This is a genomic window from Paraburkholderia sp. FW306-2-2C-D06C, from assembly GCF_058781505.1.
Genome location: NZ_JBYSWU010000028.1, coordinates 1 through 56,322, shown reverse-complemented (window position 1 = coordinate 56,322; position 56,322 = coordinate 1). Strand labels below are relative to the sequence as shown.

51 protein-coding genes are annotated in these 56,322 nt (G+C 63.3%); 37 read left to right on the top strand and 14 right to left on the bottom strand.

Annotated features, from left to right (window positions below; genetic code table 11):
- Nucleotides 1–139 precede the first annotated feature (139 nt).
- Complete coding sequence (locus AC3WLT_RS21355) at nucleotides 140–1,318, top strand: acetyl-CoA C-acyltransferase (protein ID WP_492593677.1); 1,179 nt, start codon at nucleotides 140–142, stop codon at nucleotides 1,316–1,318.
- A 172-nt stretch (nucleotides 1,319–1,490) separates the two neighbouring features.
- Here AC3WLT_RS21355 and AC3WLT_RS21350 read toward each other — a convergent pair whose 3' ends face one another.
- Nucleotides 1,491–1,862 (bottom strand): hypothetical protein, encoded by a 372-nt coding sequence (locus tag AC3WLT_RS21350; RefSeq protein WP_492593676.1) that lies wholly within the window; start codon nucleotides 1,860–1,862, stop codon nucleotides 1,491–1,493.
- Between the two features lie 220 nt (nucleotides 1,863–2,082).
- Between AC3WLT_RS21350 and AC3WLT_RS21345 the strand changes: the two genes are divergently transcribed.
- The 6 genes from AC3WLT_RS21345 to AC3WLT_RS21320 all read left to right on the top strand — a co-directional run bounded on the left by AC3WLT_RS21345 (nucleotide 2,083) and on the right by AC3WLT_RS21320 (nucleotide 7,781).
- Nucleotides 2,083–3,669, top strand: coding sequence for an aminotransferase-like domain-containing protein (locus tag AC3WLT_RS21345; RefSeq protein ID WP_492593704.1), 1,587 nt, complete (start codon nucleotides 2,083–2,085; stop codon nucleotides 3,667–3,669).
- 192 nt (nucleotides 3,670–3,861) lie between these two features.
- Complete coding sequence (locus AC3WLT_RS21340) at nucleotides 3,862–4,164, top strand: Dabb family protein (RefSeq protein ID WP_492593675.1); 303 nt, start codon at nucleotides 3,862–3,864, stop codon at nucleotides 4,162–4,164.
- A gap of 10 nt (nucleotides 4,165–4,174) precedes the next feature.
- Nucleotides 4,175–4,660, top strand: a complete 486-nt coding sequence (locus AC3WLT_RS21335; RefSeq protein WP_492593674.1) for a PaaI family thioesterase — start codon at nucleotides 4,175–4,177, stop codon at nucleotides 4,658–4,660.
- A 135-nt stretch (nucleotides 4,661–4,795) separates the two neighbouring features.
- Complete coding sequence (locus AC3WLT_RS21330; RefSeq protein WP_492593673.1) at nucleotides 4,796–5,794, top strand: NADP-dependent oxidoreductase; 999 nt, start codon at nucleotides 4,796–4,798, stop codon at nucleotides 5,792–5,794.
- Nucleotides 5,795–5,840: 46 nt separating this feature from the next.
- Nucleotides 5,841–6,740 (top strand): SDR family oxidoreductase, encoded by a 900-nt coding sequence (locus AC3WLT_RS21325; RefSeq protein ID WP_492593672.1) that lies wholly within the window; start codon nucleotides 5,841–5,843, stop codon nucleotides 6,738–6,740.
- A gap of 66 nt (nucleotides 6,741–6,806) precedes the next feature.
- Nucleotides 6,807–7,781, top strand: a complete 975-nt coding sequence (locus AC3WLT_RS21320) for an alpha/beta hydrolase (protein ID WP_492593671.1) — start codon at nucleotides 6,807–6,809, stop codon at nucleotides 7,779–7,781.
- 13 nt (nucleotides 7,782–7,794) lie between these two features.
- On the opposite strand, the gene AC3WLT_RS21315 is transcribed toward AC3WLT_RS21320, so the two are convergent.
- Both AC3WLT_RS21315 and ygfZ read right to left on the bottom strand, forming a co-directional pair.
- Nucleotides 7,795–8,637: an NRDE family protein gene (locus AC3WLT_RS21315; RefSeq protein ID WP_492593670.1), complete on the bottom strand. Its 843-nt coding sequence runs from the start codon at nucleotides 8,635–8,637 to the stop codon at nucleotides 7,795–7,797.
- 92 nt (nucleotides 8,638–8,729) lie between these two features.
- Entirely contained in the window at nucleotides 8,730–9,812 is a 1,083-nt protein-coding gene (ygfZ, locus tag AC3WLT_RS21310; protein ID WP_492593669.1) for a CAF17-like 4Fe-4S cluster assembly/insertion protein YgfZ, read from the bottom strand.
- A gap of 78 nt (nucleotides 9,813–9,890) precedes the next feature.
- On the opposite strand from ygfZ, the gene mltG reads away from it, so the two are divergent.
- From mltG to AC3WLT_RS21260, 10 genes are all read left to right on the top strand, one after another.
- Nucleotides 9,891–10,901, top strand: a complete 1,011-nt coding sequence (mltG, locus tag AC3WLT_RS21305) for an endolytic transglycosylase MltG (RefSeq protein ID WP_492593703.1) — start codon at nucleotides 9,891–9,893, stop codon at nucleotides 10,899–10,901.
- The gene (gene tmk / locus AC3WLT_RS21300; protein ID WP_492593668.1) at nucleotides 10,901–11,521 is read left to right on the top strand and encodes a dTMP kinase; all 621 of its coding nucleotides are present in this window, start codon (nucleotides 10,901–10,903) and stop codon (nucleotides 11,519–11,521) included. Before mltG ends, tmk begins: the two co-directional genes overlap by 1 nt.
- 94 nt (nucleotides 11,522–11,615) lie before the next feature.
- Nucleotides 11,616–12,650 (top strand): DNA polymerase III subunit delta', encoded by a 1,035-nt coding sequence (locus AC3WLT_RS21295; RefSeq protein WP_492593667.1) that lies wholly within the window; start codon nucleotides 11,616–11,618, stop codon nucleotides 12,648–12,650.
- A gap of 87 nt (nucleotides 12,651–12,737) precedes the next feature.
- The gene (locus AC3WLT_RS21290) at nucleotides 12,738–13,253 is read left to right on the top strand and encodes a GNAT family N-acetyltransferase (RefSeq protein ID WP_492593666.1); all 516 of its coding nucleotides are present in this window, start codon (nucleotides 12,738–12,740) and stop codon (nucleotides 13,251–13,253) included.
- A gap of 33 nt (nucleotides 13,254–13,286) precedes the next feature.
- Entirely contained in the window at nucleotides 13,287–14,078 is a 792-nt protein-coding gene (locus AC3WLT_RS21285) for a TatD family hydrolase (protein ID WP_492593665.1), read from the top strand.
- A 52-nt stretch (nucleotides 14,079–14,130) separates the two neighbouring features.
- A complete protein-coding gene (locus AC3WLT_RS21280; protein WP_492593664.1) occupies nucleotides 14,131–14,871 on the top strand; it encodes an ankyrin repeat domain-containing protein in 741 nt (246 codons plus the stop codon).
- Between the two features lie 181 nt (nucleotides 14,872–15,052).
- A complete protein-coding gene (locus AC3WLT_RS21275; RefSeq protein ID WP_492593663.1) occupies nucleotides 15,053–15,409 on the top strand; it encodes a Rap1a/Tai family immunity protein in 357 nt (118 codons plus the stop codon).
- Between the two features lie 450 nt (nucleotides 15,410–15,859).
- Complete coding sequence (locus AC3WLT_RS21270) at nucleotides 15,860–17,083, top strand: mechanosensitive ion channel family protein (protein ID WP_492593662.1); 1,224 nt, start codon at nucleotides 15,860–15,862, stop codon at nucleotides 17,081–17,083.
- 74 nt (nucleotides 17,084–17,157) lie between these two features.
- Nucleotides 17,158–18,582: an alpha,alpha-trehalose-phosphate synthase (UDP-forming) gene (otsA, locus tag AC3WLT_RS21265; protein ID WP_492593661.1), complete on the top strand. Its 1,425-nt coding sequence runs from the start codon at nucleotides 17,158–17,160 to the stop codon at nucleotides 18,580–18,582.
- A gap of 324 nt (nucleotides 18,583–18,906) precedes the next feature.
- Nucleotides 18,907–19,974 carry a glycosyltransferase family 4 protein gene (locus AC3WLT_RS21260; RefSeq protein WP_492593660.1) on the top strand — a complete coding sequence of 356 codons (1,068 nt, stop codon included), beginning with the start codon at nucleotides 18,907–18,909 and terminating at the stop codon, nucleotides 19,972–19,974.
- Between the two features lie 203 nt (nucleotides 19,975–20,177).
- Here the strand turns inward: AC3WLT_RS21260 and AC3WLT_RS21255 are convergent, their stop codons facing one another.
- The 3 genes from AC3WLT_RS21255 to AC3WLT_RS21245 all read right to left on the bottom strand — a co-directional run bounded on the left by AC3WLT_RS21255 (nucleotide 20,178) and on the right by AC3WLT_RS21245 (nucleotide 22,212).
- Nucleotides 20,178–20,765 (bottom strand): BPSL1445 family SYLF domain-containing lipoprotein, encoded by a 588-nt coding sequence (locus tag AC3WLT_RS21255; RefSeq protein ID WP_492593659.1) that lies wholly within the window; start codon nucleotides 20,763–20,765, stop codon nucleotides 20,178–20,180.
- A 384-nt stretch (nucleotides 20,766–21,149) separates the two neighbouring features.
- On the bottom strand, nucleotides 21,150–21,596 hold the full coding sequence (locus tag AC3WLT_RS21250; RefSeq protein ID WP_492593658.1) for a hypothetical protein: 447 nt from the start codon (nucleotides 21,594–21,596) through the stop codon (nucleotides 21,150–21,152).
- A gap of 319 nt (nucleotides 21,597–21,915) precedes the next feature.
- Nucleotides 21,916–22,212 carry a PsiF family protein gene (locus tag AC3WLT_RS21245; RefSeq protein ID WP_492593657.1) on the bottom strand — a complete coding sequence of 99 codons (297 nt, stop codon included), beginning with the start codon at nucleotides 22,210–22,212 and terminating at the stop codon, nucleotides 21,916–21,918.
- Between the two features lie 451 nt (nucleotides 22,213–22,663).
- On the opposite strand from AC3WLT_RS21245, the gene AC3WLT_RS21240 reads away from it, so the two are divergent.
- Nucleotides 22,664–22,960 (top strand): YciI-like protein, encoded by a 297-nt coding sequence (locus AC3WLT_RS21240; RefSeq protein WP_492593656.1) that lies wholly within the window; start codon nucleotides 22,664–22,666, stop codon nucleotides 22,958–22,960.
- Between the two features lie 579 nt (nucleotides 22,961–23,539).
- Entirely contained in the window at nucleotides 23,540–24,661 is a 1,122-nt protein-coding gene (locus tag AC3WLT_RS21235) for a transposase (protein WP_492593655.1), read from the top strand.
- 160 nt (nucleotides 24,662–24,821) lie between these two features.
- On the opposite strand, the gene AC3WLT_RS21230 is transcribed toward AC3WLT_RS21235, so the two are convergent.
- On the bottom strand, nucleotides 24,822–26,387 hold the full coding sequence (locus AC3WLT_RS21230) for a mannose-1-phosphate guanylyltransferase/mannose-6-phosphate isomerase (RefSeq protein ID WP_492593654.1): 1,566 nt from the start codon (nucleotides 26,385–26,387) through the stop codon (nucleotides 24,822–24,824).
- Between the two features lie 664 nt (nucleotides 26,388–27,051).
- On the opposite strand from AC3WLT_RS21230, the gene AC3WLT_RS21225 reads away from it, so the two are divergent.
- The 10 genes from AC3WLT_RS21225 (at nucleotide 27,052) to AC3WLT_RS21180 (ending at nucleotide 40,186) form a co-directional block, all read left to right on the top strand.
- Nucleotides 27,052–28,449: an undecaprenyl-phosphate glucose phosphotransferase gene (locus tag AC3WLT_RS21225; RefSeq protein ID WP_492593653.1), complete on the top strand. Its 1,398-nt coding sequence runs from the start codon at nucleotides 27,052–27,054 to the stop codon at nucleotides 28,447–28,449.
- A 67-nt stretch (nucleotides 28,450–28,516) separates the two neighbouring features.
- A complete protein-coding gene (locus AC3WLT_RS21220; RefSeq protein ID WP_492593652.1) occupies nucleotides 28,517–29,956 on the top strand; it encodes a UDP-glucose dehydrogenase family protein in 1,440 nt (479 codons plus the stop codon).
- A gap of 28 nt (nucleotides 29,957–29,984) precedes the next feature.
- Nucleotides 29,985–30,440 carry an arsenate reductase/protein-tyrosine-phosphatase family protein gene (locus tag AC3WLT_RS21215; RefSeq protein ID WP_492593651.1) on the top strand — a complete coding sequence of 152 codons (456 nt, stop codon included), beginning with the start codon at nucleotides 29,985–29,987 and terminating at the stop codon, nucleotides 30,438–30,440.
- Nucleotides 30,440–31,657, top strand: coding sequence for a polysaccharide biosynthesis/export family protein (locus tag AC3WLT_RS21210; RefSeq protein ID WP_492593650.1), 1,218 nt, complete (start codon nucleotides 30,440–30,442; stop codon nucleotides 31,655–31,657). The genes AC3WLT_RS21215 and AC3WLT_RS21210 overlap by 1 nt, the downstream gene beginning before the upstream one ends.
- Nucleotides 31,658–31,779: 122 nt before the next feature.
- A complete protein-coding gene (locus AC3WLT_RS21205; RefSeq protein ID WP_492593702.1) occupies nucleotides 31,780–33,978 on the top strand; it encodes a polysaccharide biosynthesis tyrosine autokinase in 2,199 nt (732 codons plus the stop codon).
- A gap of 75 nt (nucleotides 33,979–34,053) precedes the next feature.
- Nucleotides 34,054–34,977, top strand: coding sequence for a glycosyltransferase family 2 protein (locus AC3WLT_RS21200; protein WP_492593649.1), 924 nt, complete (start codon nucleotides 34,054–34,056; stop codon nucleotides 34,975–34,977).
- Between the two features lie 112 nt (nucleotides 34,978–35,089).
- Nucleotides 35,090–36,241, top strand: coding sequence for a glycosyltransferase (locus AC3WLT_RS21195; protein WP_492593648.1), 1,152 nt, complete (start codon nucleotides 35,090–35,092; stop codon nucleotides 36,239–36,241).
- Nucleotides 36,242–36,244: 3 nt separating this feature from the next.
- Nucleotides 36,245–37,708: a glucose-6-phosphate isomerase gene (locus tag AC3WLT_RS21190; protein WP_492593647.1), complete on the top strand. Its 1,464-nt coding sequence runs from the start codon at nucleotides 36,245–36,247 to the stop codon at nucleotides 37,706–37,708.
- Nucleotides 37,705–38,934: a glycosyltransferase family 4 protein gene (locus AC3WLT_RS21185; RefSeq protein ID WP_492593646.1), complete on the top strand. Its 1,230-nt coding sequence runs from the start codon at nucleotides 37,705–37,707 to the stop codon at nucleotides 38,932–38,934. The genes AC3WLT_RS21190 and AC3WLT_RS21185 overlap by 4 nt, the downstream gene beginning before the upstream one ends.
- 85 nt (nucleotides 38,935–39,019) lie before the next feature.
- Nucleotides 39,020–40,186, top strand: coding sequence for a glycosyltransferase family 4 protein (locus tag AC3WLT_RS21180; protein WP_492593645.1), 1,167 nt, complete (start codon nucleotides 39,020–39,022; stop codon nucleotides 40,184–40,186).
- Nucleotides 40,187–40,385: 199 nt separating this feature from the next.
- Here AC3WLT_RS21180 and gmd read toward each other — a convergent pair whose 3' ends face one another.
- The 4 genes from gmd to AC3WLT_RS21160 form a co-directional block, all read right to left on the bottom strand.
- Nucleotides 40,386–41,429: a GDP-mannose 4,6-dehydratase gene (gmd, locus tag AC3WLT_RS21175; protein ID WP_492593644.1), complete on the bottom strand. Its 1,044-nt coding sequence runs from the start codon at nucleotides 41,427–41,429 to the stop codon at nucleotides 40,386–40,388.
- A 216-nt stretch (nucleotides 41,430–41,645) separates the two neighbouring features.
- Nucleotides 41,646–42,413: an SGNH/GDSL hydrolase family protein gene (locus tag AC3WLT_RS21170; protein ID WP_492593643.1), complete on the bottom strand. Its 768-nt coding sequence runs from the start codon at nucleotides 42,411–42,413 to the stop codon at nucleotides 41,646–41,648.
- Nucleotides 42,410–43,522: an acyltransferase family protein gene (locus AC3WLT_RS21165; RefSeq protein WP_492593642.1), complete on the bottom strand. Its 1,113-nt coding sequence runs from the start codon at nucleotides 43,520–43,522 to the stop codon at nucleotides 42,410–42,412. Before AC3WLT_RS21165 ends, AC3WLT_RS21170 begins: the two co-directional genes overlap by 4 nt.
- Before the next feature lie 349 nt (nucleotides 43,523–43,871).
- A complete protein-coding gene (locus tag AC3WLT_RS21160) occupies nucleotides 43,872–44,057 on the bottom strand; it encodes a hypothetical protein (protein WP_492593641.1) in 186 nt (61 codons plus the stop codon).
- Between the two features lie 171 nt (nucleotides 44,058–44,228).
- Here AC3WLT_RS21160 and AC3WLT_RS21155 point away from each other — a divergent pair, with 171 nt between their 5' ends.
- The 3 genes from AC3WLT_RS21155 (at nucleotide 44,229) to AC3WLT_RS21145 (ending at nucleotide 50,485) form a co-directional block, all read left to right on the top strand.
- Nucleotides 44,229–46,430 carry an NHL repeat-containing protein gene (locus AC3WLT_RS21155; protein WP_492593640.1) on the top strand — a complete coding sequence of 734 codons (2,202 nt, stop codon included), beginning with the start codon at nucleotides 44,229–44,231 and terminating at the stop codon, nucleotides 46,428–46,430.
- 147 nt (nucleotides 46,431–46,577) lie between these two features.
- Entirely contained in the window at nucleotides 46,578–48,044 is a 1,467-nt protein-coding gene (locus AC3WLT_RS21150) for a flippase (RefSeq protein ID WP_492593639.1), read from the top strand.
- Complete coding sequence (locus AC3WLT_RS21145) at nucleotides 48,041–50,485, top strand: glycosyltransferase family 4 protein (protein WP_492593638.1); 2,445 nt, start codon at nucleotides 48,041–48,043, stop codon at nucleotides 50,483–50,485. The genes AC3WLT_RS21150 and AC3WLT_RS21145 overlap by 4 nt, the downstream gene beginning before the upstream one ends.
- A 300-nt stretch (nucleotides 50,486–50,785) precedes the next feature.
- Here the strand turns inward: AC3WLT_RS21145 and AC3WLT_RS21140 are convergent, their stop codons facing one another.
- Nucleotides 50,786–50,986 (bottom strand): hypothetical protein, encoded by a 201-nt coding sequence (locus AC3WLT_RS21140; protein WP_492593706.1) that lies wholly within the window; start codon nucleotides 50,984–50,986, stop codon nucleotides 50,786–50,788.
- A gap of 59 nt (nucleotides 50,987–51,045) precedes the next feature.
- On the opposite strand from AC3WLT_RS21140, the gene AC3WLT_RS21135 reads away from it, so the two are divergent.
- From AC3WLT_RS21135 to AC3WLT_RS21115, 5 genes are all read left to right on the top strand, one after another.
- Entirely contained in the window at nucleotides 51,046–51,609 is a 564-nt protein-coding gene (locus tag AC3WLT_RS21135) for a PAAR domain-containing protein (protein ID WP_492593637.1), read from the top strand.
- A gap of 371 nt (nucleotides 51,610–51,980) precedes the next feature.
- A complete protein-coding gene (locus tag AC3WLT_RS21130; protein WP_492593636.1) occupies nucleotides 51,981–52,193 on the top strand; it encodes a hypothetical protein in 213 nt (70 codons plus the stop codon).
- Nucleotides 52,194–52,595: 402 nt separating this feature from the next.
- Nucleotides 52,596–53,420 carry a hypothetical protein gene (locus AC3WLT_RS21125; protein WP_492593635.1) on the top strand — a complete coding sequence of 275 codons (825 nt, stop codon included), beginning with the start codon at nucleotides 52,596–52,598 and terminating at the stop codon, nucleotides 53,418–53,420.
- Between the two features lie 339 nt (nucleotides 53,421–53,759).
- The gene (locus AC3WLT_RS21120; RefSeq protein ID WP_492593634.1) at nucleotides 53,760–53,978 is read left to right on the top strand and encodes a hypothetical protein; all 219 of its coding nucleotides are present in this window, start codon (nucleotides 53,760–53,762) and stop codon (nucleotides 53,976–53,978) included.
- A 498-nt stretch (nucleotides 53,979–54,476) separates the two neighbouring features.
- Nucleotides 54,477–55,040, top strand: coding sequence for a recombinase family protein (locus AC3WLT_RS21115; RefSeq protein WP_492593633.1), 564 nt, complete (start codon nucleotides 54,477–54,479; stop codon nucleotides 55,038–55,040).
- Here AC3WLT_RS21115 and AC3WLT_RS21110 read toward each other — a convergent pair.
- Together AC3WLT_RS21110 and AC3WLT_RS21105 are read right to left on the bottom strand one after the other, a co-directional pair.
- The gene (locus AC3WLT_RS21110) at nucleotides 55,029–55,160 is read right to left on the bottom strand and encodes a SymE family type I addiction module toxin (RefSeq protein ID WP_492593632.1); all 132 of its coding nucleotides are present in this window, start codon (nucleotides 55,158–55,160) and stop codon (nucleotides 55,029–55,031) included. The genes AC3WLT_RS21115 and AC3WLT_RS21110 overlap by 12 nt on opposite strands.
- A gap of 31 nt (nucleotides 55,161–55,191) precedes the next feature.
- A partial coding sequence (locus AC3WLT_RS21105) for an acyltransferase family protein (protein ID WP_492593631.1) occupies nucleotides 55,192–56,322 on the bottom strand: 1,131 nt, incomplete at its 5' end.

Genomic DNA, 56,322 nt, shown 5'->3' with positions numbered 1-56,322 from the left:
AAGCGCTAAAGCGCCAACTCTGGTCGACAGCTTTGCATGGGACCAGAGTAAGCGCTAAAGCGCCAACTCTGGTCGACAGCTTTGCATGGGACCAGAGTAAGCGCTAAAGCGCCAACTCTGGTCGACACAGGAGACTAGCATGACTGACGCCGTAATCGTATCGACTGCCCGTACGGGTCTCGCCAAATCATGGCGCGGCGGATTCAACATGACGCACGGCGCGACGCTCGGCGGGCACGTGACGCAGGCCGCCGTCGAGCGCGCGAAGCTCGACCCGGCGCGCGTCGAAGACGTGATCATGGGCTGTGCGAATCCGGAAGGCGCGACGGGCATGAACATCGCGCGCCAGATCGCGCTGCGCGCCGGTTTGCCGGTCAGCGTGCCGGGCATGACGGTGAACCGTTTCTGCTCGTCGGGTTTGCAGACCATCGCACTCGCCGCGCAACGTGTGATCGCCGGTGAGGGCGACGTGTTCGTCGCGGGCGGCGTGGAGTCGATCTCGTGCGTGCAGAACGAGATGAACCGCCACATGCTGACTGAAGGCTGGCTCAGCCAGAACAAGCCGGAAATCTACTGGTCGATGTTGCAGACGGCCGAGAACGTCGCGAAGCGCTATTCGATCTCGAAGGAGCGTCAGGACGAATACGGCGTGCGCTCGCAGCAGCGTGCCGCGGCTGCGCTCGAAGCCGGCAGGTTCAAGGACGAAATCGTTCCGCTGACGGTGCTCGCCGGCGTCGCCGACAAAGCGACCGGGCGTCTCTACACGAAGGCGGTGACGGTCAGCGCCGACGAAGGCATTCGCGCCGACACGACGCTCGAAGGCGTGTCGGCGATTCGCACGGCACTGCCGGGCGGCGTGATTACCGCGGGCAATGCGAGCCAGTTCTCGGACGGCGCGTCAGCTTGCGTCGTGATGAACGCGAAGGTTGCGGAGCGCGAAGGTTTGCAACCGCTCGGTATTTTCCGCGGCTTCGCGGTGGCCGGTTGCGAGCCGGACGAGATGGGTATCGGCCCGGTGTTCGCGGTGCCGAAGCTGCTCAGGCAAGCGGGTCTCAAGGTCGAGGACATCGACCTGTGGGAACTGAACGAAGCGTTTGCTGTGCAGGTGCTGTATTGCGCCGACAAGCTCGGCATTCCGCACGACCGTCTGAACGTGAACGGCGGCGCGATTGCGGTCGGTCATCCTTATGGCGTATCGGGCGCGCGTTTGACCGGCCATGCGCTGATCGAAGGCAAGCGGCGCGGCGCGAAGCGGGTCGTCGTGACGATGTGTATCGGCGGCGGGCAAGGCGCGGCGGGCCTGTTCGAAGTGGTTTGATCCGGCTTGTGACGCGGTGAAAAGCGGGTGTCGTGTGGTTCGGTGCGAGTCGACGTTCAGGCGTGGAATCCGCGCCACCCGTTTTTTACCTGAGAGGCAGGCACCGTCAGCGGCACATGCATTGTACCGGCCGGTTTTGCGGCCGAAGAGCAGGGTCAAGCCGGGCTGCTTGTCAAGCCGGGCTGCGCAGCAGGATTCTGACCAGGTTGGACAGGCTGCGCGCGGTCTGACGGACGAAGCCGTTGTTTTCAGGCCGCTGCGGTTGAACAAGGAACACCGCCGCGCGTGGGGGGGCTGCGCTGATCGACACGACGCCGCGCTGTGGCGTGACGTATTGCTCGCCTTCATGCACGGTGATCCTTGTGGGCATGACGGCGTCGCCCAACCACGCCAGCGAATGGTCGCGAAAGCCGAGTTGCAGATTGCCTTCGACGGCCACGATCGAGGTTCGCGCCTGCAGGTCGAGCAGGGTCGCCTGACCGGCGTGAAGGTGTGAGCTGGCGGCTTCGCGAGGCAACGAGGCGCGGGATTGACTGGCAGGCATGATCGATTCCTTTAAACCGTTTTCATGCCATCAAGCTTATGGAGTCCGTCGAAGTGAAAACAGCCGCAGCCATCTGCAATGTGAACCGGTGCAGCCGAAGGTTTTCGCATGCTGTATCGGTCGCAATCGCGGGGATGTGTATCTGTTGCGGCGCGCGAACAGTCCGCACCATCGGCTCATGACCCATTCGACCCTCGCGCCTGAAGCGCCACAAGACAGCTTGCCCCTGGACAGCCGGCCTCCTGATGGCCGGCCTCCGGAGAGCCGCCCCCAAAGGAGCCCGTCCCCGGAGGGACAGCCCCCGGACAGCCGGCCCCCGGATGGCCGGCCCCCGGAAACCCGGCCTCCGGATGGCCGGCCCCTCTACGTCCAACTGGCCGACCAATACCGTCGCGCGATCGACACCGGCGTGCTGCGCCCCGGCGACCGCATGCCGTCGATGCGCGCGTTCATGCAGCGCCACGGCGTGAGCCTGTCGACGGCGACCGAGAGCTATCGCGCGCTGGAACGCGCCGCGTTGATCGACGCCCGTCCGCGCGCCGGTTATTTCGTGCGCGCCCGGCTGACGGCGGCCTTGCCCGCGGCGAGCGAACCTGACCTCGCGGTCGCGCCTGGCGGCGCGCAGTTCGTCGGCATCCATTCGGCCATTTCGGCGATCGTGTCGAAATTCCAGCGCTATCCCGACGCGCTGAATCTGGGCGGCGCCACCGCTTCCCCCGATCTCTATCCCACCGACGCGTTGCAGAAAGCCGCCTTGCGCGCATTACGCCGCCGCCCGACCTTGCTGACCGCCGTCGGCCACGATCAGGGCGATCCGGCGTTGCGCGCGATCATCGCGCGCCGGGCGTTCGACGTCGGCATCCAGATCGGCGCCGACGACGTGATCATGACCCACGGCGGCATCGAAGCCGTGAACCTAGCGTTGCGCGCGGTGACCCAACCCGGCGACACCGTCGCGGTCGAATCGCCATGCTTTTTCGGCTTGTTGCAGGCGCTGGAAAGCCTCGGTTTGCGCGCGCTGGAAATCCCGGCGAGTCCGTCGACGGGCCTCGCGGTCGAGGCCCTGGCGTTCGCGCTGCAAACGCATCCCGACATCAAGGCCGTGGTGGTCGTGCCGAATCTGCAAAACCCGCTCGGCAGCGTGATGCCCGATGCGCACAAGGCGCGGCTCGTCGAACTGTGCGCGCGCGCCCGCATCCCGCTGATCGAAGACGACCCCTACCGCGAACTCGCCGACGCCGCGCAGCCGCCCAAAGCGTTGAAGGCGTGGGACACCGACGGCACGGTGATCCACTGCACGTCGTTCAACAAGACGCTCGCGCCTGGCATGCGGGTAGGCTGGATCAACGGCGGACGCTGGCATCCGCGTATCGGCATGCTGAAGTTCGCGCAGTCGCGGCATAACGAGCAGTTGTCGCAAGTGGTGCTCGCCGAGTTTCTCGAAACGAATGCGTATGAGCGGCATCTGCGGCGCTTGCGCGACCGTCTGCGGATCCAGCGCGAACGGATGGCAGCCGCTATCGCCGCATCGTTTCCGGAAGGAACGCGCTTTACGCCGCCGTGCGGCGGGATGTTTTTCTGGATCGAGTTGCCCCGCAATGTATCTTCCGCGAGTTTTTTCGATGCCGCTCTGAATGAAGGCATACGCGTGATGCCGGGGACGGTGTTCTCGAACGCGGGGCGCTTCGATCATTTCATTCGCTTGAGTTCGCCGAGCACGGATCTCGATCTCGCGGACGAAGCGGTGCGCAGGCTAGGGCGTCTGGCGGCGCGGATGGTGGCACGAGTGGTAGCACATGCAACCTGATCCGATCGGCCAGCCGGCGCGGCGCCCGCGCATGTGCGAACGCCATACCGGGTATCATTTCCTGCTGCGCGTGCGCGGCAGGCAGCGCACGTTCGAGCAGCCTGAAGCCTGCGGACTTTCGCGCGACCCGTCAGCGCCGAGCGCGGATGGAGAGTCCCCAGCCCAACGAATTGAATCGAAGAAGGTAACCCCGTGATCCGTCATATTGTGATGTGGAAGCTCAAAGAAACCGCCGAGGGCGCAACCCGTGCGGACAATGTTCTGAAGCTGAAAGAAAAGCTCGAAGGCTGCCGCGACATCGTGCCGGGCATCCTGAAGCTCGAAGTCGGCATCGCGCAGCCGGGGCTGGAGTCGACCTACGACGTCGTGCTGGTCTCCGATTTCGCCGACAAGGCCGCGCTCGACGCGTACCAGGTTCATCCGCAGCACGAAGCGCTCAAGGGCTTCGTCGGCGCCGTGCGTGAAGCGCGCCAGTGTGTCGATTACGAAATCTGAAAGCAGCGCAATGACCGATTCGTCCTCATCCAAAGCGAACAGCGCGGCGCTGCCCGAGAGCCCGTTCGTCGACCGGCTCGGCGCGCAGCTCGTCTCGGCTGCCGACGGCGTCAGCGAGGTCATGCTGCCGTTGCAGCCGGATCACATGAACACGTGGGACGTCGCTCACGGCGGCGTCACGATGACGCTGGCCGACGTCGCGCTCGCGATGGCCGCGCGCAGTCTGGCCGGCGACGGCGTCGGCGTGGTCACCGTCGAGATGAAGGTCAACTTCATGCAGCCGGGGCGCGGCGAGTTGCGCGCCACCGGCCGCGTGCTGCACCGCTCCACGACGATGGCCTATTGCGAAGGCGAGATCCGCGACAGCGAAGGTCACTTCGTCGCCAAAGCGCTCGGCACCTTCAAATACATGCGGCGCCTCGCCGTGGGCCGCGACGTGACGCAACAGCGTCTGCGCAGCGATCCTTCCGCCAAACCCGGACCAAGCGACGGCTGATTCTCCGTGGACGGCGCGTATCGGGAACCGCGCGCGCCGTCGGTGCCTTCGCAAACGTTGTTCGCATCATTCGCCGTTCGCATCATCCGCGCTGTTCACAACAGCGCACAACATCGACCCATGGAGACGATCGTCATGCCCCAGATCAACCGTCAGCTCGTGCTCGCTTCGCGTCCGCAAGGCGCGGTCACGCCCGATAATTTCAAGCTCGTCGAAACGCCGCTCGCGCCGCTTGCCGATGGCGAATTCCGCGTGCGCAATCATTTCCTGTCACTCGATCCGTACATGCGCGGCCGGATGAACGACAGCAAGTCGTACGCGGCGCCGCAGCCGCTGAACGAAGTGATGATCGGCGGCACGGCGGGCGAAGTGGTCGAGTCGAAAAATCCGAAGTTCGCAGTCGGCGACAAGGTTGTCGCGATGTTCGGCTGGCAGGAGTACGGCACCTCGAACGGGGCGGGCGTGCAGAAAGTCGACGACACGCACGTGCCGCTGTCGGCGTATCTCGGTCCGGTCGGCATGCCGGGCGTCACCGCCTGGTACGGGCTGAACAGAATCATCGCGCCGAAGGCGGGCGAGACGGTGGTGGTCAGCGCGGCGAGCGGCGCCGTGGGCAGCGTGGTCGGGCAACTGGCCAGGCTGGCCGGCGCGCGCGCGGTCGGCATTGCGGGCGGCGCGGACAAGTGCCGCTACGTGGTCGAGACGCTCGGCTTCGATGCCTGCGTCGATTACAAAGCCGGCAATCTGTATCAGGATCTGAAGGCGGTGACGCCGGACGGCGTCGACGGCTACTTCGAGAACGTCGGCGGCGAAGTACTCGACGTGACCCTCGCGCGCATGAACGCGTTCGGCCGTATCGCGCTGTGCGGGTTTATCGCCGGTTACGACGGCCAGCCGATGCCGCTCAAGCATCCGTCGCTGATGCTCACGCAGCGTCTGCTGGTGCAAGGCTTCATCGTCAGCGAGCACATGGACGTGTGGCCGGAAGCGCTCAAGCAGCTCGGCACGCTGGTCGCGCAGAAGAAGCTGCAGTATCGCGAGACCATCGCGCAAGGGCTCGACCAGGCGCCGGAGGCGTTCATCGGTCTGCTGAAGGGCAAGAACTTCGGCAAGCAGCTCGTCAAGCTGATCTGATCTATCTGAGCCCGGCTGAAGAACAGCTCAACCCAGGAGGCACACGATGTTCGAATTCGAAGGCAAGGTGGCGGTGATCACCGGTGCGGCGAGCGGCTTCGGCCGCGCGTTCGCGGAGAAGGGCGCGTCGCTCGGCATGAAGCTCGTGCTGGCCGATGTCGATCCCGCCGCGCTCGCGCAAACCGTCGACGCATTGCGCGCCGGCGGCGCCGAAGTGCTCGGCGTGCCCACCGACGTCGCCAGCGCCGCCCAGGTCGAAGCGCTCGCACAAGCGGCGCTCGACGCCTTCGGCAAGGTTCATCTGCTGTTCAACAACGCGGGCGTGGGTTCGGGCGGCTTCCTGTGGGAAAGCTCGGCGAACGACTGGGCGTGGGTGTTCGGCGTCAACGTGATGGGCGTCGCGCACGGCGTGCGCGTCTTCACGCCGATCATGCTGCGGCAGAACGAGCCGGCGCATATCGTCAATACGGCGTCGGTGGCGGGCCTGCTGTCGCCGCCCGCGATGGGCATTTACAGCGCGTCGAAGCACGCGGTCGTGTCGCTCACCGAGACCCTCTATCACGACCTGCAATTGGCACAGGCGGCACAAGCGGCACAAGCGGCGCCAGGCGGCGAGGTCGGCTGTTCGCTGCTGTGTCCGGCCTTCGTGCCGACCGGCATTGCCAACGCGGAACGCGCGCGGCCCGAGGCGCTGCGCAACGACACCGGGCCGACGCGCTCGCAAATCGCCGCCGGCAAGCAGCTGCAACGCGCGGTGCAGTCCGGCAAGCTGACGGCGGCCGACGTCGCCGCGCTCACGTTCGAGGCGATCAAGACGCGGCGTTTCTACGTCGTCACGCATCCGGGCATCATGGAGACGGTGAAGCTGCGCCACGACGACATCGAACAGCAGCGCAACCCCACCGATCCGCTGTCGCTGAAGCCTGAGGTAAAGAGCGAAAGCTAGCCGCTCATGGCATCATACGGCGCTCGTTCCGCTCACCCTCGGCGCACCCGCGCCACTTGACGCACAATGCCGCTGAATCCGAAACTCGAGCAGGTGCTCGACATGATCGCGCGCGCCAGGCGCCCGCCGTATCACGAACTGACCGCGCAACAGGCGCGCGCGTCCTACGAGAAAAGCGCGCCGATTCTGGAGATCGCGAGCGCGCCGATGTTCGCGCTCGAGGATCTGCAAGTACCCACGCGCGACGGCGCGGCAATTCGCGCGCGCCTTTATCAACCTGTCGAGGCGAGCTGGGCTGAGCCTGCGCCCGCGCTGGTCTATTTTCATGGCGGCGGCTTCACGGTCGGCAGCGTCGATACGCACGATGCGCTGTGCCGGATGTTCGCGCGCGATGGCCGCTGCACGGTGCTGTCGGTCGATTACCGGCTCGCACCCGAGTACAAATTCCCCACTGCCGTTGACGATGCATTCGACGCACTGACCTGGCTGCACGCGCACGCCGCGCAATACGGCGTGGATGCCGGACGGCTCGCGGTTGGCGGCGACAGCGCGGGCGGCACGCTGGCAACGGTCTGCGCGGTGCTGGCGCGCGACGCCGGCATCGAGCTTGCGCTGCAATTGCTGATCTATCCAGGCACGACCGGTTATCAGCAGACCGATTCCCACTCGCGTCTGGCCGACGGCTTTCTGCTGTCGGGCGACACGATCCAGTGGTTCTTCGAGCAATACGTCCGGAATGCCGGCGATCGCGACGACTGGCGTTTCGCGCCGCTCGACGGCAAGCGCGGCGCGCCCGATTTCAGCGGCCTCGCGCCTGCCTGGATCGCGACCGCCGAATACGATCCCTTAAGCGACGAAGGCGATGCCTACGCGGAAAAGCTGCGTGCGGCGGGCAACGAGCTCACGCTAAAACGCTATCCGGGCATGATCCACGAGTTCTTCAAGATGGGCGGCTTTGTGCCCGAGGTCGCGCGGGCTCATGCGGATGCCGCGGCGGCCTTGCGCGCGGCGTTCGGCGTCGTGGAGTTCGATATCGGGTAACGGCCGCGACGCTTCAGGCGATCGCGCGTTCGACGTTGAACGCGAAGCTGCGCTCGAAGTCGCCGGGCCGCACGATCCGGTGCGAGCCGTTGTCGTCGCTGCGCTCGGCGACTGCCACGCCGATCACGTCGCCGTGTACGAGCACCTGCAGCGCGGTGGTGCCGCGCGTGCCGTATTCCGGCGTTTCGATAAACGCCGCCGACAGCGCCCGTTCGCGTTCGAGTGGAATGCCGGTGGCCGGCAATTCGTCGTCGCGGGCGAGGCGCGGATCGCGCAGCAGATCGATCAGGCGTTCGAGCGGCGGCGCCGGATCGCGTGCGAGCAGGGCGCCCAATTCCGCGCGCTTGTTGACCAGCTTCGGCCACGCGGTGTCGAGCACCGCGTTCGAGATGCCGTGCGTGCCGGGTGCAAGCAGCGTCGGCGCGGTGTCCGCGCGATTGCAATACCAGCCGAGTTCGCGCCGCGTCCAGTCGCCGATCAGCAGGTTGAAGCCGTTGTAGATGTCGCCGGTTTGCGCGACATGTTGCAGGTAGTCGAGCGGCGTGGCGTGGTTTCCGTTGTTCCCGTTGGCGGAGCCGATGAGCCAGTCGCTGACGAGCGTGCCGCGGGTCGGCGCATCGGCGCGCATTTCATGCGGCGCGCGATAGTTGGTCAGCGCGGCGAAGCGGCCGTCGCGCGACATCCCCAGCCACGTGCCGCCGCCCACCAGATCGCGGCCGGCGAGCACGGTGGGCGCGTCATGCCACCAGTTGATCGGTTCGGCGGTGCGGCGAAAGAATTCGTCGCGGTTCGCGGCGAGCGTGAAGAGCGGGCCGTTGGCCGCGTCGGGCCGCCAATCGAAGACGATCAGGCACATCGGGCGGAGTCTCCCGGTGGGGATGGGTGAAGTACAAACGACACAAACGCCGGGGAAAACGACGCGAAGTTGCGTCGCTCCAGCCCAGCAGATCAAGCCTCGGTCGGCAACCCGTACGGCAGTTGCAGGAACCGCAACGCCGGGCCATCCGCCGCGCCCAGATGCACCGAGCCGTTTTCCAGCGCCGCGAGCTTGATCTCCGCCAGCAGATCGACGCCGCCGTCCGGTGCGGACGCCGCGTTCACCACCATCCCGCATGGCTGGCCCGGGTCGTCCGAGTGGAACAGTTCCGCGCCGGCCTTGACCGTGTCCGGTTCGCCCGCCACGTTCGCGAGCGATGTGCGCCGCTTGATGGTGCCGCGATACTGGCTGCGCGCCACGACTTCCTGACCCGGATAGCAGCCTTTGCGGAAGTTCACCGCGCCGAGTACGTCGAAATTGACCATTTGCGGCACGAACTGCTCGACCACCGGCTGCGTGATGCGCGGCTCGCCCGCGCGAATGTCGAGCCAATCCCACACCGCCGGCGAGACGCGCTTGAGCTTGTCATCGAGCAAAGGCAGGCGGGCCTCGATCCCGGCTTTCGGTCCGATCCACAGGTAACGCAGCCGGCCGAGCGCATCGGGCACGCGGATCAGCGAACCCGCCGCGCCGTCCACCTTCACGTGCACGCCGTCCGGCAGCGCGTCGAACACGCTGGAGAGCGCGCGGCGCACGTCGCCCGCGAGGCCGACCACCGCCAGTTCGCCGCTCGCATCCACGAGTCTGGCCTTGGCGCGCAGCACGAACATCGAGAGCCGCTTCTGCACCGCGGCCTGGACGTCTTTCGACACCAGCAGGCGGATCGTCTCGCCGCTGCGCCACGTCAGAAACGACGCCAGCAAACGGCCCTTCGCCGAGCAGTAACCGGCGAGCCGCGCATTGGCGGCGTCGAGATGCTGGGTGTCGTTGGTCAGCTGGCCGTGCAGGAAGCTGGCCGCGTCGTCGCCGGTCGCGTCGATCACGCCGAACTGCGTGAGCGGCATATAGGCGCCTTGCTGGACCACGGCGTCGAATTCATCGGGAGCCGGGCGCGGCAGCGTGGGGAGCCCGGCAGGTGAAGAAGATGCCGTAGCAGCGGTGCCTGCGGAGGTGCCTGCGGAGGTGCCTGAAGCAGTAGCGAGCGGTGTGTTCATGGATTCGGAGAACAGTCAATTCTGACTTTAGCTAAGGCAAACAAGTATTATATGAGCTTCACCCCAGCCACGTTTCGCATGTCCCTCCTGAAGAAATGTCTCGTCGCCGGCTCAATCGTCGTTGTGCTGGCCGCAGCCGCCATTGCCGGCGGATATCACTGGGCCAATAGCCCGCTCGATTTGACTCCTGCCCAACTCGACGTCACCGTCAAACCGCATAGCAGCCTGCGCAGCGTCACGCTGCAACTCAACCGCGGCGGCGTGCCGGTCGAGCCGGAACTGTTCGTCATCATGACGCGGCTGCTCGGGCTGCAAAGCGAGCTGAAGTCGGGCAACTACGAGTTCAAGACGGGCGTGACGCCCTATGAAGTGCTGCAAAAAGTCGCCCGTGGCGACGTCAACGAATACGTGGCGACGATTATCGAGGGCTGGACTTTCAAGCGCATGCGCGCCGAGCTGGACGCCAATCCGGCGCTCAAGCACGACACCGCCGGCATGAGCGACACCGATCTGATGAACGCGATCGGCGCGCCGGAAGCGGCGATCGGCAACGGCGAGGGGCTGTTTTTCCCCGACACGTATCTGTTCGACAAGGACACCAGCGATCTCGACGTGTACCGCCGCGCGTACCGGCTGATGCGCGTGCGTCTGGACGAAGCGTGGACCGCGCGCGCGGCCAATCTGCCGTACAAGACGCCGTACGACGCGTTGACGATGGCGTCGATCATCGAAAAGGAAACCGGCAAGAAGTTGGACCGGCCGATGGTCGCGGCGGTGTTCGCGAACCGTCTGCGGGTGGGCATGCCCTTGCAAACCGACCCGACCGTGATCTACGGAATGGGCGAGAGCTACACCGGCCACATCAGGAAGAAAGACCTGCAGACCGACACTCCCTACAATACCTACACCCGGACGGGCCTGCCGCCGACGCCCATCTCGCTGCCCGGTGTCGCGTCGCTGCAGGCAGCGCTGAACCCGGCGCAAACCACCGCGCTGTACTTCGTATCGCGCGGCGACGGCAGCAGTATCTTTTCTGACACCCTCGGCGATCACAACAAGGCCGTGGACAAATACATTCGAGGGCAATAATGGCGCGGGGCAAATTCATCACGTTTGAGGGTATCGACGGCGCCGGCAAGACTACCCATCTTGCCTGGTTTCGTGAGCGCCTCGAACAGAAAGTCGCGGCAAGCGGCCGCTCGGTCGTCATGACGCGCGAACCGGGCGGCACGCCGCTCGGCGAGCAGATCCGCGAGATCGTGCTGCATCAGAAGATGGACCTCGAAACCGAGGCGCTGCTGATGTTCGCGCTGCGCCGCCAGCATCTGGCGGATGTGATCGAACCGGCACTGGCGCGCGGCGACTGGGTACTGTCGGATCGGTTCACCGACGCCACCTTCGCGTATCAGGGCGGCGGCCGCGGCCTGCCGCGCGACAAGCTCGAAACGCTGGAGCGCTGGGTGCAGGGCGGCTTTCAGCCGGATCTGACGGTGTTGTTCGACCTCGCGCCCGAGATCGCCAACGAACGGCGCAGCGCGGCGCGCGACCCGGATCGTTTCGAGAGCGAATCGGAGGCGTTTTTCAACCGCGCGCGCGCGGAGTATCTGCGCCGCGCGGAAGAGGCGCCATACCGGTTCGCTATCATTGACTCTTCGCAGAGCGTCGCCCGTATTCAGAAGCAACTTGAAGAGTTGATCACAAATCTTTGATTTTAAAATAATATAATCCTGCGTTATAGCGGCGCTGATGATTCGTGCGATGTCTCATCAAGCGCCGTCAACCGATTGAATTAAAAGAGAAACGATGATTTATCCGTGGCAAGCCGATGACTGGAATCGCCTACAACAGTTGCGCGGTCACTGGCCGCACGCCTTGTTGCTGCATGGGCAGGCTGGCATCGGCAAGCTGCGCTTTGCCCAGCATCTGGCGCAGGGCCTGCTGTGCGAGGCGCAGCAGGCCAATGGCGAGCCGTGCGGCGCCTGTGTGGCGTGCAACTGGTTCTCGCAGGGCAATCATCCGGACTACCGGATCGTCGTGCCCGAAGCGCTGGCTGCCGAAGCGGGCCTCGCCAGCAACGCCGACGAAAAAGCCGACAAGGCCGACGCCGATGAAGGCAAGAAAACCCGCACGCCCAGCAAGGAAATCAAGATCGAGCAGGTCCGCGGCTTGCTCGATTTCGTCGGCGTCGGCTCGCATCGCGGCGGCGCGCGCGTGGTCGTGCTGTATCCGGCCGAAGGGCTGAATGTCGCCGCCGCCAATGCGCTGCTGAAGACGCTCGAAGAACCGCCGGCGGGCGTGGTGTTCCTGATGGTGTCGGCGCGCATCGATCGCTTGCTGCCGACCGTCATCAGCCGTTGCCGGCAATGGCCGATGACCACGCCCGCCCCGGATGTCGCGACGAAGTGGCTGGCCGCGCAAGGCGTGGCCGACGCCCCGGCGTTGCTGGCCGAAGCCGGCGGCGCGCCGCTCACGGCGCTCGCGCTCGCCGGCGACGAAAACCGCGCACTGCGCGACTGGACGCTGAAGCAACTGGCGGCCGGTCCGGATTGCGACGCCTTCGCTTGCGGCGAAGCGCTGCAGAAACTGCCGGTGCCGCTGGTGCTCGGCTGGCTGCAACGCTGGACGTACGACTTGCTGGCGCAGCGCACGGCCGGCGCGCCGCGCTATTTTCCGCAGGCGTCGGCGGCGTTGACACGCTGTGCGTCGCAGGCCGACGCCAGCGCGTTCGCGCGTTTCATGCGGACCGTGACGCGCCAACGCGCTGTGGAGAACCATCCGCTGAACGCGCGGCTGGTGTTCGAGGAACTGTTTATCGGCTACCGCGAGCTGTTCGCGTAAGCCTGCTGCTTTCGTGCGCGGGCCTTGTCGGCGCCTCGCTCCCGGGCCCGTCCGCTGTTCCGCCTTTCACCCCAGGTTCAATACACCATGACCCTTTCCTACCGCGACGCCACCCTCGACGACTTGCCGGCGATCGTTGCCATCTACAACTCGACTGTGCCGTCGCGGCAAGTGACCGCCGATCTGGAGCCGGTCAGCGTCGAAAGCCGGGTGGCCTGGTTTCACGCGCACGGTCCGCAAAAGCGTCCGCTGTGGGTGGTGGAAGATCCGCAAACCGGCAGCGTGATCGCATGGCTGAGCTTTTCGGATTTCTACGGCCGCCCGGCCTATCAGCGTAGCGCCGAAGTCAGCATCTATCTGGACGAAAGCGCACGCGGCAAGGGCCTCGGCAAGCGGTTGCTGGCCGCCTCGCTCGCGGCGGCGCCGGCGCTCGGCATCGACACGGTGCTCGGATTTATCTTTGGCCACAATGAAGCGAGCCTGCGCCTGTTCCGCGGCTTCGGCTTCGACACGTGGGGTTCGCTGCCGCGCGTCGCGGTGCTGGACGGCGTGGAGCGCGATCTGGTGATTCTCGGCAAGCGGCTCGGCACGGCCGCCGCCTGATCCACCTCAAGCTATTTATCAGCAGGACACACCATGTTTGTCGACTCGCACTGCCATATCAACTTCGAAGGACTCGCCGACCGCCTGCCGCAGGTGCTGGAGAACATGCGCAGCCATTCGGTCACGCACGCGCTGTGCGTGTCGGTCGATCTCGAGACGCTGCCGTCCGTGCTGGAGATCGCCAGTCAGTATGAGAACGTTTATGCGTCGGTCGGCGTGCATCCGGATCACGAGGATATGCGCGAGCCGAGCGTCGCCGAGCTGATCGAACTGGCCACACATCCGAAAGTGGTCGCGATCGGCGAGACGGGGCTCGACTACTACCGCCTGGAAGGCCGCACGATCGCCGACATGGAATGGCAGCGCGAGCGCTTTCGCACTCATATCCGCGCGGCGCACGCCACGCAAAAGCCGCTGATCATTCACACGCGTTCGTCGTCGGAAGACACGCTGCGCATCATGGCTGAGGAGCGCGCAGGCGAGCCCGGCGGCGTGATGCATTGCTTCACCGAGCCGTGGGCAGTCGCCGAGCAAGCCCTGGCGCAAAATTTTTACATATCGCTGTCGGGCATCGTCACGTTCAAGAGCGCGACCGACGTGCAGGATGTCGCGCGCCGCGTGCCGCTCGACCGGCTGCTGATCGAAACCGACTCGCCGTACCTCGCGCCGGTGCCGTATCGCGGCAAGCCTAATGAACCTGCATACGTCAGTTATGTCGGACGGTTTATCGCGCAACAACGCGAGATGCCGGATACGGCGCTGGCCGCTGCGACCACGCAAAACTTCTTCCGGCTTTTCAAGATCCCCGCGTCGGCTGGCGCGTGATCGACAAAGATTAAATATATCAATAGGATAGGGAAATTTCCTAAAGCAAAATATGAGAAAAAATTCGACTTCGATCGCAGCGTTTGAACAGACTTCAGCCGCGCCGAATGCTTTCGGCTCCGCGCGCCGCGGCCTGTCCCGTTTTGCGTACGCCGCCACGCTGGCTTGCGCCGCGCTGAGTTCGGTGATTGCGACGCCGGCTGAGGCCGCGCCGATCGACTCGCTGATCAAGTCGGTCAAGTTCGACGACGTCGACGGCGTCAACAAGCTGCTCGCCAAGGGCATGGACCCGAACAGCGTCGACAACCAGGGCATTCCGTTGCTGGTGCTGGCCGCGCGCGAGAAGTCCGACAAGGTGGGCGCCGCGCTGATCGCCAATCCGAAGACCGACATCGAGATCCAGGACAAGGCCGGCGAAAACGCGATGATGATGGCGGCGTTGAATGGCGACATCGACTTCGTCAAGCTGCTGATCGCGAAGGACGCCGAAGTCAGCAAGAAGGGCTGGGCACCGCTGCACTACGCGGCGGCGAACGGCCACGACGATATTGTCAAGCTGCTGCTCGACCATTCGGCCTATATCGACGCCGGTTCGCCCAACGGCACCACGCCGCTGATGATGGCCGCGCGCGGCGGTCACGTGTCGACCGTCAAGCTGCTGCTCGACAACGGCGCGGACCTCACGGTGAAGAACCAGATTGGCCTGACCGCGCTCGATTTCGCGAAGACCTATAAGGAACCGGACGTGGTCGAGGGGCTGACCGCGCGTTTGCAGCAAATGCAACAGAAATAAAACGCGCGGGGCGTCCGACGGCCGGAGCGCTGAACCGGCAATTGAGCCTTAAAAGGGCGGCAGTTCGCACGACTGCCGCCTGGCAAAACAGTGCAGAATGACGGCTTTGGCGCGCCGTGTTGGGCGCGCCCTCCGGATGCGGCACCCGACCGCCTCATAAACACCCCTGGAAAGGAACACCATGCTGCGGGCTTTGATTTTCGCCAGCGCGCTTGCCATACCGCTATCGGCAGCTGCGTTTACGGGGGGCGACCTCAACAAGCTGTGCACGAAGACCGATGTGGCGTCGCGCAGCGCGTGCGCCGCGTATATCGAAGGCGCCGCGGACGGCATCTTCAATACGATCGACGCGATCGGCGGCACCACTGGGCCGCGCGTCGGCCAGTACTTCTGCTTGCCGCAAGACGCGCGCTCGGCGCAGCTCACCGACGCGGTGCGCAAGTACATCGCGGAAAACCCGATCGTCGCGGGCTATAACGCCAGTACGGCGATCTCGCTGGGGCTCGGCAAGGCGTTTCCTTGCAAGAGCGGCAGTTGATTTCGATTTGAATTACGGCTAACGCCGACGTGCTCGCTACGGGCTCGTTCGGCGGTTCGGCCGGCTTGAGCGGTACTGTTTCAACCCGGCGCGATGCCGGTTAAAACCGGGTTTGAACCCCGGCCGCGCTTTCAGAAGTTGCCCGCGGCGGCCGTCTTTCCCAGTCCGGACGGACGAATGCCTTGGCCTTGCACAGGCGTGCCGTGCAGGCGGGGCGGCGGATGCAGCAATGCATAGCCGGCGTGCCGTCGTAGCGCTCGCGCCAATGTCATCAACCGGGCAGCTTCGGCGCTTACACCCGCTCCGGAGGCTGCCTGCTGCTTGCCGGCAGCCGCTTCACCGCCTGTCCACCCGGCGGCGTGGCCCGCGCGGCGCGCACCACGCAACACGCGACGTCGCCGCCGCCCGGTCGCCGGTTTCGTTTTCAGCCACCTAGAGGACAACGCCCCCATGCCCACTTTCGACGAATTGAGCCGTATCGCGGAAGCGCCGCTGCATACGTGGCTCGGCGCCTTGACCGTCTCGGTGATCGCGGCGCTGCTGGCCGCCGGCGTGCATCGGGTCGGCGCGCGCATCGTCACGCGGATCGCGCGGCCGTATCCGCTCACCAGCGTCGTGCTGCGCTATATCGACAAACCGTCGCTGTCCGTCCTCGTGATCCTTGCGCTGGAAGCGGTCTGGTGGGAGGCGCCCGACACCCTCACGTTCATCACGCCGCTGCGCGACGGCGCCGCGATCGCGCTGATCGGCGCGCTCACCTGGCTGTCGGTGCGCTCGGCGGCGGCGATCGGCGAGGCGATCATCCAGGCCCATCCGCTCGATACCGCCGACAACCTGCAGGCACGCCGCATCCATACGCAGGCGCGGGTGCTGGCGCGTTCGGTGATGCTGGTGATCGTGATCATCGGCGTAGGCGGCGCGCTGATGACGTTTCCGAATGTGCGGCAGATCGGCGCGAGCCTGCTGGCCTCGGCGGGCGTGGCCGGTCTGGTCGCCGGTATTGCGGCGCGGCCGGTGCTCGGCAATCTGATCGCCGGCTTGCAGATCGCACTGTCGCAACCGATCCGGCTCGACGACGTCGTCGTGATCCAGGGCGAGTGGGGGCGTATCGAGGAAATCACCGGCACGTATGTGTCGGTGCGCTTGTGGGACCAGCGGCGGCTGATTGTGCCGCTGCAATGGTTCATCGAGAATCCGTTCTCCAACTGGACGCGCAGCAGTTCGCAGATCATCGGCACGGTGTTTCTGTACGTCGATTACCGGATGCCGCTCGCGCCGTTGCGCGAGGAGCTCGCGCGCATCGTCGAGAACGCGCCGGAGTGGGATCGCCGCGTGCAGGTGCTGCAAGTCACCGACGGCACCGAGCGCTCGATGCAGTTGCGCGCGCTAGTCAGCTCGCTCGATTCAGGCTTGAACTGGGACTTGCGCTGCCGGGTCCGCGAGGGGCTGCTCGACTTCATTCAGAAGCACTATCCACAATACTTGCCGAGAGCCCGCGCCGAAGTATCGGCCGAACTGGAAAGCGGCAAGGACGAGCCGCTCGACTGGGTGCCGCGCAGCGCGCAGACGCCCGCGGGCAGCACCGCGGCGCACACCGAAGCCGATCCGGTGGCGAGCCGCGTGGGCCTTGCGCAGGCGAGCGGTCCGCAGCACAAGCAGAAGGAAACGGCGTAGCGGGGACGCTCGTGTGCAGATGCGTGCGGCGGGCGGTGTGTGCCGCGCCATGCGAACCAAGGAGGACAACCAGGATGGGCCGACTGATCGTTGTGTCGAATCGCGTCGCAACGCCGACGGAAACCAGAGGATCGGCGGGCGGCCTCGCCGTTGGCGTGTTCGGCGCGCTCAAGGATGCGGGAGGCGTGTGGTTCGGCTGGAGCGGCGACGTGGTGAGCGAGACCGTCGCCAATGCCGGTCCGAATCTGGAGCAGGACGGCGCGGTGACCTTTGCGACCGTCGGCCTCACACGCAAGGATTACGACCAGTACTATCGTGGCTTTTCGAACGCGACGCTGTGGCCGGTGTTCCACTACCGCAACGACCTCGCGCGCTACGAGCGTGAAGAGTATGCGGGCTACCGGCGCGTGAACGCGTGGCTCGCGCACAAGCTGATCAAGCTGCTCGAACCCGACGACGTGATCTGGGTTCACGACTACCATCTGATCCCGTTCGCCGAAGCGCTGCGCTCAGAAGGCATCACGAACCGGATCGGTTTCTTCCTGCACATTCCGTTTCCCGCGCCGCAGATTCTGCTCAACATTCCGCCGCACGAAGAGCTGGTGAAGTCGCTGTCGTGCTACGACCTGTTGGGTTTCCAGACCACGACCGATGAACTCGCTTTTCACGACTACGTGACGCGCCACGCGCGCGGCAGCGTGAGCGCGGACGGCCACGTCGACGCATTCGGCCGCAAGCTGCGCACGGGCGTCTATCGGATCGGCGTGTTTCCCGACGAAATCGCCGAGCAGGCGAAGCGCTATGAAAGCCGTCAGCATGTGCTCGACCTGAAACAGAGCCTCGAAGGCCGCAAGCTGATCATGAGCGTCGACCGGCTCGATTATTCGAAGGGACTGGTCGAACGGTTCCGTGCGTTCGAGCATCTGCTGGAGCGCTCGCCCGAATGGCGCGGCAATGTCACGCTGGTGCAGATCGCACCGCCAACCCGCTCGGACGTCGCCACCTATCAGAAGATCCGTCAGGATCTGGAATACGAAGCAGGGCGCATCAACGGACGCTACTCGGGCCTCGACTACACGCCGATCCGCTATCTGAATCAGCAGTACGACCGCTGGAAGCTGATGTCGCTGTTTCGCGAGTCGCAGATCGGCTTTGTCACGCCGTTGCACGACGGCATGAATCTCGTCGCGAAAGAGTATGTGGCCGCGCAGAATCCCGACGATCCGGGCGTGCTGGTGCTGTCGATTTTCGCCGGCGCGGCGGCGGAGCTGAGCGGCGCGCTGCTGGTCAATCCGCACGATGCGATCGGCATGTGCGAGGCCTTGCAGCGTGCTTTGCAGATGCCGCTCGATGCGCGCCGGCGGCGTCATGAGATCAACATGGCGGCGCTGCGCAAGAACGACCTCGGCGTGTGGCGTGATACCTTCCTGAATGATCTGCGCAGTGTGACGCTGCAGAAACCGGGTAACGACGGCGGGCATAAATCATGGCGCGCGTGAACGAGATTGCCGGGGGCGCAGGGGTTGCCGAACGTGCCGGGGTTGCTAACCTAAGCGCCGGACCTGATCGCCGGACCTAAGCGCCGGATGTAAACGCCGGATGTAAATTGAATGTAACAGCGCCGAGGAATTGAAAGGGCCAAGCGCTTTTTATTGCGCCCTGATGAATAATGCTTGGATGCGGATGGTGCAGGCGGCCGCGCGGCACTCCGTTGCATTGATCGGAGATGCCGGCGCTGTCATACTCAGCGTCCCTGATGCGCCGGTAGTGCGTCCCGCCGCAGGCCAAAAGCGGCCCAAGCCGCCCGTTCACGGAGACAAGATATGAAGATTGCGCAGATCGCCCCTTTGACCGAATCGGTGCCGCCGAAGCTGTATGGCGGCACGGAGCGCGTCGTGTCGTACATCACCGAGGCGCTGGTCGATCTCGGCCATGACGTGACGCTGTTCGCGAGCGGCGACTCCGTCACCAGTGCGAAGCTCGAAGCGGTATGGCCGCGCGCGCTGCGTCTGGACCCGGGCATACGCGACCGCATCGCGCCCCATATGCTGTTGATGGAACTGGTGCGCCGTCAGGCCGAAGATTTCGACGTGCTGCATTTCCACCTCGACTACTACTCGTTTTCGGTCTTCAAGCGGCAGGACACGCCGTTCGTCACGACCATGCACGGCCGCCTCGATTTGCCCGAGCAACAACCGGTGTTCGACACCTTCAACACCGCGCCGGTCATTTCGATTTCGAATGCGCAGCGTCATCCGTTGCCGCAGGCCAGGTGGCTCACCACCGTCTATCACGGCTTGCCGGAACAGCTCTACACGCCGCAACCGGTCGAGCAGAAGTACCTTGCGTTTCTCGGCCGCATCTCGCCGGAAAAGCGGGTCGACACGGCGATCCGCATTGCCGGGCGCTGCGGCATGCAGATTCGCATCGCCGCGAAAGTCGATGCCGCCGACCGCGAATACTTCGAACGCGACATCCGGCCTTTGCTGGATCTGCCGTACGTCGAGTACATCGGCGAAATCGCGGATAACCAGAAGGCCGAATTCCTGTCCGGCGCGCATGCGCTGCTATTTCCGATCGACTGGCCGGAGCCGTTCGGTCTGGTGATGATCGAGGCGATGGCGTGCGGCACGCCGGTGATCGCGTTCAATCGCGGCTCGGTCCCCGAAGTGCTGGAAGAGGGCGTGACGGGCTTCATCGTCGAAGACGAGATCGGCGCGGTGGCAGCGGTGAATCGCTTGCACAAGGTGCCGCGGGCGGGTGTCCGGCAACGCTTCGAAGAACGCTTCACCTCGCACCGGATGGCGCAGCAATATGTGGACGCGTATCAATCGGTGATTCGCGCGCAGAAACGCTCGCGCTTCAAGGTGATTGATACGTCGGGGAGCTGAGTTGCGCTGAGCCGCGGCGGGCGGCTGCGCAAAAAAGAACGGCGGTGCAGTGCGCATCGCCGTTTTTTATTGCCGCTGCACCGGGCTCACAGCCCTGGCGTCAGCCTGATGGAACATGGACTGCGTTTGCCCCGCGTTTGCCCCGGTTACCGCCGCGTGCGAAACCGGCGGATCAAACGCGGACCTGTCAACCGGTAGCGCGCTTAGATCTTCAGGCGCGATACCTTGGTGCCCTGGAGCGATACATCGGCCATCAGGCCGGCATTGGTCAGCACGAACACTTCGACCGGCGCCGTTGCTGTGGTCGTATCGATCGCGCCGTTCGCGCCCACCTTGACCAGCGCCACCGAGGCGTCGCCACCCACGGCCCAGCCGTCCGAGTTGCGGAATTTGTCGAGCGAATCCTGCGTCATGAACAGGAAGATGATGGCCTTCGACTGCGCACCGGCCTGCAGACCAAGTGAGCCGGAAATCGTGCTGTAGTAGCCGACCGTGCCGCCGCCCACGCGCAGCGCGCCTTCGCCGTACTGGCCGCCGACGATGAAGCCCGCTTGCAGCACCGACGGGAACACGAGTACGCCGCGCGCCTTCGACACGAGTTCACGCGAACCCGCCACGGAGGTGAACAGCCGGGACATGGTGCCGTCGACGCTGGCGTCGATCGACTTGCGTTTGGATGCATCAGTGGACGCTGTGTCGTGGCTGCTCCCGCTCGTTGTACAACCGGCGAGTGCAAGGCTTCCGAAAGCGAGCGCAGCGGTAGTCGTCAGCATGAAGTTTCGTCTTTGCATCGTTTTTCTCCATCGTGGTTCCTGGGCGCAACCTCAAATGTATTGCCGGGTTGCCTTTGCGTTATAGCACACGCAAGCCTGGAACGTTTTCTTGGCGTTATCTCTAAAAGCCTTGTGCGGCGGGGCTTTGCGCCAGATCGCAAAACTCGATGCTGTAAATTTGACCGGCCGCAAGAGGCGCTTGCCAGCCGTTTGGAAAGTGCGGCCGAGTGGTGCCAGGCAGCATCGTGCCCGATAACTATCTGGACGAAGAAACCGGCACTCCGGCCGCGCGACCCCCCGTTTTTACTGATTCTTGCTTCGTACTTGCTTCGTGCGAATGGTGCTGAAATCGAATTGAAAGTGTTGTCGGGATGCTGCAACAGCGCATGGGTCGGTCGCTCGTCAGCTGTTGTTCGCCGGACTTTTCACCGGTGGCCGCCGCAACACGCGGCGGATGACGCCGATCACCGCGCCGATCACGAACAGCGTGATGGCCGGTACGATCCAGTAGCCAACGAAGGCGTGCCAGAGGTAAGCGAAGAGGGTCGAGCGGCGCACGCTGTATTCATCGCGGGCGTCCTGTTGACGCGGCGCGTTGGCGGCCAGCACGTCGGCCGGGCAGCCGGCTGTCTGCGCTTCGTCGGGTTTGCCGTGACAGCGCGCGGGTGCGCCAGCGGCGCGTTGTGCGTCGGTGAAATTCCAGGTGGTTAGCGCGCGGTCGAGGTCAACGGCGTTATACGCCATTTCCTCCCTGATCTCATTGACCGCGACGATCGCCACCGGCACCGCCCAGAATATGATGACGACCAGCCACCGCCTCAACCAGCGGTTTTTATGCTTCGATACCATCCTTGCCTCCGATCGATGCTCTTTGGCATCAACGACAAGATGGCGGCCCGTCTAATGTTGTGTGTGGGGGTGGGCCGTCTCCGCAGCCATCATAGAAGAAAAACGGCGCGTTCGCGCGAATGGGCTGTGAAGCGGCTTTGAAGGGACTGCGAAGCGGCTATGAAGCTCTTATGAAGCGGCTATAAAGCTCTTATGAAGCGGCTATGAAGCTGCTATGAAGCTGCTACGAAGCGGCGGGGCGGCAGGAAGGAAAAAGCAGTGACCGCGCCGGGGAGCGGCGCGGCCCTGTTCAGGCAAGGCGCGGTGACGCGCTGCGCGATTAGTTAGCCGGCGCGGACGACAGGCAGGTCTTCATGAACGCCTTGCGGTCGTCGCCTTTCTTGCCGGCGGCCTGCGTGTTGCACGCCTTCATCTTGTCCTGCTGGCTCATCGGCGCAGCGGCGGCCGGTTTCGCCGCCAAGCAGGTCTTCATGAAAGCCTTGCGGTCGTCGCCCTTCTTGTCGCCGGCCTGCTTGTTACAGTCGGCCATTTTCGTTTGCTGGCTGTTCTGCGCGAACACCGGCGAAACGAGGACCGCGCCCAACAACAGCGTTGCGATTGCGGATTGGATCTTCATGTGACACTCCCTTCGGTGGTGAAAACGTTTTTTTGGTGGTCGTGCGCGCGGGCATCAACGGCATCCAGGGCACCCTTGGCACGTCCATTGTGGCAATTGCTGTCTGCCAGAACGGACAAAAGCGCATTCCGGTTGACAAGCCGTGACGCTGGTTTTCCCTACCTGGCGGGGAAAGCAGAAGCCGCCATCCAGTGTAGGGACGGACGGATCGTAGCACTGTCAAGTTATGTTATGCATTCCAGATTAATTGGCCACGAAAAATTCAAACAGATCACCGCCATGGGTGATGAAATGATGAAAGATCCAGCAATGCAATCGGCATTGAGATTTTGGACAATTGAATTAGAAATAGGCAGGAAATTTCGCTGTCGATCGGAGGGTGATATCGACTCGAATTCCGCGCCGAGGTGCTGCCCATCTCATCTATCACGCATGCCAAGGAGGCTACGCCATGCACTACCTGTTGATGTACGACCTTGTGCCCGACTACCTCGAACGTCGCGGCGCGTATCGCGATGAGCATCTGAAACACGCACGGGCGGCGGTCGAGCGCGGCGAATTGCTACTCGCCGGCGCGCTGGCCGATCCGGTCGATACGGCTGTGCTGCTCTTCCAGGGCGACTCGCCCGCGGCCGCCGGAGCCTTTGCCGAGGCCGATCCGTATGTGCTTGCGGGTCTCGTGACGCGCTGGCGCGTGCGTCCATGGACGACCGTGGTGGGCGAGCACGCGTCGCAACCGGTGCGCTAGACGCAACGCCCTGAACTTCTTTCGAGCATCACGGACACCGATGCGAACGCATGCCTGAGGGCTGCCGTTCGCTGTTTCACCGCATCGCGCCGATTACGGGCAAGCGTAGTTGGCGCGGTGTTCGTGCGCGCTGCGTCAGCGATCAAATTCGTTCAAAGCGCAGCGAAATGATTCGCCGCGCATTTCGCCGATTTCATAAAGGCTATTCGCCGCTGATCCTTTGCCGTTTCGCTGCCCAATAGCGGGTTTCGGCGTCGGAGCCAACCGCCTTTCTGTTACGGCAATTCGAGAAATGACGCAGCAAAAAGGACAAGATTGTTTCCATCCGTAACACTTGTCTCAAGGATATTCACGCAAACCCTGGTGGTGGTATGCTTCGTGCACAAATTCTCCCATGCACGAGTGAGACCACGTTTTGTGCTTCGCAATAGGGACAAACCGCACTAACGCAGTGCGGCGCGGACTTACAAACAGAACGTACAAAACATATTTGTGCAACCGAGGGCTGTACACGGATCGTGAAAGTTGAATCCGTGGCGGTCCAAAGCCGCGGCCCGGCCAGGCTGCGTGGAGAACTCCATGTTTTTCGATGAGCTAAGCAATGAAGAATGGGCGCTGCTGGCAGCGCTTGTCTCTGATGAGCCGGCCGTCCGTCTGAATCGACGCGGCCGGCCGCGCGCCGAACCACGTATCGTGGCGAATGCCGTCCTGTGGATTCTGACAACTGGCGAACCCTGGTCGAAGCTGCCAGGCCGCTATCCGTCGGGTCCCACCTGCCGGCGCCGTTTTGAAGAATGGCAATTGAACGGCACCCTCCTCGAGATGGTTCGGCTGTTATCCCAAACCGGGCGTACCTTCGCGTACGTCCCGCAACCGGCGCCGCCCGTCGCGGCCAAACCCGCAGCACCGGTAGCAGAACCTCCCAGCGCGCGCGAAGACAGTCTGCGTGGCGTGTCCTGGAAAAGCCCCGAGTCGTGGCAGGCGCCCGGCATGGCGAGCCGCCTGAGCAGCTGGCGTTCGGCCGATCCGATCGCCGACATCACACGCCAGTTGTCCGGCATGGCGGATGTGCCGCCGGCGCCGTCCGCTCACGCGGTGCGTGCCGCGCCGTCCAGCTTCGCCGAAACGGACGCGATGGGGGCGATGGGCGGCATGACGTCCGCCGCCATCGCCGAAGGCCGGCCGCAACAATCCGACGACCAGCGCAGTCCGCTGTCGATGAGCCTCGCGCCACGCGGCACGCAGGTCGCCGACCGGCGCGGCTATCTGATCTACGTGGTGGCGGAGCGGGTGCCTAACGCGATGTATCGCGCATGGGCGGAGATCATGAAGGACGGCAAACGCGTCGAGCGTTCCGGTCTGGTCGGCCCGCGCTTTGCGGAGGCGGAAGCAGCGGAGCAGTGCGCGCTCGACTGGGCGCGGCAGTGGATCGACCGCGAATGCCGCACGCTGGCGGCTGCGGGTACTGCGCCTGCCGTCAATGCCGTTGTGCCGGTTGCACGTCCGCTACCGGCCATGCGCCAGGTGCCGGAGCCCGTCACGGTGAATCACGGCGCGCCTTTGCATGGTCCTATGGGTGCGTTCCGCGGTCCGCTGCGCCGTTATCCCAGCGAACCGGCTACAACAGCTACGGCGGCCACAGAGAGCAGTGCGTCAGATCGTTTCCCGGCGTTCCCAGAACTCATCTCCCACGCGGGATGAGCGCGGCGGCTAGCACTACAGTACCCCGCGGCCGGTAGGAGCAACCGCCGCAGCTAGCACTGCGGTACCCCGCGGCCGGTAGGAGCAACCGCCGCAGGGTCCTGCTTCATCCGTTGTGACTCACTGGCGCTGTCTTATTGACGTCCTTCATTGACGGCCTTTACTGGCGTCCGTACGTGTCGTCAAAGCGCACGATGTCGTCTTCGCCGAGATACGAACCGGACTGCACCTCGATCATTTCGAGCGGCATCTTGCCCGGGTTCTCGAGACGGTGGGTGACGCCCAGCGGAATATAGGCCGATTCGTTTTCGGAGACGATAAAGCGCTCTTCGCCCCGCGTGACGAGCGCCGTGCCGCGCACGACGATCCAATGTTCGGCGCGGTGATGATGCATTTGCAGCGAGAGCCGCGCACCCGGCTTCACGACGATGCGTTTGACCTGGAAGCGCTCGCCCGTGTCGACGGAATCGTAGTTGCCCCACGGCCGGTGTACCTTGCGATGGTTGGCCGCTTCCAGGCCGCCGTCGTTGCGAATCCGTCCGACGATCTTCTTGACGTCCTGCACGCGCGATTTGTCGGCAACCAGAATCGCGTCCGCCGTTTCCACCACGACCAGATTCTGGGTGCCCACGCAGGCAATCAGGCGTCCTTCCGAGTGCGCGAAGGTCGAGGCCGCGCCTTCGAACATCACGCGGCCGCGGCCCACGTTGCGGTCAGCGTCCTTGTCCGAGATTTCCCAGATCGCGTCCCATGAACCCACGTCCGACCAACCCGCCTGCAAGGGCACGACTACGCCGGAAGCGGCGGTCTGATCGTTGCCCAGTTGTTCCATCACGGCGTAGTCGATCGAATTCGACGGCGAGGCGCTAAATGCGTCGCGTTGCAGACGGAAGAAGTCGCCGTCCGCCTTGCCGCCCGCAAACGCCGCATCACAGGCTTCGTAAATGGCCGGCTGGAAGTGGCGGATCGCCTTTAGCCAGGTCGACGCGCGCATGATGAAAATGCCGCTGTTCCACCAGTATTCCTGCGACTCGATATAGCGCTGCGCCAGCTCCAGATGCGGCTTTTCGACGAAGCGGTCGAGTTTGTGCGCGGCGAGCGTGCCGGCCGCTTTGGCGCTGTCTTCAGCGCTGTCGTTAGGCATGCCTGGCTGTGCACCAAGCGCCGCGCCGATACGGATATAGCCGTAGCCGGTTTCCGCGCGCGTCGGCACGATGCCCATCGTCACGATATGGCCGGCCTCGGCGTGCTGCACGCCCGTGGCGACAGCTGCACGAAAACCGTCGATGTCTGTCACCGCGTGATCGGCGGGCATCACGACCATGATGCCGTCCTCGTCCTGCGCGGCGATCGACAGCGCGGCCACCGTGAGCGCCGGCGCGGTGTCGCGGCCGGCGGGCTCGAGAATCAGCCGGCTCGGTTTGCCGCTCGTGCGCAATTGCTCGGCGGTCGTGAAGCGATGCTCTTCGTTGGCCACCACGACGAGCTGCTCGGCCAGGAGATGACCGGCTTCGAGTCCGTCGAGACGGCGCGTCGTGGATTGCAGCAGCGAATCATCGCCGAGCAGGCCAATCAGCTGTTTCGGGTACTGCTCGCGCGACATCGGCCACAAGCGTGTGCCGGAGCCGCCGGCGAGAATGACGGGGTGAACCTTGAGCTTGACGTTCAGGGGCATGGCTTGCGTGGACCGGGTGTCGGCGGGAGTGGCCGTAACCGGAGCTGTCATGATGGACTCCTCGAGGCTGGGTGAATGCGTCGAGTTTTAACACGAAGTAACGAGTCAATAAAAGCGCGTTAAATAGAAGTTATATAAAAAAGCCAGTAAAATTAGTCCCTCCGTGACGCCAGAATGTCTGTTTAATTTTTTAAAAAATAAAAAATACAATAAAAAAATCGGGGGCAATTTTTTTACGCGGGCGAATGTCGCAGAATAGAGCCGAAGGGCGGCGCGTAAGCTTCGTAGGCAAACAGGAAGAAATGACGGTCCGGGCTTTCAGCGGGGCACTCAACCGGTCTTTCGAACACCAAAACCGGCAATAATTGCCGAACAAATTCCGAAAAAATATCGAAATTTTGACCGATACATTTTGAGATTTTTTGCTGTCTTGCGGTCCGAATTTTAATACCGCTTTATCTATACCTGTACAAGGGTATTCACTCATTCCGACACGCGTTATCCGTCTCGGCCACCTGGTTGGCTAGCTGGATTTTTTAGAGCGGAGAAGCGGCGTGGCAATAGCACAGGCCAATTAGTTTCGCGGCGCGCATTCGGTGGCGGGGCGCGCATGGCGGCGTTGTGCGTCCTGCTGCGGGGCTGATGTGCATAACCGGGTACCAGGAATTCAACCAACCGACGGATGGCCCTTGACTGACGAACTGAGGTGCAGCGCATGCTGAGCGTTCTATCGAGAATCATCGACATTGCGATGGTCGCCCTTGGCGCCTGGATTGGGGCGGCCGTGCACAGCGGGAAATTCGTGTGGCTGGACGATGTGCAAAGCATTTCGCTCGCGTTCGACTGCCTGCTGGTGGTGGTGTTTTTCCCCGCGCTCGGCATCTATCAGTCGTGGCGCGGCAAGCCGCTGTACGACCTGCTGTGCCGCGTGGCGGGCGGCTGGCTGATGGTGGAGGTCACCGGCATTCTGATCAGCTTCAGCCTGCACCGCTCGGACAGCCTGTCGCGCTTGTGGCTCGTGTACTGGGCGGCGGCCACCATCGTGCTGCTGATCGTGAACAAGGTGATCGTCTATTCGATCCTCAAGGGATTGCGCCGCGAGGGTTTCAATCAGCGCGCGGTGGCGATCGTCGGCGGCGCGCCGTATGGCCGCTTTCTGATCGAGCAGATGCGCAGCCGGCCGGAAGCGGGCTTTAGCCCGGTCGCCGTGTTCGATGAAGACGGCACGATCAATCCTTATGAAGACCCGGACGCCGCCGACGCGATCGACGGCGTGCCGGTCGAGCGCGACTACCAGCGCATGATCCAGCTGGTGCGCCAGCGCGCGATTCGCGAACTGTGGCTCGCACTGCCGATCTCGAAGGAAAAGGCGATTCACCGCTTCGTAATGGATCTGCGCAACGATTTCGTGAACATCCGCTTCATTCCGGATGTGCGGAGCCTCACGCTCTTCAATCAGCCGATGGTCGATCTGCTCGGCGTGCCCGCGATCAACCTGGCCGCTTCGCCGATCACGGACCTGCGCGTGCTGCCCAAGCGCATTTTCGACCGCATGTTCGCGCTCGGCGCGCTGACCGCGCTGTCGCCGGTGATGCTCGCGATCGCCGTGGCGGTGAAACTGAGCTCGCCGGGGCCGGTGTTCTTCCGCCAGAAGAGGAAGGGCATCGACGGCAACCAGTTCGAGATCTACAAGTTCCGCTCGATGAAAGTGCACAAGGAAGAGTCCGGCAGGATCACCCAGGCCACGCGGCGCGACCCGCGCATCACCGCGGTCGGCGCGTTCCTGCGGCGCACCAGCCTCGACGAATTGCCGCAATTCATCAACGTGCTGCGCGGCGAGATGTCGGTGGTCGGTCCACGCCCGCATGCGCTCGAACACGACGACATCTACAAGGATCTGGTGAAGGGCTACATGCACCGCTACCGGATCAAACCGGGCATCACCGGGTGGGCGCAGATCAACGGCTATCGCGGCGAAACCGACCGCATCGAAAAAATGATGGGCCGCGTCAAGCTCGATCTGTACTACATGCAGCACTGGACCTTCTGGCTCGACATCAAGATCGTCGTGCTGACGCTGTGGAAGGGCTTTGTGGGCAGCAACGCTTATTGAGCGACAGCCGCGCAATGCATCGCGTGTCTGCTGTTCTGAACCAACTCAATTCTCCGAGGTGTAATACATGAACCTGACGATCATCGGTAGCGGCTACGTAGGCCTCGTGACGGGCGCGTGTCTGGCGGACATCGGCCACGACGTATTCTGTCTCGACGTCGATCAGCGCAAGATCGACGTGCTCAACAACGGCGGCGTGCCGATCCATGAGCCGGGATTGCAGGAGATCATCGCGCGCAATCGCCGTGCCGGCCGCCTGAAATTTTCGACCGACGTCGAAGCCGCGGTCGCGCACGGCGATATCCAGTTCATCGCGGTCGGCACGCCGTCCGACGAAGACGGTTCCGCCGACCTGCAATACGTGCTGGCCGCCGCGCGCAATATCGGCCGCCATATGACGGCCTTCAAGGTGATCGTCGACAAATCGACGGTGCCGGTCGGCACGGCCTCGCGCGTGCGCGAGGTGATCGCCGGGGAACTGGCCGCACGCGGCGAGAGCCACATGTTCTCGGTGGTGTCGAACCCGGAGTTCCTGAAAGAGGGCGCGGCCGTGGAAGATTTCACGCGCCCCGACCGCATCGTGCTCGGCTGCGATGAAGACGTGCCGGGCGAGAAGGCGCGCGAATTGATGAAGCGCCTGTACGCGCCGTTCAATCGCAATCGCGAACGCACGCTGTATATGGACGTGCGTTCGGCCGAATTCACCAAGTACGCGGCCAACGCGATGCTTGCCACGCGCATTTCGTACATGAACGAGCTGGCGAATCTGGCTGATCGCGTCGGCGCGGATATCGAAGCGGTGCGCCGCGGCATCGGCTCCGATCCGCGTATCGGCTACGACTTCCTGTATGCCGGCTGCGGCTACGGCGGTTCGTGCTTTCCGAAGGACGTGCAGGCGCTGATCCGCACCGCCGCCGACTACAAGCAGAATCTGCGCATTCTCGAAGCGGTGGAAGCCGTCAACGACACGCAGAAACAAATCCTCGCGCACAAGATCGTCGCGCGTCTGGGCGAAGACCTGTCGGACCGCACTTTCGGCGTGTGGGGCCTCGCGTTCAAGCCGAATACCGACGACATGCGCGCAGCGCCGAGCCGCCCGCTGATCGCCGAGCTGCTGCGCCGCGGCGCGCGCGTAAAGGCCTATGACCCGGTCGCGATCGACGAATCGAAGCGCGTCTTCGCACTCGATCTGAAGGACGTGCCGCAACAGCTCGCGCGCCTGTCGTTCGTGAACGAAGAGATGGAAGCGGCCGACGGCGCCGACGCGCTGGTGATCCTTACCGAATGGAAGGTCTTCAAGAGCCCGGATTTCGACTCGCTCAAGCAGATCCTCGAGACGCCGCTGATTTTCGACGGCCGCAATCTGTACGAGCCGGAGGCGCTGCTCGAACTCGGTATCGAGTACCACGCGATCGGCCGCCAGCACGCGCTGCGCAACGCGCCGGCACGGGTCGGCGCGAACGGCCCGGTCACCGCCGACACGGCCGCCGCGGCGGCTGGACGCTAGGCCGCCAAGCCGTGCTAGGGAGCCCGCTATGTTTGCCAACGTTCTGATCGTCTGTCACGCCAACGTGTGCCGTTCGCCTGCCGCCGAAATGCTGTTCAAGGCACGGCAACGCGCGGCCTCGCAGCCGTGCTCGGCGCCGATCGCGTTTCATTCGGCGGGCATCCGTGCCGTGGAGGGTCACGGCATGGACCCGGTGATGCGGCGCCTGCTCGCCGAGCAGGGCGTCGCCTCCGGTATCCATTACTCGCGGCGTCTCGACCGGCGCCTCGTCCGCTCCGCCGATCTGGTGCTGGTCAGCGAGCGCGCGCAGGTGAGCGAAGTCGAATCGCTCGATCCGGCCTCGCGCGGCAAGGTCTATCCGCTCGGCAAGTGGGAACACGATTCCGACGTCTCCGATCCCCACGGCGGCGCGGAAGCCGCTTATCGAGAGAGTCTCGTGCTCATCGAACATCTGGTCATGGGATGGCTGAAGAAAATATGCTGATGAAGAAAATCACCGCGAACCTCAACGCGAATTCACCGGCGAATCTTCGAACGAAATTCGCCGCCACCTTTTTGCTGACGTCCTTTCTGTCGGCCTGCGCCACCGCGCCTGGGAATTACCTCGACACGTCCCATCTGAAAGACGACGGGCAGCATCAGAGTCAGCCCACCGAGACCTATCCGGTCCATCTGATCGACGGGCCGCTCGTGGCCGCCCAGACGCAAGCGGCCGGCGCGCCGCAGGCGCTGCCGACCTCGAGCATCGGCGACCCGTCGCAGTACGTGTACCGGCTTGCGCCGCAGGACATTCTCGGCATCACCGTGTGGGACCACCCTGAACTGACCACGCCGCAGGGCAGTACGCTGTCGGCCGGCGGCAACACCACGCAATCGGTCGGCGGCGCCTTGCAGCAGCCGTACACGGCCGCATTGCCGGGCCAGGCCGATCCATACGGCCAGACGGTCGCCGCCGATGGCACGATCTTTTTCCCGTTCGTCGGCCGCATCAAGGCCGCGGGCAAGACCGTCGGCGAATTGCGCGATCAACTGAGCAGCGGCCTCGTGCGCTACATCCGCAACCCGCAGGTCGACGTGCGCGTGCTGTCGTATCGCGGCCAGAAAATCCAGGTGACCGGCGAAGTGAAGACGCCGGGGCCGCTCGCCGTAAGCGACGTGCCGCTCACGCTGGTCGACGCGATCACACGCTCGGGCGGCACGACCGGCGAAGCCGACATCCAGCGTGTGCGTCTGACGCGCAACAAGCAGCTCTACGTGCTCGACGCGAACCGCATGCTCGATAGCGGCGACACCACGCAGAACGTGATGCTGCAAAGCGGCGACGTGATCAACATTCCGGATCGCAGCGCCAGCCGCGTGTTCGTGATGGGCGAGGTGAAGACGCCGATGCAGATGCCGATGCTCAAGGGGCGTCTGTCGATCGCCGATGCGCTCACGCAAGCGGGCGGCATCCTCGATACCGACGCCAATCCGCGTCAGATCTACGTGATGCGCGGCATGCGCGAGAAGCCGACCACGCCGGACGTCTACCGCCTCGACATGACGCAGCCGGACGCGATCATGCTGTCGACCCAGTTCCAGTTGCAGCCGATGGATGTCGTGTATGTGGGCACCGCCGCTTCGACGACGTTCAACCGTGTGTTGCAGCAGATCTTGCCGACCGTGCAGACGGTGTTCTACCTGAAGCAGCTGACGAAATAAGCGTCTGAGCCGCCGACAGTCCCGCGCCGCTCTCCCAGGGCGCGGGACTGCAGCAAATGCTGGAGCAACCGCTGACGTAACCGATACGGGATCGAATTGTGAGCAATCAAATCACTCCACACATGGTCGCACCGGCCAGGACCGAAGAAGAGGACGTCGTCCTCGGCCAACTGGTGCAGGTGATCCTCGACGACATCTGGTGGCTGATCGCCATCGCCGCGGTGATCGTCGGGATCGCCGTCGCGTACTGTTTCCTCGCCAAGCCGATCTATTCGGCCGATGCGCACGTGCGGGTCGAACAGTCCGACAACACGTCGCAGGCGCTCACGCAGACGCAGACGGGCGCGGCGATCACCACCGGGTCGAGTTCGCTGCCGACCGATGCCGAAATCGAAATCATCAAGAGCCGCGGTGTGGTCGGCCCGGTGGTGCAGCAACTGAAGCTGAACTTCAGCGTCACGCCGAAGACCATTCCGCTGCTCGGCAGCATCGCCGCGCGCATGGCGACGCCGGGCCAGCCGGCGCGGCCGTGGCTGGGTCTGTCTTCGTACGGCTGGGGCGGCGAGATCGCCGACGTCGATTCGATCGACGTGGTGCCCGCGCTCGAAGGCCAGAAGCTGACGATGAAGGTGATCGACGACCAGCACTACGAGCTGTACGCGGAGAACGGCGCGCTGCTGCTGCACGGCCAGGTCGGCCAGCAGGAGCAGGGCGGCGGCGTGACGATGGTGGTCAACAAGCTGGTGGCGCGCCCGGGTGAGCAATTTACGGTGGTGCGTTCCAACGACCTCGACGCGATCACCGCGTTCCAGTCGGCGATCACCGTGCAGGAGCAGGGCAAGCAGACCGGCGTGATCCAGATCTCGCTGGAAGACAAGAGCCCGGAGCATGCCGCGCTGGTCGCCAATGCGCTCGCGCAGTCGTATGTGCGTCAACACGTGTCGAACAAGCAGGTCGACGCGAGCAAGATGCTCGAATTCCTGAAGAGCGAAGAGCCGCGTCTGAAGAGCGATCTCGAACGCGCGGAAGCCGCCTTGACCGCGTATCAGCGCCAGTCCGGCTCGATCAACGCGAGCGACGAAGCCAAGGTGTACCTGGAAGGCAGCGTGCAGTACGAGCAGCAGATCGCCGGTTTGCGTCTGCAAATGGCGCAGCTGACCGAGCGTTACGGCGACGACCATCCGATGCTCAAGACCGCGCGCCAGCAGATGGCCGAGTTGGAGGCGCAGCGCACCAAATACGCCGACCGCTTCCGCGATCTGCCGGCCACCGAAGTGAAGGCCGTGCAGCTGCAACGCGATGCGAAGGTGGCCGAAGACATCTACGTGCTGCTGCTCAACCGCGTGCAGGAATTGTCGGTGCAGAAGGCCGGCACCGGCGGCAACGTGCATATCGTCGACGCCGCGCTGCGACCGGGCGTGCCGGTCAAGCCGAAGAAGGCGCTGATCCTGTCGGCGGCGGTGATTCTCGGGCTGATCGCCGGCACGGGTTTCGTGTTCCTGCGCCGCAATATGTTCAAGGGCATCGACGACCCCGAGCACATCGAACGCGCATTCCATCTGCCGGTGTTCGGTCTCGTGCCGCTCAGCGCCGAGCAGGCGGTGCTCGAAAGCAGTTTCCAGCGCGGCGGCGAGCGCCTGCGTTCGGTGCTGGCCAGCGCGCGTCCCAAGGACTTCACGGTCGAAAGCCTGCGCAGTCTGCGCACCTCGATGCAGTTCACGATGATGGACGCGAAGAACCGCATCGTCATGCTGACCGGTCCGATGGCCGGCGTCGGCAAGAGCTTTCTGACGGCCAATCTGGCGGTGCTGCTCGCGCATTCGGGCAAGCGCGTGCTGATGATCGACGGCGATATGCGGCGCGGCGTGCTCGAACGCTACATGGGCGGTTCGCAGGAGAACGGCATGTCGGAATTGCTGAGCGGGCAGATCTCGCTCGAAGAGGCGATCCGCAGCTCGAACATCGAGAACCTGAGCTTCATTTCGTGCGGCCGCCGTCCGCCGAATCCGTCGGAGCTCCTGATGTCGCCGCGCCTGCCGCAATACCTCGACGGCCTCGCCAAACGCTACGACGTGATCCTGATCGATACGCCACCGGTGCTGGCCGTGACCGATGCGTCGATCATCGGCGCTTATGCGGGTTCGACCTTCTTCGTCATGCGCTCGGGCGTGCATAACGAAGGCGAGATCGCCGATGCGTTGAAGCGCCTGCGGGCGGCCGGCGTGCACGTGCAGGGCGGCATCTTCAACGGCATGCCGGCGCGCTCGCGCGGCGGCTACGACCGCAGCTATGCGGCGGTCCAGGAATACCTTAGTACCTGAAGAGGCGCGGAGGCGATCCCTGTGCTCCGCATTCAGTGCAACTGCGCAGCGCAACTACGAAAAAAGGACTTCACGATGAAAGTGACGGTACTGGTTCCCACTTTCCGCCGCCCGGCCGATCTCGCGCGCTGTCTCGCGGCGCTGCAACGGCAGTCGCGCGCGCCGGACGAAGTGGTGGTGGTCGCGCGCGCCGACGACGAGGCGACTCGCGCGTGCCTGCGCGATCCGGCGGTGCCCGGCGAGCTGCCGCTTGCCGTCGCGCTGGTCGAGGTGCCAGGCCAGGTCGCGGCCCTGAATCGCGGGCTCGACGCGGCCAACGGCGACGTGATCGCGATCACCGACGACGACGCCGCGCCGCACGCCGACTGGGTCGAACGGATTGCGGCGGCATTCGAAAGCGATGCGCGTCTGGGCGCTCTCGGCGGGCGCGACTGGGTGCACGAAAAAGGCCGCGTGCTGGACGGCGAGCGGCCACTGGTCGGCAAGGTCACCGCGCACGGCAGGATCATCGGCAATCATCATCTCGGGGTGGGCGGCGCGCGCGAAGTCGATATCCTGAAGGGCGCCAACATGAGCTACCGCAGCGATGCGGTCCGCACGATCCGTTTCGACGCGCGCCTGCGCGGCGCGGGCGCGCAGGTTCACAACGACATGGCCTTCAGTCTGAGCGTGAAGAACGCCGGCTGGAAGCTGATGTACGACCCGCGCGTGGCGGTCGATCATTTCCCGGCCGAGCGTTTCGACGACGACCGGCGCGACGCGCAAACCATGGCGGCGTTGCGCAATGCCGCCTTCAACTTCCATCTGATCCTGCGCGACCAGCTGCCGCCGCTGCGCCGCGAAACCGCCTGGTGGTGGTGGACGCTGGTCGGCACGCGGGTCTATCCGGGGCTCACGCACGCGGCGCTCGCGCTGCTCTCCAAACAGGCGGGCCTGAAGCTGTCGCGCTGGCGCGCGGTGCGTACCGGCGCGCATGAGGCGCGGCGCGCGCTGTCCTGAGCTTCGTGATTCAGCGCCTGATTCAGCGCCTGACCCATGCGTTCCTGTATCGGCGCCGGCCCCGCAGGCCGGCCGCCGATGCCCCTTTCCACCGGCAGAGCGGAGTGCCTGCATGAGTACGAAAGTTCACGTTCATCTGTTTTACGGCGCCGACCCGCGCTTTTATCGACCGGGCGACAACATCGGTTGTCTGTACGGTTATCACCACGCCGAATCCGACGCGTTCGCGCTGACCTATTCGCAGGACGCGCGCGAAAGCAAGCCGGTGCGCCTGTTGCGCCGCGCATTGAAGGCGGCGCTCGGCTTCGACTTCATTCATACGTGGCGCAACCGCGCCGAGATGCTGCGCTCGGACGTGATCTGGACGCATACCGAGCAGGAGCATCTGTCGGCCGCGCTGATGCTGCTGCTGAGCGGCCGCAAGTCGGGCGCGGAGGACGGGCCGTTGCTGCTCGCGCAAAGCGTGTGGCTGCTCGATAAATGGCCTGGTTACGGGATCTTGCGCAGTTGGCTGTATCGCAAGCTGCTTGCGCGCGCCGATCAGCTGACCACGCTCGCCAGCGAAAACGCCGAGCTGTGCCAGCGCTTTTTCAACCGCGACGCCAGGCATGTCTACTATGGCCTGAACACGCAGGACTTCCCGGTGCAAGCGCCGGCCGAATGGACGCCGCACACGCCGATCCGTATCGCCGCGATCGGCAACGATCGCGATCGCGATTGGGAGAGCCTCATCAAGGCGTTCGGCAACGATGCGCGCTACACGGTGAAACTTGCAACGCGCCGGCGTATTCCCGCGTCGCTGCGCGCGGCGAATGTCGAGATCGCGCTGTTTTCGGGCATCAAAAAGCAGCACGAACTCTACGACTGGGCCGACGTGATCGTCGTGCCGCTGCGGCCGAATTCGCACGCCTCCGGCATCACCGTGATGCTCGAAGCGGCGGCGCTCGGCAAGCCGATGGTGGTCACCGACGTCGGCGCGTTGCAGGATTATTTCCCGGCGGGCGAGGCGGCTTATGTGCCGCCGTTCAACCCGCAGGCGCTGCGCGAAGCAGTCGACGGCTTCGCAGCCTCGCCCGCTGAGGCCTTGCGCCAGGCGCAGGCGGCAGCGGCCGGTTTGCTGTCGCGCGATCTGACGACGCAGCACTACGCGATGCAGCACGTGCGGATCACGCAGGAGATGCTGCGTGCCCGGGCCGCGCTGCGGGCCCAGGCGGTGGGGCAAGGCCGGCGCCCCAGCCCGCGTGAATCGAGCGGGAGCCTCTAAACGATGTCGACGATTACGCGAGCTGGCGAGAGCGGCGCCGGACGTCTTTTGTCCGGCGGTCCGCAGGAATGGCTGCCGCCGGCGTTACTGTGGCTGATCACGGCGGTGCTGATCGTCGCGCATCAGGGCACGGTGCTCACGCTCGCGTTCCCAGTGCTCGCGATCCTGACCGGCCTGTGGCTGTACTTCAAGAGCCCGGCGCGCTACATCGGGTTCATGTGGTGGCTGTGGTTCCTGAGCCCGGAAGTGCGGCGTCTCGCCGACTGGTCCAAAGGCTCCTTCACACCCACCAGCCTGATCCAGGTTGCGCCGCTCGCGGTCACGATGATCAGCGCGCTCTCCTTGTTGCGTTACTACAGACTGCTCGCGCAGCGGCGCGGTCTGCCGGTGCTGCTGATCCTGCTCGGCCTGGCCTACGCGTTCATGGTCGGCGTGATGTCGAGCGGGCCGCTTGCCGCGACCTATGACCTCGCCAACTGGCTCTATCCGATCCTGATCGGCTTTCACATCATGGCGCACACGCGCCAATATCCGCAGTACCGCGCGACCATCGTCAACACGTTCATCTGGGGCATGCTGGTGATGGGCGGCTACGGCCTGATCCAGTTCTTCATCATGCCGCCGTGGGACGCGCTCTGGATGCTCGGCTCGCAGATGAACTCGCAGGGCGACGCCGTGCCGATGGGCGTGCGCGTGTTCAGCACGATGAACTCGTCGGGGCCGTTCGCGTTCGCGATGATGGGCGCGATGGTCTACGTGATGGCGGCCACGCACCGGGTGCGCTGGATCGCCGCGGCGCTGGGCTTTTTTTCGTTCGCGCTGAGCCTCGTGCGCTCGACGTGGGGCGGCTGGGTGATCGCGCTGCTGATCCAGCTGGTCAAATCGAACAACAAGGTGCGGATGCGCATCGTCGCCAGCGCGGTGCTGCTCGCCGGCCTGTGCGTGCCGCTGCTGGCGGTCGGCCCGGTGGCCGACCGGATGCAGGCGCGTCTTAACACGATCGTCAACCTGAGCGACGACCAGAGCTATGCCGCGCGTAACGAGTTCTACGCGACCTTCGCGAAGACCGCCTTCACCGACGTCTCCGGCGAAGGGATGGGCGCGACCGGCACCTCTACCAAGCTCTCGAACGATGGCGGCCAGCTCGGCCAGTACGGCAACTTCGACAGCGGCGTGATGAACATTCCGTTCGTGCTCGGCTGGCCCGGCACGCTGCTGTACATGTCGGGCATCGTCTGGCTGGTGGTGCGCGCGGTGCTTGCGTCGTTCAAGCTGCGCAACGACAAATACGTTTCGGCTTGCCTCAGTCTCAGTCTCGCGACCTTCGCGATGCTGGTGTTCACCAATTCGCTGGTTGGCACCGGCGGCCTGCTGCTTTTCATGAGCGTTTTTTCGATCCTTTCTGCGGTGCATTACGAAAAGATGAACCGCAGACGCACGCTACTTCTCCACGGAGGCACTGATTGAGAGTCGCCATTGTCACGCACGTCGTGCGCCATAACGACGGCCAGGGGCGCGTCAACCACGAGATCGCGCGCGCCGCCCTCGACGAGAACATCGGCGTGACGCTGGTGGCGTCGCACGTCGCGCCCGATCTGCTCGCCCATCCGAACGTCCGCTGGGCGCCGATAAAAATCGGCCGCTGGTGGCCCACCAATCTGCTGCGCCAGCAGGTGTTCGCGTTCAAGAGCGCGATGTGGCTGCGCGCACATCGAAGCGAATACGACGTGCTGCACGTGAACGGCTTCATCACGTGGATGCCGGCTGACGTCAACACCTCGCACTTCGTGCATAGCGGCTGGTTCGGCAGCAAGTACTACCCGTTCGGATTGACCAAGGGCGTGTGGTCCGCGTATCAGTCGGTCTATACGCGCTGCAACGCGTTGCTCGAACGCTGGGCTTACCGGCGCTCGAAGGTGATCACGGCGGTGTCGCAAAAGGTCGCCGACGAAATCCGCGCGATCGGGCTCACGCCGGATAACCGGGTGGATGTGATCTACAACGGCGTCGATACGCAAGGTTTCGCCGCGGCCCAGGGCGATCGCGCGCGCTTCGGCCTGCCGGCGCAGGCGTTCCTGTTGCTGTTCGTGGGCGACCTGCGCACGCCGCGCAAGAACCTCGGCACGGTGCTGGCGGCGCTGAAGCATTTGCCTGAGCACGTGCAGATCGCGGTGGCCGGGTTCCTGCCGGGCAGCCCTTATCCGGACGAGGCGAAGGCGCTCGGCATTGCGCATCGCGTGCATTTTCTCGGGCTGGTGAAGGAAATGCCGGTGCTGATGCATTCGGTCGATGCGTTCGTGTTTCCGTCCCGCTATGAGGCGATGAGCCTCTCGCTGCTCGAAGCGATGGCGGCGGGGCTGCCGGTGGTCACGGCGCGCACGGCGGGCGGTGCGGAAATCATTACGCCCGAATGCGGCATCGTGCTCGACGACCCGGACGACCCCAAGGCGCTGGCGGGCGCGGTCTCGCGTCTGGCTGCGAACGACGACGCGCGCCGCGCGATGGGTGTCGCCGCCAACGAGCTCGCGACCGGCTTCGGCTGGGCGCGGATGGCCGCGCAGTACATCGCGCTGTATCGGCAGATCGAAGATGAGCAGAAGGACCGCCGGCGCAGCAAGGCCGAAGCCGCCGTGGCCGCCAAGACCGACGCGCTGACGCTGAACACGCTGGCGGGCCAGAAGAGCGCGGAATGACGATTTGCGCAGAAACCTCGGAAACCGCGGAAACAGGCCGGCACGCAACCGATCACAACTCTCAGAACGCACAGGGGCAACAACTATGACGACGAGCTCAATCAAATCGCTGCAGATCGGGATGCACTGGTTTCCCGAGCGCGCGGGCGGCCTCGACCGCATGTACTACTCGCTGGTCGGCGCGCTGCCGGGCGCGGGCGTCGCGGTGCGCGGCGTAGTGGCAGGCTCGCCCAAGGTGGCCGCGGACACCGGCGGCGCGATCAACGGCTTCGGCCCGGCCGCGCAATCGCTGCCGTTGCGGCTGATGGCGGCACGCCGCGCGCTGCGCCACGAAATCAGCACGGCGCGTCCCGACGTGATTTCGTCGCATTTCGCGCTGTACACCTTCCCGGGCCTCGACGTGACGCGCGGGATCCCGCAGGTGTCGCATTTCCAGGGGCCGTGGGCCGACGAGAGCCACGTGGAAGGCGCCGATTCGCTCGGCCAGCGCGCCAAGCGTTATCTGGAGCAGTCGGTGTATGCACGCTCGTCGCGGCTGATCGTGTTGTCCGAAGCGTTCGGCAAGATTCTCACCTCGCGCTACCGTATCGCGCCGGAGCGCGTGCGCGTGGTGCCGGGCTGCGTGGACGTCGAGCAGTTCAATCTGCCGATCACGCCGGCCGAGGCGCGGCTAAAGCTGCAATTGCCGCAAGACCGGCCGATCGTGCTGGCGGTGCGGCGCCTGGTGCGCCGCATGGGTCTCGAGGATCTGATCGACGCGGTGAAGCTGCTCAAGCGCCGCGAACCCGACGTGCTGCTGCTGATCGCGGGCAAAGGCCGGCTCGAAGGCGAGTTGCAGGCGCGTATCACCGAGGCGGGCCTCGAAAACAACGTCAAGCTGCTGGGCTTCGTGCCGGATCAGCACCTGGCGGCGCTCTATCGCGCGGCGAATATCAGCGTGGTGCCGACGGTCGCGCTAGAGGGCTTCGGCCTGATCACGGTCGAATCGCTGGCCTCGGGCACGCCCGTACTGGTGACGCCGGTGGGCGGCTTGCCGGAAGCGGTGGCAGGCTTGTCGCCGAATCTGGTGCTGCCGGCGACCGGCGCTCAGGCGATCGCGGAAGGCCTGGCAGGTGCGTTGAACGGCTCACTGAAGTTGCCGGATGCGGATGCATGCCGTCGCTACGCGCGCGATAACTTCGACAATTCGGTCATCGCGAGGCGCGTGGCGTCGGTGTATAGCGAGGCGATTACGGCGGGTGGGGTGCACTGAAGGCGCTGACGCTGCTCAGAGTGAACGCGGCGCATGGCTCGCCGCATTCACTCTCGCAAGCGGAAAAAAACTAACGCCGCCTGGTGGCGTAAAAGCAGACGAGGCCTGAATCATTGCGATCAGGCCTCGTCTGCTTTTGCATCGGGTGAAATGTCGGCGGTGGGTGTGCGGCGGCCGCGCGTGCGACCGCCATCCCCGCTTAGAACGTTTCGTGATGCTGATTGCGGCCGAGATCCGCATGAACCATCATGTGGCACAGCTGTTCGAGCGTGGTCTCCGGCTTCCAGCCGAGCTTCTCGTGGGCCTTGTCGGCGCAGCCGATCAGCAGATCGACTTCCGCCGGACGGTAGAACCTGGGGTTCACGCGCACCAGCGTCTTGCCGGTCGCGACGTCGATGCCGACTTCACGCTCGTCCTTGCCCGACCATTCGATCTGATAGTCCGCGGCGGCGAACGCCATGCGCACGAAGTCGCGTACCGTCTCGGTGCGGTTGGTGGCGAGCACATAAGTGTCGGGTTCGTCGGCTTGCAGCATGCGCCACATGCCTTCCACGTATTCGAGCGCGAAGCCCCAGTCGCGCTTCGCGCTGAGGTTGCCGAGTTCCAGCACGTCCTGTTTGCCGAGCTTGATCTTCGCGACGGTGTCGGTGATCTTGCGCGTGACGAATTCGCGGCCACGCAGCGGCGATTCGTGATTGAACAGAATCCCGCTGCTCGCAAACAGGTTGTACGACTCGCGATAGTTGATGGTCGTCCAGTGCGCGAACAGCTTGGCGACGCCATACGGGCTGCGCGGGTAGAACGGCGTGTCCTCGCGTTGCGGCACCGCTTGCACGAGGCCGAACATTTCCGAGGTCGACGCCTGGTAGTAACGGATCTTCGGATTCAGGATGCGGATGCCTTCGAGCAGATTCAACGCGCCGATGCCGGTCACTTCGGCGGTCGTCACCGGCTGGTCGAACGACACGCCCACGAAGCTCTGCGCGGCGAGGTTGTACAACTCGTCGGCGTGCGCGCCTTCGAGCAGACGCAGCGTCGAGCCGAGATCGGTCAGGTCGTGTTCGACAAGGCGCAGATTCGGATGATCGAGCACGCCGAGCTCACGAATGCGCCAGAAGTTGACCGAGCTGGTGCGCCGGTAGGTGCCGGTCACGTGGTAGCCCTTGTCGAGCAGCAGTTTGGTCAGATAGGCGCCGTCCTGTCCGGATACGCCGGTGATGATCGCTTTGCGTGGTTGGCTCATAGCTTGCCTTCGATATTGGTAAAAGAGAAAGAGAAGAAGCATCCGCGCCATGACGGCGCATTTCATCGGCACATTTCATCGGCACATTTCATCGGCACATTTCATCGGCACATTTCATCGGCACATTCAGAAGCGCATTTCAGAAGCACGTTCCAACAGCACGTTCCAAACGCGGGCTTTGGGACGCAAACCCGGAAACGCACTTGAAAAAACGCTTCAGGACGTACCGTCCAGCAGTTGCCGCACCAGCGGATCGATGACACGAAAATCCTGTTCGGCCTTGAGCCGGTACAAGCCCGGCTTCGGATGCGCGCCGTCGGACATCAGCGTCTTCCAGTCGGGCAGGCCGCAGATGTAGGCGAACTGGTCGACGAGCGGCACCTGCTGTTCGGCGGCGACCCGGCGCGTCATCGCGACCATCGCGGCGAGCCGCGCATTGAGCCGGTTGTCGGGCATCGGATTCGCGGTCTGCAGAACCGGCCGCTTGCCGAGCGCGCGAGCGGTTTTCACGAGCGTCGTTTCGGCCTCGTAGAACTGCTCGGGCGTCTGGTTCTGCATCACTTCGTTGATGCCGTAGTTGATCAGCACAATCTGCGCGCGCGAAGCCGCGAGCCGCTCCTGCCACGGCAAACCCGCCGTGCGGTCGAGGCGGCCGCGCTGCGTGCCGTCGCGCAACTGGGTGGCCGTCGTGCCGCCCACGCCATAGTTCATGACCTGCACCCGCTCGCCGTGCGTGGCCTGCAACGCATCTTGCAGATACATGACGGCGTTTTGCGCCTGCGGCCCGCAGTGGCCGCCGCTGCATGAAATGCCGAGCGTGGTCGAATCGCCGTAAGCTTCGATCAGCACCCGCGCTTGCGGCGCCTGGATCTTTTCAGCCGTTTGCACCGCGCCGGCGCTGCCGGCACGCGCGTCGAATCCAAGCGAAGCCACCGCCGAAGCGGCGGCCCACAAGCTTGCCGCGAGCCACGTGCGGCGCCTCATGCGCGGCTTTGCGGCGCTTGCCGCGCGGCCCCGCTGATACCCGTGGCCCCGCTGACATCCGCGGCGCTGGCCGGCGCGTGGCCCTTGCCCGCCGGGCCGAAGATCAAACGCCGTTCGAACGCGAACCACGTGAGGCTGGCGTAGGCGAGGGTGATCGCCAGCGCCAGCGCCGCGGTCAGATATCGGTTCAGATGCAGCGGCCACAGCGTGTACAGCACGCTCAGGTGAATCAGGTAAATCGTGTAGCTGATAGTGCCGATATAGACCAGCACGGGATTGCACAGCAGCCGTTTGACGATGCCCTTGCTTTGCAGGGCGATGATCACAACGGAAGTACAAAGCACCAGCGAAATGCTGTAGAGCCCGGCATTCGAGAGCGGCGTATTCGCCGCGCGAAACCGCGGATAGTGCAGGTGCAGCCAAGCGAGCACGGCCAGCGCGGCGAAAAAGCCGAGCACCGCGAACCCTTTGAACGGTTCCAGCGCATCGCGATCGCGCCGCACGGCAACCGCGAGCAGCGCGCCGGCCGCGAGCAGGTCCATGCGGAACGGCGTCAGATAGTAGATCGGCCAGAACGAGTCGAACCAGGGCGTGGCGACGGCGCGCAGCGCCGGCACCGCGAAGATCAGCGCGGCCGCCACGTAGCCGAGCACGCGCTCGGGTACGAGCAGGATCACGAACGGCCAGAAAATATAGAACTGCTCTTCGACGGCCAGCGACCACAACACATTCAGGCTGTCGTGACCGCTCTGATTGAGCGCGTCGCCGATATTGGTGGCGAAAAACGCGTACCACTGCCAGTGCTGCGCCCAGCCAAACCCGAACAGAATCGACGACACCACCATCAGCAACAGATACGGCGGCAGGATGCGGCGCGCCCGGCGTGCGTAGAAATAACCGAAATACGACTGCTGGCGCGCCTTGCGTTCGAGCAGGATGCCGGTGATCAAAAAGCCGCTCAGGACGAAAAACAGATCGACGCCCATCCACAGCGGCGCTTTCAGCGCGTGCTGCGCGAACACCGCAAGCACGGCGATGGCGCGCAAGCCGTCGAGCTGCACGATGCGGCGTGAGTGGGAAGGCGCTGAGGGCAATGCGCTAGCTGTCATGAACCGTCCATGGTGTGAAGCGGATGGGCCGGGCGAAGGATCGGGCCGGGGTTCGCGCGGTCAGGCGGACGAACGGGCGCGGTCGCTTCGCGTCGCAACGGAAGTGGATTCGATTCTATGGAAAAGAAATTGATGAAAAAACGGGAATGAAATAGATAAATGAATCAGATTGCAACAGGGTGTTTCGTTGCTCATTCCAGATGAATTTTTGTGCTTGCATCGAGACGGCGGGGGCATCCGCAAAGAGCGTGCAAAGAGCGGGTAAGAAGTGCGGCGCGCATGCGGCTTCATCGGTAAAGATGGGCCGACAGGGTGCGGCTGCGAGCGTCTTTGCCGAGTCCATTGCGCTTTAATCGATTTTTAAATCGATTTCTTTCACTACGGTTAAAGCGGCGAATATTTTTGAATTATTTTCGATTTTCGTCGCGCTGTTTTTTCCGCGTAATGTGAGCCGTGCGGATTGGGCGGCCAAGGACGGCGCGTGGGTCGCGCGCTCAGCGCGTGCCCAGGTTTTCGTGGTGCTGTCTTTATCCATGGTTCAAAGCCGGGTCCTGCACGCAGGGGGCGTGGAGGTTGCGGCTCGCGCAAACCGGTTTCACCGTTCTTACGCCGCTTCTTGGTTCCTTAGCTCATCTCATTCGATTGTTTCCATGCTGGCGCGGGCCTTTTTCCTGACCGCGGCACGGCCCTGACTGGAGGAAATACTTTGTCCCGTTTCACGTTCAAGACCTCGATCGCTGTGCTCGTCGGTGTGGCCGGATTGACGGCGGCATCGATCAGCTTCACGGCATCTGCGGAAACCGTGTTGAACGCGAAGACTTCCTGGATCGGCAATAGCTTCGGTTTCGGCGACGGCACATGGGCGCAGATCAACATTACCGCGATCGCGGTTGCGCCGGACGGCAAGGTCTATACGAACGCACCGTGGGACGAAAGCGGCGCCGAAGCCAGCGTCTACCAGAACGGCAAGATGCTTGGCTTCGCGGGCGGCACGCATGGCTGGGGCAACGGCGGCGGCAACGCGATCGCGGTGAATCGCCGCTACGCGTTCGTCGCGATCGCGGTCGGCAACGAAAAGGGGCATCTGGTCGAGCAGGGCGTGTGGCCGGAGAAGGGCAAACAATGGTTCGGTATTTCGCGTCGCCAGATTGCCGATCCGAAGCGCGCCGCGCCGTTCCAGCCGGCCGCCAAAAACGCCGATCCGCATGCGCAACTGGCCGCCGGCTTCCTGATGATGAACGAGGTGCCGACCGGCACCAGCGCCGAAATCGGCGGCCTCGCGGCGAACGACACCACGCTGTACGCGGCCAATACCGCGCGCGATCGCATCGAGGTCTACGACGCCGAATCGATGCAGCAGAAAACCACCTGGAGCGTGCATGAGCCGGGGCGCATCGCGCTCGCCCCCGATGGCACGCTGTGGGTGCTGAGCGGCACGCGCAACGACAGGACACCGCACGTCGAGCACTACGCCGCCGACGGCAAGCGCATCGACGAGACTGTCGCGCTGCCCGCCGACACGGTCGCGGTGGATATCGCCGCGGATGCGCAAGGCCGCGTGCTGATTGCCGATAACGGCCCGCGCCAGCAGGTGCTGTTCTTCGGCAAGAGCAACGGCCGTTATGCGGAGTCGGGCACGCTCGGCGAGCGCGGCGGCATTTTCAGCGGCGTGCCCGGCAAGCCGGGGCCGCAGCGCTTCAACGGCCTGACCGGCATCGGCGTGGATGCGCGCGGCAACGTCTACGTATCGACCAACGGCATCGGTCCGCGCTACGAGCCGATCGGCGCGGGCCTCGGCGCGACGCTCGAAAGCTATGCGCCGGACGGCAAACAGAACTGGCAGGTGCAAGGTCTCCTGTTCGTCGACGGCGCGTGGATCGACCCGTCGCGGCCCGACAGCGTCTACAGCGGCAACAAGCGCTTCGAACTCGATCTGTCGAAGCCCGCCGGACAGGACTGGAAATACGCGGGCTTTCTGTCGAACCGTTTCAAGTATCCCGACGATCCCGTCTTTCACGTCGATCAATATCCCGGCTTGCCAATTGCCCGCAAGCTCAAGGGCCGCACGTTCCTGTACCTGACGGACATGTACGCGGACCATCTGAAGATCTATCGCTTCGACCCGCAGCGCGACGGCGAAACCGCAATTCCATCGGGTTTCATCGCCGGGCGTGAACGCGCGGTCGCCAGGGTGCCGAATGCGCCGCCCGGCGGCGACTGGATCTGGCGCGATACGAACGGCGACGGCAAGTTCAACAGCGACGAATTCACCCTCAACACCAGCGGCACGAAGCTCGCGGGCGGCTGGGGCTGGTGGGTCGACAGCGCCGGCGACATCTGGCGCACGCGCGATTCGAAGGGCATCTACCGCTTCCGCTTCGGCGGACTCGACGCGAAGGGCAATCCGGTCTACGCGTACTCGAACATGACGCAGTACCCGGTGCCGCAACCGTTCACCGAACTGCATCGCGCGATCTACGAACCCGACACCGACACGATGTACGTGGCCGGCTATACGCCCGACACGCCGGCCGATCGCGGCTTCTGGAAGGAAGTGGGCCGCGTGCTGGTGCGCTACGACAAATGGTCGAGCGGCAATCCGGTGCAGCGCTATTCGATCACGCTGCCCTGGCAGACGAGCAAACCCATCGCGACGATCATCGGCCTGACCGTCGAAGGGCAATACCTCTTCGGCGTCGAGCCGGTCGGCGCGGTGCACGTGTGGGACAAGGACAGCGGCAAGGAACTCGGCGTGATCCGGCCGGGTCCCGAAGTGGGCCGCGCGTCCGGCTGGGTCGATGTGCCCAACGGCATCAGCGCCGCGAAGCGCAGCAATGGCGAGTACCTCGTGTTCGTCGAGGAAGACGCGCGCGGCAAAGTGATGATGTACCGCTGGAAGCCGTCATGAAACGCGCGTCGTCACGGCTTTTTTCGCGCTTTCCCGCAATACAGGACATTACCAGGCATCACCAGGCAATAACCCGGCAATAACCCGGCAATAACCCGGCAATAACCCGGCCTCACCAGGCCAACGTAGTCAAACCCAGGGCATCCGATGGACAAAGGCATTCTCAAGAATGTAGCGATCAATTTATTCGGCCTCGTGCTGCCGACTTTCGTTTCGCTCGTGACCGTGCCGTCGTATATCAAGCTGCTCGGCGTCGAGCGCTACGGCGTGATCAGTCTCGTGTGGACCTTGATCGGCTACTTCGGGATTCTCGATCTCGGCATGAGCATGGCCGCGCAGAATCACATCTCGAAGGCGCGAGCCTCCGGCGACAAGGATGAGAGCGCGCGCGTGTTCTGGAGCGCGACGTGGCTCAATCTCGCGACCGGCGTGATCGGCGGCCTGGTCATCTATTTCGGCGCGTTCCTGTACACCGCGTATTTCACCAAGGTGTCGCCCGAGTTGCAGCACGAAGTCTATATGGCGCTGCCGTGGCTCGCGGTGGCGATTCCGATTGCGAATGTGTCGTGGGTATTCGCCGGTGCGATCAACGGCGCGGAACGCTTCGGCGTCTACAACACCAACCAGACGATCGGCACCTTCCTGTTCCAGTTGCTGCCGCTAGGCGCCGCATGGTGGATGGGCGCGACCCTGCAGAACGTGCTGGCCGCGGCGGTGTTCGCGCGCATTCTCGCCGCGGCGCTGTTGGGCCGCTCCGCGCTGCAGGTGCTGGAAATTCGCCGCATCCTGCCGCCGCAACTCGGCGTGGCCAAAGGCCTCTTCAACTTCGGCGGCTGGATGCTGATCGCGAGCGTCACCAACATGATCGCCGAATCGCTCGACCGCGTGATGCTCGGCACGAGTCTCGGCGCGCGTTTCGTCACGTATTACACGGTGCCGCAGAATCTCGTGACGCGTTTGAACATCGTGCCGACCGCACTGGTGCGCACGCTGTTTCCCAGGCTTTCCGCCGTGGGCCGCGCCGATGCCGACACCATCACGCAGCAGTCGCTCGAATTTCTCAATGGCGTGTTCACGCCGGTCGCGCTCGTCGCGATGCTGGTGCTGGAGCCGTTCCTGCATCTGTGGGTGGGCAATGAAATCGCCACCGTGGCCGCGCCCGTGGGCCGGATCATGATCGTCGCCGTGTGGCTCGTCGGGCAGGCCAACGTGACGCGGATTCTGATCCAGTCGCAGGTCAATCCGGCCACTGCTGCGCGCGTCGGCCTGTTCGAATTGCCCTTGTTTGCAGGCGCATTGTGGCTGGGCATCACCCATTTCGGTTTGACCGGCGCGGCGATGGCCGTGGCCGGCCGCGCGCTGTTCGATTACGCGGTGCTGCTGCGCCTGTCGGCGATTCGTGCCCGGCAGATCGCGCTCGACATGCTCGCGCATCTCGCTTTCCTGCTGGCGAGCCTGTGGCTCGCCAGTTTCCTGCCGAGTCTCGCTTTGGCGATCGTCGCCGGTGTGTTGATGGTGGGCGCGAATCTCGCCTGGTCCATCACGATGACGCCCGCCTTACGCGATCTTGCGCGTTCACTGCTGTTGCGACTGAATCCGAGGAAAAGCGCATGAACCACGAAGTCCTTGACGAAGCCGTGCTGCAACCCGCGACGCGCAGCGCTCTGGCTGAACTCACTACCGTTCCCGGCGTTCAGGCGCCGCCGCGCCGCGCGGCGCGCGCCGGCAAGACAGTGCGCGTCGCGATCGTGCACGACTGGCTCGTCACCTATGCGGGCGCGGAGAAGGTGCTCGAGCAGATCGTCGCGTGCTTTCCGGACGCGGACCTGTTCAGCCTCGTAGATTTTCTCGACGACCGCAGTTTCCTGCGCGGCAAGCCGGTCACGACCTCGTTCATCCAGAAGCTGCCGCGCGCGCGCACCAAGTACCGCGCCTATCTGCCGTTGATGCCGCTCGCGATCGAGCAGCTCGACGTGTCGGCGTACGACGTGGTGATTTCGAGCAGCCACGCGGTCGCCAAAGGGATTCTCACCGGTCCCGACCAGGTGCATATCAGCTACGTGCATTCGCCGATCCGCTATGCGTGGGATTTGCAGCATCAGTACCTGCAGCAGTCGAAGCTGACCGGCGGCCCGAAGTCGGCGATGGCGCGGCTGATTCTTCACTACATCCGCAACTGGGATATCCGCACGTCGAATTCGGTGGATGGCTTCGTCGCCAACTCCGAGTTCATCGCGCGGCGTATCAAGAAGGTCTATCAGCGCGATTCGACAGTGATCTTTCCGCCGGTCGACGTCGAGGCTTTTTCGCTCTGCACGGAGAAGGACGATTTTTATCTGACCGCCTCGCGGATGGTGCCGTACAAGAAAATCGATCTGATCGTCGAAGCCTTCGCGCGGATGCCCGAGCGCAAGCTGGTGGTGATCGGCGACGGTCCCGACATGCAGAAGATCCGCGCGAAGGCGGCGCCGAATGTCGAGATCATGGGCTATCAGCCGTTCAAGGTGCTGAAGGACAGGATGAGCCGCGCCAGGGCCTTCGTGTTCGCGGCCGAAGAAGACTTCGGCATCTCGGTGGTCGAGGCGCAGGCTTGCGGTACGCCGGTGATCGCCTACGGCAAGGGCGGGGCGCTCGAAACCGTGCGCGATCTGTCCAACGCACGGCCCACGGGCATGTTCTTCGACGAGCAGAGCGCCGAGTCGATCATCGCCGCGGTTGAGCGTTTCGATACCGACGCGAAGCATTTTTCGCCGGCGGATTGCCGGGCCAATGCCGAGCAGTTTTCGGCCGCGCATTTCCGCGAACGTTTCTTCGAGCATGTGCGGGCTTCGGCGCCGGCGTTGCGCTCGGCGACATTGCCGCCGTACGTCCCGTATAAAACGGACCCGGCCGTCACGGCGCCGCGCGTGCTGGCCGTCGATCAGAGCGGTGTGCTCGGCGGCGCCGAGCTGTCCTTGCTGGAAATCGTCAAGGCATTGCGTGCGCGCATCGAAGTCGTGCTGTTCGACGACGGCCCGTTCCGCACCGCGCTGGCCAAAACCGGCGTGAGCGTCAACGTGCTGGACGCGGGCGCCTTGCGCCACGTCCGCAAGCAAGGCGGTTCATTGCCGAAGGGGCAGGCGCTCAAGAGCCTGATTTCGCTCGTGCGCGCGACCGCGAAACGCGCGCGCGACGCCGAGGTGATCTACGCGAACACGCAGCGCGCGATGGTGATCGGCGCGATTGCCGGCAAGCTCGCGCGGCGGCCGGTGGTGTGGCATCTGCGCGATATCGTCAGCCCCGAGCATTTCGGCGGCAAGCAGCTGGCGATCATCAAGTGGTGCGCGCGCTTCGGCCTCACGCATGTGATCGCCAATTCGGCGGCTTCGGCGCGTGCGTTCACCGACCTGACGCGCTTCGACGAAAAGCGTATCGATGTGGTGTTCAACGGCATTTCCGCGGCACCGTTCGACGCGTTGCACACAGTCCCGCAGGCGGTGCTGCGTAAGCGCCTCAGCTTGCCGCAGGACGCGTTTCTGGTCGGCTCGTTCAGCCGCCTCGCGCGCTGGAAGGGGCAGCACGTGCTGCTCGAGGCGATGGTGCTGAATCCGCAGATGCATGCGGTGCTGGTCGGTGCGCCGCTGTTCGGCGAAGACGCCTACGAGATCGAATTGCACGCCTTCGTCGCCGCGCACAACCTGGGCGACCGGGTGCATTTCCTCGGCTTCCAGCACGATATTCCGGCCTGCATGTGCGCGGTCGACGCGGTGGTTCATACGTCGATCACGCCGGAGCCGTTCGGCCGCGTGATCGTCGAAGGGATGCTGGCGCAGCGGCCGGTGGTGGCGGCACGCGCGGGCGGCGTGCTGGAGATCATCGACGACTACGAGAACGGCCTGCTGTGCACCCCTGGCGATGCGCACGGTCTGGCCGATACGCTGGCTGAGTTGCGCTCGAACGACGAACTGCGCGGCAGGCTGGTCAAGAACGGTTATCAGACGGCGCTGAGCCGGTTTGGGACCTCGGCCTATGTGGAAGGTGTCGAGCGGATTCTGAGGCGCGTGGCGGGGGGCTAAAGCGGTTTAACGTCGGGGTAGGCAGGGGCTGGCCGGCTCCTGTCGTTTGCGCAGCGGAGCGAAAGTCTTGACGACCTTCGCTCCGTTTTTTTGGGCGCGCTTTTTTTATCTTGTTGTGGTCAAGCCTGTTTCAACGCGGCTTTAGGTTTTTGGAGAGGCTTAACGAGGGGTGTTTCCGACTCGGATACCGGGTATTCCTACGCATCAAACTGAACTGACCGATTCTTCAATAAGGGGCAGTGCCGTATCGTTCGCAAATAGTTGGCAAAACGTATTGGCTGGCGCCACCGCGCGCTACGACTACGACGCGGCGGGCAACATCACCGCGATCCAGCGGCAGGGGGCGCGGTCTTCACGAGTGCCGGTGAGCGGCGCGGGTTCTTCGCGTACATCGGAAGTCGGCAAATCGCCGAGGCGGCTGGAATCGCGCCGCTTGCGTGCAATCCATTCCCGATCTTCGTCATCGAGATGGATGTAGCGCGCGATTGAAAGCAATGGCAATACGTTTGTGATGTGTGAAATTGCCGCAATTGGCAACTCTGAAGGAGCAAGCTGGAACGATGACGATTTTTTATCATGTAGTCGAAGACGACCCGCTCGATAGTGGCGGCTCCAGCCGAGTCATCGGCGGCAATCCAAACACAACCATTGAAGGCGAAGACGGTCGTACCCGATCACAAGCGTTCCTGGGTCATAAAGCGTGGTGTGACGCCTGCAAAGACTTTGGTGTGATTGTTGCCGGGCCCGGCTCACCGGGTTACGATTTGCGGATGTTCGACCATGAGGTCGGGGACTATGAAGCAGTAGACGGCGATCTCGTCGTATGCAAATGTGAGCGTTCTCCGAGAATTATTGCTGTGCACGGGCGGCGCAGCTGGATCGAAACATACAGTGGCGCCGTAGGTACTACCGTCGAGAATGTGGCGACAGACAGCATAGGCCAGTCGTTCGACGACAGATACGTGCTGAGAGAAATCAACAGCCAACCCATGGCAAATACTGCCTACGCAGTGCAGCGGGAGGCCGGTGCATTTGAATACGGCGAGACGGACGATAAAGGACATACACATTTGCTTTCAGCGGCCGCGGCCGCTGAAAACATTAAGGTGTTTCTTGCAGGGTGAGGAATAGCACATGATGCGTCGAATCGCCGTTGTCGGCGACAAACTGGAAACAGGTGGGCGAATCCTGCGCTATAGCGGCCCTGCCTTTACGATAGGCGACGCTGGACGCTAGGTTGCGCTGATTGGCAGGACTGCCGTGGTGCGAAGCGTGTAAGAGCACCGGCGTAATAGCGATGGCAGGCGGCCCCCGTCGCATCGATTTTATGGGGCAGACCGCAGCCGATCGCGATATCGTTCACTGCAAATGTGCAACACCCCCGCAAATCGTAGCATTGCTATCCGGTGAATCGTGGTGCGACGACATGGCTGAAACGATGGGCGTTGTGACACCGGAAGTAACAGGACATGGTTGAGTCGAACTGAAACGCCGTGTGGCAGTAACCAACGGCGATCCAGCACGCCACGGATACAGCCTTCTGGATAATAGTTGTTCGTCAAACGTCGCAGACGTATTGAACCTCGTCGGAATCGTTGCCTATGATCCGCGTGGTTTTGGTATGGTCAGCCCCGAAGACATTGCCGTCGGTCTATCACATTCCAAGCGGGTGAAGGAGAAGCGGTTCTATCCGAAGGGAGGCTCGTGAAAACGCTGCTTTTGGCAATTGCTATTGGAACGGAGGTTATGATGTCAGCTTGCTCGCATAAGGATGAAGTATGAGTAGCCACGAAAAGCACCCCCGTATATGCATCCGATAGCGATGCGGAAGACCGAGTTCTGTTCACGTTGGCCGCAGGAGATTCTTGTATCCCATTGCGAGAAGGTGTTGTCGTAAAAGCCTATCTGCACACTGAGATCCAGTGCAAAAATGGGCGCGGATGGGTAATCGATAAACAAAATTTCGATACCAAATCAGGAGGCTAAAACCGGATGTGGCGGATTTTTCGAATCCCGGCCAGACCTCAAAAACGGATGGTGATGGGCATACACATTTACTGGCTTCCATCGCTTCCGCCGAGAACATTAACCTTTACCTTGCAGGATAGTCATGCCAGAACAGATTCACATTTCCCCAAATGGGACCCGCTACCAACTCGTTGCAACAAAGACGACCACGCCAACCAGCGATACGTCGCCCAAACCTATCACGGTCAAGCTAAAGACGTTCTGGAAAACGACTCGCAAATGGACAGATTCCGATATTGCAGACTATCGGAATTCCGTTCCTCAGCTTGCCGAGCAGATCCGTACCGAACAGTATTGGGACCGAAGCGGCGACGTTCGCACGAACCGTTTCACATGCGAGGACTTTGCATTACGCGTGTTGGTTCAGTTTGCAGCGTCTCGAGGACTTCCGCTTAAATTCACAAGTGGCGTGCGTACTTATCGGAACATGGAAGTTTATGGCAAGCCCGAACATGAAAAGTACGATTCCACCATGTACGGATTCGCCGATATGGTCGAATTGACCTACGGCGCACAGGACATGCAACGCGTGGGCTCGAACACGGTACCGTTAAGCGGTCCGGAAGCCCTTCTTCCTGGAGACATTCTGGCTCAGGCAAATGACCGCGCCGGGATCGCGCACCACGTCCAGTTGGTCCTGAGCGCCGACGCGTCAACCATTACAATCATGCAGGGTAACTCCAGCGGAGTAATTGTCCGTCCTTTCACAACTGCCATGCGTGTACTTGGCCTTAATCGTGCCGATCCTCAAAATAGCTCCTATGCCGGAATGCCGCCTGAAAATGGCGTATACACCAAAAACGGAGGCGGATGGAACTACAAGAATACGACGAAGGAAACCGAAGCAGAAGATTTTCTAAGGAAGTTCCAATTTTATCGCTGGAATTTCCCTGAATTCAACCGGTGATAGCGAGAGTTTTAATGCCAGCATATTTCTCCGCACTTGCAGATAGCGATCTGTTTGGATCGCTGTCGTTCCTTTGCCTAGCTGTTGCGGTTGCGGGACTGTTTCCTGGAGTTAGAAATTCAAAGCTGTATTTTCCTGCTGTGTTCGTGTGCCTTCTATTCATGCCCGTCATGCACGCAATAGGCTCTTATTTCCTGTCCCAACCAAGTCCGTGAGCGAGTTGGGGCATGTACATGAAAAAACCAAACTAGATAAGCAGGCGGGCTCACATTGTATTAGCGGCACAGTCGCTCTGAAATTTTCAGACTTCTCCGGCTGGAACTTCATGGAGTTCGATCGTTGAGCGAAAACATGCAAGCGCTTTTTTCAGTGCTGTCGGATGACACCAGCGGCGCAATTTGGATCGTCGCCGCACTCAATTTACTAACTATAGCGTGTGGAACACGCCCCAGCATCTGGCAGACAAAGGTCTTCAAGGCTTTGGTATTTGCGCAGCTATTAGTTATTCCGGCGGTTGCCGCTATTGGATTCCATTACGCCATTCGACCGTCAGCGTGACCGTAGATGCCTACGCGAGCACGCTCGGCAAACCGAATACCTAACGGCCTATCACCAGAAGCAGGCTAACCAGTGAAGAAGCGTTATATCGTCCTTGGCTTTGTTCAGTTGCTTCTGATTTTCCTATCAGGCTGGCTAAGACGGATTTCACGGATAGAAATTGATTTTGAATTGGAGACATGGTCTCTAAACATGCAGCTTTCGTTTTACTGCTTGACCGGGTGGCTCGTAACCATTGCTGTGGCAGTATGGTTTTCCGTAGTTGATAAGAGGAACAGATCGATGATCGTTCTGTTCCTCGCTCTTCTTCTGCCATCGATTGAATTCTTCTTGTGGGTTGGGCTGAGCTTTTGATAGCGAACGGGTGAACGAGCGGTATTCCATCAATGATCCCACGATTTTCCCCTTCAAATCATCAACGTAGATTGAGATGCGGCGGAGTTTTCGCGATTACCGGCCGCCCCTCACTAATCCCCGTTGTCTCTCCAAAGGCGGACCATGAAGCTTGGGTATGCTCGCGTCTCAACTGAGACGCAAGACAACGCTGCTCAACTTGCCGCGCTGAAACGCGCCGGATGTAAGCGAATATTCGAAGAAAAGGCATCCGGTGGTCGTTGGGAGCGCCCTGAACTACAGCGATTACTCGAACAACTCCGCGAAGGTGACGTGCTTGTCGTCTGGAAGCTGGATCGGCTTTCCCGTTCGTTGAAAGACGTGTTGATCTTGATGCAACGAATTGAGGACGCCGGAGCTGGCTTCCGAAGCTTGACGGAGGCGATTGACACCACCTCACCGGCAGGCCGGATGATGATGCAGATGGTAGGCTCATTCGCAGAGTTCGAACGGGCCATGCTACGCGAGCGTACTCGTCACGGTCCGATCATGGCTCGAAAAGAAGGACGGATTGGAGGGCGCAGGCCCAAACTCAATGCCCGTCAACAACGCGAAATTGCGAAGCTTGTGAACTCCGGAGAACACACAGCTGCCGACTCTGCCAGATTGTTTGGCGTGCATCCGTCTACCGTGGCCCGGCATTTGGCGCGAATTAGGCTAGCTGGGTAGCACGGCAAACAGCTTACAGTAAAGCGGTGTAACGATGAGCCGCTGGTGCTCGACGGTGATACGCACTCGCTGTCCGGGCTCAAAGCCGGCTGTCTCGATCCGGCGACCGGAGAGCGTCATCCATGGAAAGAGGAGCCGCGAGACCTGCTCCTTATCGCGATTTAAAACTCGCCGACCACTTCATCGCCGGCAATTCGACCAGCCGGTAGAACACGTAAGCGACCGGCACGGCCACCAGCATGTAGCCGAACGACGGCCAGATCGACATTTGCAGCGACGAGCGGAACAGCAGCGACGAAAGCAGCACGAAGATCGGCAGATGGATCAGGTACAGCGAGAAGCTGAAATCGCCGAAACGCGACAGCAGGCGCAATCCGGCCGAGTCGGCCTTGCCGGCTCGAGGGCGTTCCAGCGCCTTGTACAGGTAGAACGCGAAGCCGAGCGCCCAGAGTTGGAACGCGCCGTATTGGCCATAACGGAACGCCACGCAGCCGAGCGCGACGAACGCCGCGGCGAGCACGTAGAGCCAGACGGACGAACGGGCATCCGGCGCGGTGCGGGCCTTCGCGTCGGCGATCCATGCGCCGAGCGTCCACGAAAACCAGTACGACGGGAAGAACTGGATATCGTGGCGTTCGAGCACATAGGCGGACACCACGTTGATCACGGCGACGATCGCCAGCACGGAGGTCATGCCCAGACGCCGGCGCAGCGCGAACAGCAGCGGATAGATCGCGTAGAACTGTACTTCGAGGGAGAGCGTCCACAGCGCGCCGTTCGATCCGTAGGTCTTGCCGGCCACGCCTTGCAGCGAAAACAGGTTGACGAGGAACGCGTGCAGGCCGATTTCGCGGATCTTGTGATTGACCGGCGGCAGTTGCAGGCTGACCCAGTCGAGCGCGAAGGTCAGCGCCAGCGCGGCGAGCAACACCGGATAAATACGCGCGAAACGGCGCACCCAGAAATTGCCGGCATCGAGCCGGTAATCGGGATTTTTTGCCAGGCGCAGCGCGCCGCTGCGATGAATGCAGTAGCCGCTGATCACGAAGAAAATCGGCACGCCGGCGGAACCCCAGGCGATCGGGAACGTCAGGTACGCGGCGATCGCATTCAGATTCAGTGCATGGCCGACGCTCTGATGGAAAGCCTGCATGCCGACCCATTCGACCTGGCGGCAGTGGAAATACGCGACCAGCAGCGCGGCAAAGCCCCGCATGGCGTCGATGACATGTTCCTTACCAGCGCTGTCCGCGCGTGCTTCGCTGCGGGCGCGCGGTGGCGT

Coding starts and splice junctions, on each gene's coding strand:
- AC3WLT_RS21350 (WP_492593676.1), bottom strand. CDS start 1,862: ATGCCTGCCAGTCAATCCCGCGCCTCGTTGCCTCGCGAAGCCGCCAGC.
- AC3WLT_RS21270 (WP_492593662.1), top strand. CDS start 15,860: ATGCCCACTTTCGACGAATTGAGCCGTATCGCGGAAGCGCCGCTGCAT.
- AC3WLT_RS21125 (WP_492593635.1), top strand. CDS start 52,596: ATGCCAGAACAGATTCACATTTCCCCAAATGGGACCCGCTACCAACTC.
- otsA (WP_492593661.1), top strand. CDS start 17,158: ATGGGCCGACTGATCGTTGTGTCGAATCGCGTCGCAACGCCGACGGAA.
- AC3WLT_RS21165 (WP_492593642.1), bottom strand. CDS start 43,522: ATGACAGCTAGCGCATTGCCCTCAGCGCCTTCCCACTCACGCCGCATC.
- AC3WLT_RS21325 (WP_492593672.1), top strand. CDS start 5,841: ATGTTCGAATTCGAAGGCAAGGTGGCGGTGATCACCGGTGCGGCGAGC.
- AC3WLT_RS21260 (WP_492593660.1), top strand. CDS start 18,907: ATGAAGATTGCGCAGATCGCCCCTTTGACCGAATCGGTGCCGCCGAAG.
- AC3WLT_RS21230 (WP_492593654.1), bottom strand. CDS start 26,387: ATGACAGCTCCGGTTACGGCCACTCCCGCCGACACCCGGTCCACGCAA.
- AC3WLT_RS21220 (WP_492593652.1), top strand. CDS start 28,517: ATGAACCTGACGATCATCGGTAGCGGCTACGTAGGCCTCGTGACGGGC.
- AC3WLT_RS21225 (WP_492593653.1), top strand. CDS start 27,052: ATGCTGAGCGTTCTATCGAGAATCATCGACATTGCGATGGTCGCCCTT.
- AC3WLT_RS21135 (WP_492593637.1), top strand. CDS start 51,046: ATGACGATTTTTTATCATGTAGTCGAAGACGACCCGCTCGATAGTGGC.
- AC3WLT_RS21335 (WP_492593674.1), top strand. CDS start 4,175: ATGACCGATTCGTCCTCATCCAAAGCGAACAGCGCGGCGCTGCCCGAG.
- AC3WLT_RS21150 (WP_492593639.1), top strand. CDS start 46,578: ATGGACAAAGGCATTCTCAAGAATGTAGCGATCAATTTATTCGGCCTC.
- AC3WLT_RS21180 (WP_492593645.1), top strand. CDS start 39,020: ATGACGACGAGCTCAATCAAATCGCTGCAGATCGGGATGCACTGGTTT.
- AC3WLT_RS21280 (WP_492593664.1), top strand. CDS start 14,131: ATGAGAAAAAATTCGACTTCGATCGCAGCGTTTGAACAGACTTCAGCC.
- AC3WLT_RS21255 (WP_492593659.1), bottom strand. CDS start 20,765: ATGCAAAGACGAAACTTCATGCTGACGACTACCGCTGCGCTCGCTTTC.
- AC3WLT_RS21290 (WP_492593666.1), top strand. CDS start 12,738: ATGACCCTTTCCTACCGCGACGCCACCCTCGACGACTTGCCGGCGATC.
- AC3WLT_RS21170 (WP_492593643.1), bottom strand. CDS start 42,413: ATGAGGCGCCGCACGTGGCTCGCGGCAAGCTTGTGGGCCGCCGCTTCG.
- gmd (WP_492593644.1), bottom strand. CDS start 41,429: ATGAGCCAACCACGCAAAGCGATCATCACCGGCGTATCCGGACAGGAC.
- AC3WLT_RS21320 (WP_492593671.1), top strand. CDS start 6,807: ATGCCGCTGAATCCGAAACTCGAGCAGGTGCTCGACATGATCGCGCGC.
- mltG (WP_492593703.1), top strand. CDS start 9,891: ATGTCCCTCCTGAAGAAATGTCTCGTCGCCGGCTCAATCGTCGTTGTG.
- AC3WLT_RS21190 (WP_492593647.1), top strand. CDS start 36,245: ATGTCGACGATTACGCGAGCTGGCGAGAGCGGCGCCGGACGTCTTTTG.
- AC3WLT_RS21250 (WP_492593658.1), bottom strand. CDS start 21,596: ATGGTATCGAAGCATAAAAACCGCTGGTTGAGGCGGTGGCTGGTCGTC.
- AC3WLT_RS21195 (WP_492593648.1), top strand. CDS start 35,090: ATGAGTACGAAAGTTCACGTTCATCTGTTTTACGGCGCCGACCCGCGC.
- AC3WLT_RS21145 (WP_492593638.1), top strand. CDS start 48,041: ATGAACCACGAAGTCCTTGACGAAGCCGTGCTGCAACCCGCGACGCGC.
- AC3WLT_RS21215 (WP_492593651.1), top strand. CDS start 29,985: ATGTTTGCCAACGTTCTGATCGTCTGTCACGCCAACGTGTGCCGTTCG.
- AC3WLT_RS21295 (WP_492593667.1), top strand. CDS start 11,616: ATGATTTATCCGTGGCAAGCCGATGACTGGAATCGCCTACAACAGTTG.
- AC3WLT_RS21200 (WP_492593649.1), top strand. CDS start 34,054: ATGAAAGTGACGGTACTGGTTCCCACTTTCCGCCGCCCGGCCGATCTC.
- AC3WLT_RS21355 (WP_492593677.1), top strand. CDS start 140: ATGACTGACGCCGTAATCGTATCGACTGCCCGTACGGGTCTCGCCAAA.
- AC3WLT_RS21315 (WP_492593670.1), bottom strand. CDS start 8,637: ATGTGCCTGATCGTCTTCGATTGGCGGCCCGACGCGGCCAACGGCCCG.
- ygfZ (WP_492593669.1), bottom strand. CDS start 9,812: ATGAACACACCGCTCGCTACTGCTTCAGGCACCTCCGCAGGCACCTCC.
- AC3WLT_RS21115 (WP_492593633.1), top strand. CDS start 54,477: ATGAAGCTTGGGTATGCTCGCGTCTCAACTGAGACGCAAGACAACGCT.
- AC3WLT_RS21160 (WP_492593641.1), bottom strand. CDS start 44,057: ATGGATAAAGACAGCACCACGAAAACCTGGGCACGCGCTGAGCGCGCG.
- tmk (WP_492593668.1), top strand. CDS start 10,901: ATGGCGCGGGGCAAATTCATCACGTTTGAGGGTATCGACGGCGCCGGC.
- AC3WLT_RS21245 (WP_492593657.1), bottom strand. CDS start 22,212: ATGAAGATCCAATCCGCAATCGCAACGCTGTTGTTGGGCGCGGTCCTC.
- AC3WLT_RS21285 (WP_492593665.1), top strand. CDS start 13,287: ATGTTTGTCGACTCGCACTGCCATATCAACTTCGAAGGACTCGCCGAC.
- AC3WLT_RS21275 (WP_492593663.1), top strand. CDS start 15,053: ATGCTGCGGGCTTTGATTTTCGCCAGCGCGCTTGCCATACCGCTATCG.
- AC3WLT_RS21205 (WP_492593702.1), top strand. CDS start 31,780: ATGGTCGCACCGGCCAGGACCGAAGAAGAGGACGTCGTCCTCGGCCAA.
- AC3WLT_RS21235 (WP_492593655.1), top strand. CDS start 23,540: ATGTTTTTCGATGAGCTAAGCAATGAAGAATGGGCGCTGCTGGCAGCG.
- AC3WLT_RS21330 (WP_492593673.1), top strand. CDS start 4,796: ATGCCCCAGATCAACCGTCAGCTCGTGCTCGCTTCGCGTCCGCAAGGC.
- AC3WLT_RS21240 (WP_492593656.1), top strand. CDS start 22,664: ATGCACTACCTGTTGATGTACGACCTTGTGCCCGACTACCTCGAACGT.
- AC3WLT_RS21110 (WP_492593632.1), bottom strand. CDS start 55,160: ATGACGCTCTCCGGTCGCCGGATCGAGACAGCCGGCTTTGAGCCCGGA.
- AC3WLT_RS21210 (WP_492593650.1), top strand. CDS start 30,440: ATGAAGAAAATCACCGCGAACCTCAACGCGAATTCACCGGCGAATCTT.